Raw genomic sequence first — 55,955 nt, 5'->3', positions numbered from 1 at the left:
GGTGTCTATTCTGGCGCCCTGGGCTGGATCGGCGTGGATGGCTACACCGACCTGAGCATCGTCATCCGTACCGCCGTGCTCAAGGATGGCACTGCCAGCTTCGGCATCGGCGGCGCCATCGTCGCGGCGTCGGACCCGGCGGAAGAAATGCGCGAAACGCTGGTCAAGGCCAGCGTGCCCTTCCACAGCATCAGGAGGTGAGCCTTGGACACGTATCTGGTTGTCGGCGGTGCCGGCATTGTCGGGCGCTTTATCGCCGGCCTGCTGGCCGATGCCGGTCATGCCCCGATCATCATCGACCGCGAGCCCGCCGGGCGCGCCTTCGACCAGCGGGTGATGGATGCCCTGGCGCTGCCGGAGCAGGCGCCGGAATTGCTGGAAGCCACCACCACCCTGGTCCTGGCCTTGCCCGAGGAGGTCGCCTTGCAGGTGCTGGAGCGTTATGCCCGGGCGATGCCTTCCCTGCGCCTGCTGGTCAACACCTGTTCGGTGCAGCAGCCTTTCCAGGAGCTGGCTGCGAAGCTCCTGCCGGGGATCCCGTCGCTGGGGATCAACCCGATGTTCTCGCCGACCCTGGATTGCCGCGGTCGCCCGGTGGTGCTGTGCGAGCGGACCCCGGGCGCCGCCGGTGCGCGTTTCGCCACCTTGCTCGCCGGGCATGGCATGCGCGTGCGGCACCTGGGGCCGGAAGCCCATGACCGCACCATGGCGGTGTGCCAGACCTTGCCCCATGCCGCGATCATGGCGTTCGCCTCTGCCTTGCAGCGCAGTGAGTGCGACCCCGAACTGCTCGCCGAACTGGCGCCGCCGCCGATGCAGACCCTGCTGGCCCTGGCTGCGCGGATCCTGCACAACCCGCCGCAGACCTACTGGGATATCCAGCGGCACAACCGCCATGGCGCACGCCAGCGCGAATACCTCGCCGGCGGCCTCGATCAGTTGCACCAGTTTTGCCGCCAGGACTCGGCGGAGGCCTTCGCCGCCGAGCTCGATGCGCTGCGCCACTGGTTCGGCCCCGGTGTGGCCGGACACAGCCGCACCTGCACGCGGCTTTTCAATCTGTTGAACACGTCTCAAGGAGAGATTCACGATGCACGAAGCGGCAAGCCCTCTGTTCTCGATGATCCGGGATCGCGCCAAGGGGGCGGCGTTGTTGGTGATCATGCTGCCGGTCCTGCTGGTGACCATCGATAACACCATCCTCAACTTCGCCCTGCCGCGCATTGCCGCGGCGCTGAACCCCACCGCCGCTGCGCAACTGTGGATGATCGATGCCTACTCGCTGGTGCTGGCCGGATTGCTGGTGACCATGGGCAGCAGCGGCGATCACTTTGGCCATCGCCGGCTACTGTTCATCGGCTGTGGCGGTTTCGCGGTGATCTCGCTGTTGCTGGCGCTGTCCCAGCAGGCCTGGCAACTGATTGCCGGACGGGCGCTGCTCGGGGTGTTCGGGGCGATGATCCTGCCGGCGACCCTGGCCCTGATCAGCAGTGCTTTCCAGGACCGGGAGGAGCGGCGTATCGCCGTGGCGGTCTGGGCTACCTGCCTGACCCTGGGTTCGGCATTGGGGCCTTTGCTCGGCGGGGTGCTGTTGCAGTTCTTCGACTGGCCGTCGGTGTTCCTGGTGGCCTTGCCGTTCCTGTTGCCGGTATTGCTGCTGGCGCCTTCGATCACGGAAACCGAGCGCCACGGTGAAGGCCGCACCGACTTCGCCAGCATCCTCCTCAGCCTGGCGGCGATGACCGGGGTGATGCTCGGCCTCAAGCATGCCGCTACCACCGGCCTCGATGCCCAGGCGGTGCTATGTCTGCTGGCGGGGGGCGCCTGGGGGATGCTGTTCGTGCGCCGGCAACTGCAACTGGACCAGCCGCTGCTGGACCTGCGCCTGTTTCGGCGGCCGGCGTTCAGCGTGTCGATCCTGGTCAACCTGGTCAGCCTGGGCTTGCTGATCGGCTTCATCTTCTTTGCCACCCAGTTGCTGCAACTGGTGTTCGGCCTGTCGCCGCTGGCGGCCTGCCTGGTCCTGGTGCCGGGGCAGGCGCTGGCAATCATGGCCGGGATGGCCGTGGTGCCGGTAGCGCAGCGGGTCGCCCCGAACCGCTTGATCGCCTTCTGCCTGCTGGGGGCGGCGGCGGCCTTTGCGCTGATGGCGCTGGTGGAGGCCACGGTGCTGAGCCTGGGCATCGCCTTCCTGCTGCTGAATGTCAGCGTGGCGGCGATCACCAGCGTGTCCAATGACCTGGTGCTGGGCAGCGTGCCGGCGGACCGGGTCGGCAGTGCCTCGTCGGTGAGCGAAACGGCGTACGAGGTGGGGGTGGTGCTGGGGACGACCCTGATTGGCGGGGCGGTGGCGGCGGTGTATCGGTTGTCGCTGGAGGTGCCGGAGGGTGTTTCCACGACAACGCTGGCCGCGGCCTACGCGGTGGAGGGGCTGGCGCCGGCGGCGGGGTTGGCGTTCCGGGAAGGAGTGACGGTGACCAGCGCGGTGGTGGCGGTGGTGGTTGTGGCGTTTGCGCTGGTGGTGATGCGGGGGTTGCGGGTCAGGTAGGGATTGTTGTCGATGCTGATGGCCCTATCGCTGGCAAGCCAGCTCCCACAAGGTCCTGCACCGCTCTGGAGGGCAGCGGTGAACCTGTGGGAGCTGGCTTGCCAGCGATGAGGCCATCAGTAGCACCACAACTTTTGGATCAGCTGAGCAGCCCCTGCAACGTCGCCAGATCATCCGCTTCCTCCACGGGCTTGTCCTGTCGCCAGCGCAGCATCCGGGGAAAACGCACGGCAATCCCGCTCTTGTGCCGCTTCGACAGGGCAATCCCCTCGAACGCCAGCTCGAACACCATGCTCGGCGTCACGCTGCGCACCGGCCCGAACGTCTCCAGGGTGGTCTTGCGGATCACCCCGTCGACACTGCGCATCTCGGCATCGCTCAACCCGGAATAGGCCTTGGCGAAGGGCACCAGGCTGCGCTCCGCCGACCCGGCCGGGGCATCCCAGACCGCGAAGGTGTAGTCGCTGTACAGGCTGGCCCGCCGCCCATGCCCGCGCTGGGCATAGATCAGCACTGCATCCACGGTGAAGGGATCGATCTTCCACTTCCACCACACCCCCATGTCCTTGGTCCGCCCCACGCCATACAGCGCATCCCGGGCCTTGAGCATCAGGCCTTCGACACCCAGGCTGCGCGACGCCTCCCGTTGCCGGGCAAGGTCCGCCCAGTCGTCAGCCTCCAGCACGGGGGACAGTTGCAACACCGCAGCCGGGTAGTCGTTCACCACCTGCTCCAGTTGCTGGCGCCGCTCCCGTTGCGGCCGGCTGCGCCAGTCCTCGCCCTGCCATTCGAGCAGGTCATAGGCCAGCAAGACCACCGGAGCATCGGCCAGTAGCTTCTTGCCCAGGGTCTTGCGCCCGATGCGCTGTTGCAACACGGCGAAGGGTTGCACGGCGATGCCCTCGGTATCGGGCTTCCACACCACGATCTCGCCATCCAGTACCGTGCCGTCCGGCAGGCCGGCGGCCAGGGCATGTAGCTCGGGAAAACGCTCGGTGACCAATTCCTCACCCCGCGACCAGATCCACAACTGTCCATCACGCTTGACCAGTTGTGCGCGAATCCCGTCCCACTTCCATTCCGCCTGCCAGTCGCTGACCGGGCCCAGCAGGGCGTCGAACTGTTCCGGCGGCTGTTGCAGGGCATGGGCGAGAAAGAACGGGTAGGGCTGGCCGCCACGCTGGGCATGTTCCTCGGCGCTGGGCGGGGCGATCAGCGCCAGGTAGCCGCCGGGCGTGGGGCGGTGACGCAGATCGGTGTAGCCGACCAGACGCTGCGCCACCTGCTTGGCATCCAGGTCAGCCAGTTGCGCCAGGGCCCGGGTCACCAGGAGCTTCGACACGCCGACACGGAAGCTGCCGGTGATCAGCTTCATGCACACCAGCAGGCTGTTGCGGTCCAGTTGCGCCCACAGCGGCGGCAACTGCTCGGCCAGGACTTCAGGGGCAAGGCCGCGCAGGGGCAGCAGTTGCTCTTCGACCCAGTACGCCAGACCGGCATCGCTGCTGTGCTCGCTTTCCGGCAAGAGCAGGGAAAAGGTCTCGGCCAGATCGCCCACGGCCTGGTAACTCTCCTCGAACAGCCACTCCGGCAAGCCTGACAGGCGCACCGCCAGTTCCCGCAGCAGGCGGGTGGGCACCAGTTGCCGGGGGCGCCCGCCGGAGAGGAAATACACCGCCCAGGCAGCGTCCGCGGCGGGAGCCTGGCTGAAGTAGTCCTGCAGCGCCTGCAGCTTGGCGTTGCTGGACGTGGTGGCGTCGAGACGCAGGTAGAGCTCGGCGAAGGCTTTCATGCGTTGCCCTCGCTGCTGGGGGTGTCATCTTCCTCGCCGTATTCGGTAACGAAGCCGCGGGCGTCCAGACCCAGCTCCTTGAGATAGCGCACCAGCACCTGGACCGAGCCGTGGGTGACCATCACCCGCTCGGCGCCGGTCTGCTCGATGGCCCAGAGCAGGCCGGGCCAGTCGGCGTGGTCGGAGAGCACGAAGCCCCGGTCCACACCCCGACGCCGCCGCGTACCGCGCAAGCGCATCCAGCCGCTGGCGAAGGCATCGCTGTAGTCGCCGAAGCGGCGCATCCAGCTGCTGCCGCCAGCGGAGGGCGGGGCGATGATCAGGGCCTGGCGCAGGAGTGGGTCGTTGCGCGGGATATCGCCGGCGTAGCGGGTTTCCGGAATACGCACGCCGGCTTCGCGGTAGACCCGGTTCAGCGGTTCCACCGAGCCATGGGCGAGGATCGGGCCGAGGCTGGCGTCGATACCGTGGAGGATGCGCTGGGCTTTGCCGAAGGCGTAGGAGAACAGCACGCTGGCTTTGCCATTGGCCTGGTTGTCGCGCCACCAGGCGTTGATCTGCTGGAAGATCTCGGCCTGGGGTTGCCAGCGATAGATCGGCAGGCCAAAGGTGGATTCGGTGATGAAGGTGTGGCAGCGCACCGGCTCGAACGGAGCGCAGGTGCCGTCGGGTTCGACCTTGTAGTCACCGGAGGCGACCCAGACTTCGCCCTGGTATTCGAGGCGGACCTGGGCCGAGCCGAGGACATGGCCGGCGGGGTGGAAGCTGAGGGTGACGCCGTGGTGCTGCAGTGGCTGGCCGTAGGGCAGGGTCTGCAGGTTGATGTCCGCGCCGAGGCGGCTGCGCAGGATGCCGGCACCGGGTTCGGCGCAGAGGTAATGCTGGTTGCCGGGGCGGGAATGGTCACCGTGGCCGTGGGTGATGACGGCACGGTCCACCGGGCGCCAGGGGTCGATGTAGAAGTCGCCGGGTGGGCAGTAGAGGCCTTCGGGGCGGGCGATGACAAGGTCCATGGCGAGGGCCGGGGTGGAGGGCTTGTATCGGTAGAGCGGTGACCGGCTTGGGAAGTTCTTTGTTTTTGAGGGCCTCATCGCTGGCAAGCCAGCTCCCACAGGTTCAGCGGCGCCGCGGACACTGTGGGAGCTGGCTTGCCAGCGATAGGGCCCTCAAGAGCACATCAGATCATTTGCCAGGCACCAGGGTCAGCCGCTTGCTGCCAAACACCCGCTCATAATTCTGCCCCTGCAACGGCACGCTCTGGTACTGCCCGCGGAACCAGCCGTCCAGCCCGTTGAACTGCGGGCTCGCCGGGTTCCCCGATTGCCCGCTGCTGGTCAGCAACTGCAACGGCTCGACCTGGCCGAAGTCCACCACCATGCGCACCGACGACGGCAGCGAGGCCTTGAAGTCCTGGCCCCAGGCGTAGCCCGACGGGTTCAGGGTGCTGTGGTCGCCGCCCGTGGCCTGGGCCCGGCGCTCGATGCTGTCGCCAATGCCGAACAGGTTCGCCACCGGCCACTGGTACTGATGCAACCGCCCCCACTGCCAACTGCGGCGGTCCGCACCCATCTGCCGTTCTCCCTCGGTGACGGCGGCTGCAAGGCTGCGGGCGAGGATCGCCGGCTTGTCTTCCTTCGCCGGCGTATTGCGGTCATCCCAGAACGGGCTGTCGTCACGCCCCAGCAGGTGATCGGCCTGGGCCGAATACGAGAACCGCGCATTGGCGACGAACGCCTGCCAGGCTGCACCTGATTCCGGACCCAGCTCGTCGAGGAAGGTGGCCTTGGTGCTTTCCTGCAGGAACAGTTCGTAGATCGCCGCATCGGTGGAGGTCTGGCTGAGACGTCCGTCGAACGCCATCAGCCGGGTGTAGGCCTCGCGGGCCTTGGCCTTCTGCTCCGCTGGCAGCGCCTCGATGGCCTGCTTCAGCGGCTGGGCCATGCCCGGCGCTTCGAACATGGCCTTGAGCCTGGTGGCGAACAGGGTGGTCTGGTCGTTCTGCATGGCGATCAGGCTGCGCCCGTCATGCTTGCCGTTGCCAGCCAGTTGCGCCAGGCGTTCGGCGCGCTCGGGGTAGGACCAACTGCTGGACAGCTGCATGCCATAGCCCTTGGGCGCGCTGCGCTGGTTGGCGGTACCGAGCCAGCCCTGCATCGGGTCCTGGTCGTAGGGGTGCAGCATCGGGTCGGCGTAACCGTCCCAGTCGTAGCGGCTTTCCCAGCCCGGCGACGGCACCAGGCCCAGGCCTTCACGGCGGTTCGGGTAACGCCCGGTGACCTGCCAGCCAATGTTGCTGGCATCGGCGAAGACCATGTTCAGCGCCGCCGCGCCGATTTCCCGGCTGGCTTCGGAAGCCCGCTCGACATTGCGCGCACGGGTCAGGTCGAACAGCGCGTCGAGGCTTTTGTCGCCCTTGAGATCCGGCAGCTTCAGGGCCAGGCCGAGACCGCCCTGGGCGCCGGTGAGCAAGGCACCGTGGCCGGTTTCGTAGACCACTTCGCGCAGCGGGCTGCGGCCCTTGATGATGTAGGTTTCGTTGCGTGCCCGCGCCGGCTGCCAGCGACCGTCCACTTCATAGCTGAGCTGGCTGCCCTGGCGACGCAGCTTTTCCAGGTACAGGTCCTGGTTGTCACCCATCACCGCGCTGCTGCTCCAGGCCAGCGCACCGTTGAAGCCGGACAGTACGAACGGCAGGCCCGGCAGGGTGAAGCCGGCCGCCTGGTACTTGCTGGTGCGGATCTGCACCGGGCTCAGCACCCAGGCGCCCTGGCTGTCGGCCGCCAGCAGGCTCTTGCCGCTGCGGCTGCGCTGCGGGGCGATGGCCCAGTTGGCCGAGTTGCCGCCGCCAAGCACATTGAAGACCGCCAGTTGCGCGCTGACCGCCGTCACCGAGGCCAGGCCGGGCAACTGGCTGGCGAGGTTGAGGCCCTTGAGCTTGTCGGCCTCGGCTGCGGCCAGTGGCTCGTCCGGGTAGACCGGCAGCAGCCAGGCGAGTTTGTCGGCGCCGGCTTTCTGCGCCAGGGTCAGGGCCGCCAGTTCTTCCTGCAGGTTCACCGACTGGCTGAAGCTGTACAGGGCAAAGACCAGCGCCGAATCCTCGGCCTTCCAGTATTCCGGACGGTAGCCGGCGATCGGCGCCGGCAGTTTCTCGCGGTAGCGGAACAGGTAGGCGTTGACGCCCCGGGCATACACCTCGAAGAAGCGCTTCACCCGCGGCGAGGCATCGGCGTAGAGCTGGTTGGCGCTCTGGCGCAGGTTGGCCGCACGCATGAAGCGGTCAGCGTCCAGGGCATCGGCGCCGGCCATTTCCGCCAGGCGTCCCTGGGCCAGCAGGCGCATGGCCAGCATCTGCCCGATGCGGTCCGAGGCGTGCACGTAGCCGAGGCTGAACAGGGCGTCATGGAAGGAGCTGCTTTCGATCAGCGCTAGGCCCTGGGCGCTGCGCCGCACCGACACGTTGTTCGCCAGGCCCTTGAGCGGCTGCACGCCGACGGTGGGCGGCACGCTGTCGCGGACATTGCCCATCTGGCAACCGCCGAGGCTCAGCAGGCCGAGCGCGGCCGCAGCGACGCCGAAGCGCAGACGTGAAAGGGGAAAGGCTGGCGAGGCCATGGCGAAGCTCCTGCAGGGGATGGCAACTGGAAAGGCGCTACGTTAGTGAGCGCGCCAGCGCCGTGCAAGGAGGGGCGCGGGCTTTATTTTCAAAGCCGCGCGCCGGCCGCGGGGGCTTATTTCTGTGGCGGGTTGATCTTCTCGACCAGGGCGTAGGCGCGCTGGGTCGCCGGACGCGCCTGAATACGCTCGAACCAGGCCTTCAGGTGCGGGAAATCGTCAAGATTCTGCTCCTGCCACTTGTGCGAAACGATCCACGGATAGATCGCCATATCGGCAATGCTGTAGGCCTCCCCGGCGACGAACGGTCGGTCGCCCAGGCGCTTGTTCAGTACGCCATAGAGGCGCGCGGTCTCGTCGACGTAGCGCTTGATCGCGTAGGGGATCTTTTCCGGGGCGAAGCGGTTGAAATGGTGGTTCTGCCCGGCCATCGGGCCAAGGCCGCCCATCTGCCAGAACAGCCATTGCAGGACTTCCTGGCGGCCGCGCAGGTCTTGCGGGATGAACTGGCCGGTCTTTTCGGCGAGGTACAGCAGGATGGCCCCGGATTCGAACAGCGACAGCGGCTGGCCGTCCGCCGTGTCGTTGTCGACGATGGCCGGGATGCGGTTGTTGGGGGCGATCTTCAGGAAGTCGGCGGCGAACTGTTCGCCCTTGCCGATATTGATGGGGTGGATCCGGTAGGGAAGGCCGGTCTCCTCAAGGAACAGGCTGATCTTGTGGCCGTTGGGGGTGGTCCAGTAATACAGATCGATCATGAGGCGCTCCGTCGGTCGGCTGCGCTCCAGCGCAGCGGTGGGCGTCATGGATACCACAAAGCCCGACCGCTGTTACAGACTGAAATACTCAGGCACCGTGGCACTTCTTGAATTTCTTGTCGCTGCCGCACGGGCAAGGATCGTTACGGCCGACGTCCTTCAGGGCGTTGCGCACCGGCTCCTGGTGGCCGTGGTTGCAGTGCGGGCCGTGCACGTGGCCATGATCGTGGTGATGGTCATGGTCGTGATCATGGTTGCAGTCAGGACCGTGAACGTGGGGTTGCTGGCTCATTGCGGGTTACTCCGGAAAAAAATCGCCGGGGATTATCTCACCACTGCGGCGCAAGTGCAGGTCGCGGGCGAAGAATAATCCGGTGCGCAGGGTGCCCTCGAGGCGGTAGTGCAGGGGCGTGTGCTGGCGCAGCATCTTCGCCACCGGCTTGGCGTGCTTCCACAGGTTGGTGCGCACCTCGACCTGGACCACCCGGCTGCCGTTGGCATCGACCCGCAGCCACTGGCCGTCGTCGCCCTCGGCCAGCAGCAGGTCGTTGAGGCGCACTACATAGCTCAGGCCGCGAACCTGCAAGGTGCTGTCGTTGGGGTTGTCGATGCGCAGGTGGAGGATGAAGTGCTGTTGCAGCAGGCGCGCGCGCACGGTTTCCACCTGGACCAGGTGTACCTCGGGCTCGCGGAAATCGCTATCGAACCAGCTGGCGCAGCCACCCAGGTTCAGCAACAGGCCGAACAGGAGCAGGCGCGCCAGCGTCGCCACGGTCAGCTACCGACGTAGCTGGAGCAGCATTTCTTGAATTTCTGCCCGCTGGCGCAGGGGCAGGCGTCATTGCGCCCGGCCTTGAGGCCCACTGTCGGGTCGATGAAGTACCAGCGCCCCTGGTTCTGCACGAAGGCCGAACGCTCGCGGTGGCTGTGTTCGCCGTCGAGATCATGCCAGCGTGCGGTGAAGGTGACGAAGGCGTGTTCGGGCTGGCCGCCGAAGACTTCCGCCGCTTCCACCTCCAGGCCCAGCCAGGTGCTTTGCGCGCTCCACGCGGCGATGGCGGCGCGATCGAGTCCGGCCTGCTGCACCGGCAGGGTGGTGGTCACCAGGTAGTCGACCAGGCCCAGCACATAGGCGCTGTAGCGCGAGCGCATCAGGGCCTGGGCGTCGGGGGCCGGATGGCCGGCGTGATAATGCCCGCAGCAGGCGTCCAGCAGGTTGCCGCTGCCGCAGGGACAAACCGAAACGCTCATCGTGTCACCACCAGTACTTGCCGAAGTTTTGCGGGTTGGCCCAGAACTTGGCGTTCAGCCAGTCCGGGACCTGCTTGTAGTCGCGCACGTCGTAGGTGAACAGGTCGAGCACCTGCTCGTCACGCTGGAAGCGCTCGGTGGCCTGTAGCGCCAGGGAATAGAAATCCCGATCCCCCCAGTCGCTGGCCTTCTTGTCCGCCAGCACGGCGATGCGACTGGCGTTGAGATTGCGGATGCCACCCAGCAGTTGCAGGCCGTCACGTTTTTCCAGGTGTTCCAGGCAGTCCACCAACAGGGCCAGGTCGTAACGCTTGGCGGCCAGGTCAGCGGGCAGCGGGCCGGGTGCGGCGACGTCGATGCTGGCCTGGGGATGTGCTGCGGCAAAGGCGTCCAGCGCAGGGAAACGCGCGCCGACCAGCAGCAGGCTGTGCGGTGCGTAATGTTCCAGCAGCGCCGCCAGGGCCTGTTGCGGTGTGCGCGAAGAAAAGCTCTCGGTCATCGAAGATCCTCGTTTGATCCGCCAAGCCTAGCGGGCAAAGGCCTTCGCGTCATGGCTTATTGCTGGCGGAGATGGTTTCGGCGGTCTTTACTCCGAGAGCAGCGGTACCCCAATGCATTTTCCCTATGGAGAAGCAATAGATGAGCATAGTTCGCACAGCTTTACCTCTGGTTCTGCTAACCAGCGTATTGACTGGTTGTGCAGGTCTGCAAAAGACCGACTGGCCGAAATGCGCGGCTGTCGGTGGTGTTGGCGGTGCCGCCCTGGGCGCTATCGAGAGCAGCAGTTGGGCCGGCTGGGGCGCCCTGGTGGGTGGCTCGATGGCGGCGGCCTACTGCTGGGCGCATGGCGACGGCGATGAAGACGGCGATGGCGTGCCGGACAGCCGCGACAAGTGCCCGGGCACGCCGCGCGGCACCCCGGTCGATGCCACCGGTTGCCCGCTGGCACCGCCTGCGCCACCTGTGGTCGAGGAAGTGGTGGTGGTGAAAGAGGAAACCATCGTGATCCGCGATGTCCACTTCGCCTTCGACTCCGACAAGCTGACCGCCGCCGACAAGTCGCGCCTCAATACCATCGCCGAGCGCCTGCGCGCGGAAAAAGAAGGCGTGCGCCTGACCGTGACCGGGCATACCGACAGCGTCGGCTCCGATGCCTACAACCAGAAACTCTCGGACAAGCGTGCGCGCTCGGTAGTCGCCTATCTGGTGGAAAGCGGCGTGCCGCAGGGGTACTTCATCAGCGTCAGCGGTGCGGGTGAAAGCCAGCCGGTCGCCGACAACAAGACAGCGGACGGCCGCGCCATGAACCGTCGTACCGAAATCAAGATCCAGCGTTGATGCCTCGCGGCCCGTGGCTTGCCCCTTCGCTTGAGAAGTGCCACGGGCCGGTCTTTACTCCTGTGTGCTGGTAATAGCCGGTAACACAGGAGGCATTTCCCCATGACCGCACTTACCAAGGCCGCGCTCCCGCTGTTGCTGGCAGCCGGCCTGCTCTCAGGATGTGCAACCCACAGCGACGGCAGTTCGCCGCTCAACCAACGCACCTGGCCGATCTGCAGCCTGCTCGGCGGGCTGGTCGGTGGCGGCCTTGGCGCCATCGAAAGCTCGGCCTGGGCCGGTGGTGGCGCGGCGGCCGGTGCCATCGCTGGCGGGTTGATCTGCTTTGCCCAGGATGGCGACCAGGACGGTGATGGGGTCTTCGACCGCCGCGACCGCTGCCCGGATACGCCGGCCAACACGCCGGTGGGCAACAACGGTTGCCCGCTGCCGCAGTATCCGCCTTCGCAGAAAGCCGCCGAGCCGGAGCCGGTCGCCGAGGTCATCACCCTCAGCGACCAAGGCAATGTGCTGTTCGCCTTCGACTCCGCCGAGCTGACCCCGGCGGCCCAGCAGCAGTTGCAAGGGTTGGTGGACAAGCTGAGCAGTCCGCAGGTGTTGACGATCCGCGTCGTCGGGCACACCGACAGCAAGGGTACCGATGCCTATAACCAGGGGCTGTCCGAGCGGCGTGCTGGCAGCGTGGCCACGTATCTGATCAACAAGGGTATTTCGCCGCAGAAGCTCAGCAGCATGGGCCGTGGCGAAAGCGAGCCGGTGGCCGACAACGAAACCGACGAAGGGCGGGCGCAGAATCGCCGGGTCGAGTTGCATCTGAATTGATCCGGCAACCCTGGCGGTCTGCCTGCGGGCGGGCCGCCCCGGCTTGAGGAGACTGACGGATGAAAAAACTGCTGGGCCTGTTCAAGGTCCTGACCGTGCTGTTCTGGTGGGTAGTGCTGGCCAATCTGCTGATGCCGGCGGAGAAACCTTTCCATCAACTGATCAACCTGGCGGGCGTGGCCTTGCTGGGCTTGCACCTGCTGGAAGTGCTGTTCTATAACGGTCGCCTGCGCGAGCGCAGCCACCGCTGGTTCGACCGGTTGCAGATCCTGCTGGTGGGCATCTTCCATATCCTTTCCATTCCTGCCCCACCCAAGGATGTACCGCATGCGTAAGCTGTTGCTGTTGACCGTGATGTTCAGCCCGTTGGCCCTGGCCGATTCCCTGAGCGTGGAGCCGCATACGGTGTTGCGTCTGGCAGGCAAGGCCAGCAGCGTCCACCTGGAGCGTGTCGAGGTGGCTGATTCGGCGACATTGATTCTTCCGCCCAGCCTGGTGGAACTGAAGATCGATCAACTGCAATTGGGGCGGGATGCGCGGATTTCCGTGGTACCGGCCGAGGATGGCCTGCGTATCGACGTGGCCCGGGCCGATTTGGCCGAAGGCAGCCTGATTACCGCGACCGGCATGGCCGGCACCTGGGAGCGGGCCGCCAAACCGGGGCGCAACCTGGACCTGCGTTTGCAGCAGTTGCAGGCACCGCAGCTGTCCATCGACGCCCGGGGTGGCACCGGGGCGCCGGGCTATGCCGGCCTCGACGGCGGCAATGGCCAGGCCGGAGGCTGCACCTGGGGTTCGGCCAGCCGTGGGGCGAACGGTGACAACGGTGGCGATGGCCACAACGGTTCGGCCGGTGGCCGGGTGCGCCTGGCGCTGCCGGCGGATTATCCGGCGGAGCAGATCAAGGTCCGGCTTGAAGGTGGTGCGCCAGGCAAGGCGGGTGCACCGGGCAAGGCCGGGCAGGGCGGGGCGAGCAAGGGCTGCCTGGTGTATCGCACCGAAGCCGGGGCCGATGGCCGGCCGGGGCTGGAAGGGCAGCCGGGGATGGCGGGGGCGGCTGGCGAGTTGAGTGTTCAGCGCCTCTGAATCTTCTTTGTTCTTCAGGGCCTCATCGCTGGCAAGCCAGTTCCCACAGGTCTAGCGGTGCACGCGGACCCTGTGGGAGCTGGCTTGCCAGCGATGAGGCCCTCAAAGTCAGAACGAAAGCCGGGTCGCTGCCACCATTACCACGGCAATCCCCAGCAGCAGATTGATCCCCACCATCTTGCGGATCCGCCCCAATACTCCTGCCCCCGCCGCCCAGTCCCCAGCCTCCACCGCCTTGCGCATCTCCGGCAGCAACAGGCTCTGGATGCGCATGAACAGCGCGAACATGGCGATCCCGCCGCCGATCATCACCTGCACATGCCGCGGCGCGGTGTCGAGGGTGCCGAAGTGCATATGCAACATCCCGACACCACTTACCACCAGGACCAGGATCGCGATCCACACCCAGTGGAAGAACCGGGAAAACACTTCCAGCCACAATTGCAGGCGGGCCGGGCCTTCGAGCACCGTGGCAGCCGCCGGGCGCAGAACCATCCAGGCGAAGAACATGCCGCCGACCCAGACCAGGGCGGCCAGTACATGCAGGCTATAAGGCAGGGCGAAGGCGGTCATCGGGCACTCCATTCAGCGCAAAGGGAAATTGGCGGGTATGATAGCCGCCTCATTCGAAACACTGAAAATATATCCAGCCTTTTGCTGGCGCCCGAGACCATGATCAGCAACGAACTCAAGTCCCAGATTCAGGGCGCCTACTCGCGTTTTCTCGAAGCCAAGAGCCTCAAGCCGCGCTATGGCCAGCGCCTGATGATTGCCGAAGTGGCCAAGGTCCTTGGCGATATCGAATGCGATGAAGAAGGCCGGCGCAGCGGCGACCCGGCCGTGGTCGCGGTGGAAGCCGGTACCGGTACCGGCAAGACCGTGGCCTACAGCCTCGCCTCGATTCCCGCGGCCAAGGCCGCCGGCAAGCGCCTGGTGATCGCCACCGCCACCGTCGCCCTGCAGGAGCAGATCGTCTTCAAGGACCTGCCCGACCTGATGCGCAACAGCGGCCTGAACTTCAGCTTCGCCCTGGCCAAGGGGCGCGGCCGCTACCTGTGCCTGTCCAAGCTCGACCTGCTGCTCCAGGAAGGCCACGCGCAAAGCGCCACGGCCCAGCTGTTCGAGGAAGAAGGCTTCAGGATCGAGGTCGATGAAGCCAGCCAGAAGTTGTTCAACAGCATGATCGAGAAGCTCGCCGGCAACCGCTGGGATGGCGACCGCGACAGTTGGCCCACCGCCCTGGAAGACCAGGACTGGGCACGGGTGACCACCGACCACAGCCAGTGCACCGGGCGCCACTGCCCGAACTTCGGCCAGTGCACCTTCTACAAGGCCCGTGAAGGCATGGGCAAGGTCGACGTGATCGTCACCAACCACGACATGGTCCTGGCCGACCTGGCCCTGGGCGGCGGTGCGGTGCTGCCGGATCCGCGCGACACCATGTATGTGTTCGACGAAGGCCATCACCTGCCGGACAAGGCCATCGGCCACTTCGCTCACTACAGCCGCCTGCGTTCCACCGCCGACTGGCTGGAGCAGACCGCGAAGAACCTGACCAAGCTGCTGGCGCAGAACCCGTTGCCGGGTGACCTGGGCAAGTACATCGAGCAGGTCCCGGAGCTGGCCCGGGAGATCAAGAACCACCAGCAATTCATGTTCGCCGCCTGTGAGCAGGTTGCCGACTTCCGCCCCGGCGAAGACGCCGAGGGCCGTGAACGCCCGCGCTACCGCTTTATCGGCGGCGTGGTCCCGGAGCATATCCGCGAGATCGGCATCGAGCTGAAGAAGGGCTTCGCCCGGCTCAACGACCTGTTCACCCGCCTGGCCGACCTGCTCAAGGAAGGCATGGACGGCGAGGTCAATATCGGCATTCCGAGCCACCAGGCCGAGGAGTGGTACCCGCTGTTCGGCACCCTGGTGACCCGCGCCGGCAGCAACTGGGAGCTGTGGACCGCGTTCACTGCCGAAGATCCGGAAGACAGCCCGCCCATGGCGCGCTGGCTGACCCTGGCGGAAAGTGGTGCGCTGTTCGACATCGAGGTCAATGCCAGCCCGATCCTTGCGGCCGAGATGCTGCGACGCAACCTGTGGAACGTGGCCCATGGCGCGCTGGTGACCTCCGCGACCCTGACCGCGCTGGGCACCTTCGACCGCTTCCGCATGCGCTCCGGCCTGCCCAAGGCGGCAGTTACCGCAGTGGTGCCGAGTCCGTTCCACCATACCGACGCCGGCGTGCTGCGGGTTCCCGACCTGCGTGCCGACCCGCGGGATGCGGCCGCTCATACCGCCGCGATCATTCGCGACCTGCCGGAACTGGTGGAAGGTTCGCGGGGTTCGCTGGTGCTGTTCTCCTCGCGCAAGCAGATGCAGGACGTGTTCGACGGCCTGGATCGTGACTGGCGCCGGCAGGTGTTCATCCAGGGCAACCTGTCCAAGCAGGAGACCTTGAACAAGCACAAGGCGCGGGTCGATGACGGCGAGTCCAGCGTGCTCTTCGGCCTGGCCAGTTTCGCCGAGGGCGTGGACTTGCCCGGGGCGTACTGCGAGCACGTGGTGATCGCCAAGATCCCCTTCGCCGTGCCGGATGATCCGGTGGAGGCGGCGCTGGCCGAGTGGATCGAGGCGCGGGGTGGCAATCCGTTCATGGAAATCTCCGTGCCGGATGCGTCCTTGAAGCTGATCCAGGCCTGCGGGCGTCTGCTGCGTACCGAGCAGGATCGCGGGACCATCACCCTGCTCGATCGTCGGGTGGTCACCCAGCGCTACGGGAAGGCTATCCTCAATGCGCTGCCGCCGTTCCGTCGGGAAATTTCGTAGTTCTTGAGGGCCTCATCGCTGGCAAGCCAGCTCCCACAGGGATCGCGTGCACCGCAAAACCTGTGGGAGCTGGCTTGCCAGCGATGAGGCCATCAGCCTTCATACAAATCTTTTGCAGTTGCCGCTGTCTATCACCGGAACCAAGGCCCCTTAAAAGGCCCTCAAGGAGAACTCCAGCCCCATGTTGCGCCGTACCCTGCCCACCGCCCTCCTGCTGTTGCTCAGCCAGCCCCTGCTGGCCGCGCAACAGACGCTGTTCAACTTCGTGCGCCCGACCTCGGTGGTCACCGTGGCGACCGAGGATGCCAGCCTGCCGCACTACAACGCGGAGCAGACGGCCGAAGGCGAGGTGCTGCGGCGGGTGGTGTTCAACCCGGTACAGCGTCCCAACCTGCGCATGAGTCCGCAGACCGGCGTCTGGGACTGGTCCGCGCAGAAGACCCTGACCCTGCGCCTGCAAAGCGGCATGGACTGGGCCCTGACCCTCAACGTGACGATCCAGAGCGCCGACGGCAAGACCCTCACCAGCCGCATCGATCTGCCCGCCGGCCCGGCGCAGACCGTGGTCATCCCGTTGACCGCCAGCTCGCCACTGAGCCAGGGCATGCGCGCCGGCCCGCCGATGCCCTGGACCTTCGAAGGCCAGCGCCTGGTGGTCGCCAGCAGCAGCGGCGAGCTGGACCTGAGCCAGGTCAATTCGATCAGCCTGTCAATGAACCAGCCCAATGTCGCCCAGAGCGTGCTGATCGAGCGGATCAACGTGCAGGACGAAGAACGCCTGCAACAGGCGGCGTACAGCCAGCTGATCGACGGCTACGGCCAGTACAGCCGTGGCCGCTGGCCGGAGAAGGTCGGCAGCGACGAACAACTCAAGGCCTCGGCTGGCAAGGAACAGCAACAGCTCAAGACCTGGCTCGTCGAGCGCCAGAAGCAGCCGCTGGACCGCTTCGGCGGCTGGACCGGCGGGCAGACCTTCGATGCCAAAGGCTTCTTCCGTACAGTGAAGCGCGATGGCCGCTGGTATCTGGTGACCCCGGAAGGCCATCCGTTCTATTCCCTTGGCGTCAACGCGGTCAATGACGAACCGGGACGTACCTACGTCGCCGGCCGCGAAGCCATGTTCAGCGACCTGCCGAAAGCCGACTCGCCACTGGCGGCCTTCTACGGTGAAGGCAACAACAACGACGGCAATGCCTCGTCGAAAGGCCGCAACTTCAACCAGGGCCGCTGGTTCGACTTCTACGCTGCCAACCTCGAGCGGGCCTACGGCAAGCCCTGCCCGGCACCGACCGAGGAAGCCAGGCCCTGCCCGCCGGCCGTTCTCGACAGCGCCCGCTGGCAGACCCACACCCTCGACCGCCTGCAAGCCTGGGGTTTCAACACCCTCGGCAACTGGAGCGAACCGAGCCTGGAGCAGGCCGAACGCGTGCCTTATACCTTGCCGCTGGCGATCGTCGGCGACTACGCCAGTATCAGCACCGGCATGGATTGGTGGGGCTCGATGCCCGACCCGTTCGACCCGCGTTTCGCCATGGCCACCGAGCGTGCCGTGGCCATCGCCGCCCGGGATCACCATGACGATCCGTTCCTGATCGGCTACTTCGCCGACAACGAACTGGCCTGGGCCGCACCTGGCGACGATCCGAAAGCCCGCTACGGCCTGGCCTACGGCACCCTGCGCCTGACCACCGACGTCCCGGCGAAGCGCGCCTTCCTCAAGCAACTGCGCGACAAATACCGTAACCAGGAAGGCCTGTCCAAGGCCTGGGGCATCCAGCTGACCGCCTGGGAGCTGATGGAAGACCCGGGCTTCGAGCCGCCGTTGCCGAGCCCTGAGCACCCGGAGATCGAGGAAGACTTCAAGCACTTCCAGCGTTCGTTTGCCGATGCCTACTTCAAGACCATCTCCGATGCACTGAAATGGCATGCGCCGAACCACCTGCTGCTCGGTGGCCGCTTTGCCGTGACCACCCCGGAAGCGGTGGCGGCCTGTGCCCAGTACTGTGATGTGCTGAGCTTCAACTTCTACACGCCCAAGCCGCAGGATGGCTACGACTTCGCCCGTTTGCGCGAGCTGGACAAGCCGGTGCTGGTGTCCGAGTTCCACTTCGGCTCCCGCGACCGCGGGCCGTTCTGGCCGGGGCCGATGGAAGTGGCGCGGGAGGAGGACCGTGGTCCGGCCTACGCGGCGTTCCTCAAGGCGGCGCTGGACGAACCGTCGATCGTCGGCGTGCACTGGTTCCAGTTCTTCGACCAGCCGGCCAGCGGGCGTTTGCTGGATGGCGAGAATGGTCATTTCGGCCTGGTGGGGATTACCGATGTGCCGTACCAGGGCTTTATCGAGCAGGCGCGCAAGGCCAATCTGCAGGTCGAGAAGCTGATCGTGGGTGTGGCGCACAAGCCTGAGGCCGAGCCCGCCAAGTAGCACACAACCCCTGTGGGAGCTGGCTTGCCAGCGATGAGGCCGGCAATGACAAAGATGTTGTCAGGCCTGGCCCTATCGCTGGCAAGCCAGCTCCCACAGGGTTCAGCGTTGCCTACATGAATAGTGGTCATTGTCCGACCCACGTCTGTTCCAAAATCCTTCGCGGGCTGAAACAATGCACGCCACTTTTCAGACAGGCCGCAGGGGAGTCACCGGGTGCAGATCCAGGGTCATTTCGAACTCAAGTTCGAGGCAGTACGCGAGGCCTTTGCGGCACTTTTCGATGATTCCCAGGAACGCGGCGCCGCCCTGTGCATCCAGGTCGGCGGCGAGACGGTGGTCGACCTTTGGGCCGGCACCGCCGACAAGGACGGCCAGGAGATCTGGCACAGCGATACCATCGCCAACCTGTTCTCCTGCACCAAGACCTTCGCCGCCGTCACCGCCCTGCAACTGGTCGGCGAGGGCAAGCTGCAACTGGATGCCCCGGTAGCCCGCTACTGGCCCGAGTTCGCCCAGGCCGGCAAGGAGTCGGTGACCCTGCGCCAGCTCCTCAGCCACCGCGCCGGCCTGCCGGCGATCCGCGAACTGCTCCCCGCCGAAGCCCTGTACGACTGGCAAACCATGGTCGATACCCTGGCCGCCGAAGCACCCTGGTGGGAGCCGGGCACGGCCCACGGCTACGCGGCGATCACCTATGGCTGGCTGGTCGGCGAACTGATCCGTCGCGCCGATGGCCGTGGCCCGGGCGAGTCCATCGTTGCCCGCACCGCCAAGCCACTGGGCCTGGATTTCCATATCGGCCTGGATGATGCCGAATTCCATCGCGTCGCCCACATCGCCCGCGGCAAGGGCAACCTCGGTGACGCTGCGGCGCAGCGCCTGCTCAAGGTCACCATGACCGAGCCTCAGGCCCTGTCGACCCGCGCCTTCACCAACCCGCCAGCGATTCTCACCAGCACCAACAAGCCCGAGTGGCGGCGCATGCAGCAGCCGGCGGCCAATGGCCACGGCAATGCCCGCAGCCTGGCCGGTTTCTACGCCGGCCTGCTGGACGGCAGCCTGCTGGAATCGGAACTGCTCGACGAACTGACCCGTGAGCACAGCCTCGGCGACGATAGAACCCTGCTGACCCAGACCCGCTTCGGCCTGGGCTGCATGCTCGACCAGCCCACGGTGGCCAACGCCACCTTCGGCCTCGGCGCCCGTGCCTTCGGGCATCCGGGGGCCGGCGGCTCGGTGGGCTTTGCCGACCCGGAACATGATGTGGCCTTCGGCTTCGTCACCAACACCCTTGGCCCTTACATCCTGATGGACCCCCGTGCCCAGAAACTGGTCCGGGTGCTCGCCGACTGCCTTTGATCGGGTGCCTCTGTACGCGGAGGCTCCGTTGGCTATTCTGTGACCAGCTGTTTTCTATTTTTCCTTCATTTTCATGGTGTATCGCTGATGTCTTCACACAAAACTTTAGCTCTCGCCCTGTGCCTGGCCATCACCGGTTGCGCCCAGAACCCCCAGAAAGACACCGCGGACAGTGGCCACGGCTGGTGGCCGTTCGGTTCGGACAAGGTGGCTGACCAGGAAGTGAAGGAAGCGGTACAGGAGAAGGTCGCCAAGTCCGAGGCCAAGGCCGAAGCCAAGTCCGAGGGCGGCAGTTGGTGGTGGCCGTTCGGCGGCAGCGACGACAAGGCTGCCGACAAGGTCGCCGCTGTGCCGAAGGTCGACGTCAAGGCCACCCAGGCCTGGCTGGACAGCTATGAGCCGCGGGTGCGTGACGCCATCAAGGACAGCAAGCTGGAGCTGGAGCGCCGTGAAGACGTGCTGGTGGTGACCCTGCCGGTGGACAGCGGCTACAACCCGGACCGTCCTGCCATGCTCCTGCCGATCAGTCTTGGCCCGATCACCAAGGTCGCCAAGCTGATCGAAACCGATCCGAAAACCGCCGTGCTGATCCTCGGCCACGCCGACAGCAGCGGTGCCGCCGCCATCAACCAGAAGCTCAGCCTGGAACGCGCTGCCTCGGTCTCGGCGATCTTCCGCCTCAGCGGCCTGCAGCGTGACCGCCTGACCCTGCGCGGCATGGGCTCCGTCGCTCCGCGTGCGGCCAACGACAGCCTCCAGGGCCGGTCGCTGAACCGTCGTGTGGAAATGATCCTGACCCCGCAAGCGACCCTGGTCGCCCTGGTTGCCAAGTACCAGCAGCCGACCCCGAGCCCGGCCGAACTGGTCGCGGTGCAGGACGTCAAGCCAGCCGCCGCTGCCGCCAAGCCGGCCGCCAAACCGGCGGCCAAGGCTGCCGCCAAAGCCCCGGCCAAGGCCACCACGGCGAAGAAAGCCGCCCCGGCGAAAACCGCCGCGGCCACTAAAAAAGCGGCCCCAGCCAAACCGGCTGCGAAAAAAGCCGAGCCTGCCGCCAAGAAGGTGGCAGCCAACAACAGCCCTGCGAAGACCAACTGATCCTCAAGGAACGCTGTAGATGACCCAGACACTGGCAGATATGCGCCGTGACTACACCCGTGACGGCCTGGCCGAGGCGCAAGCCCCGGCCGAGCCGTTCGCCCTGTTTCACCAGTGGTTCGCCGATGCGGTGAAAACCGAGCAGGCCCCGGTGGAAGCCAACGCCATGACCCTGGCCACCGTCGATGCCGACGGCCGGCCGCATTGCCGCGTCCTGCTGCTCAAGGGCCTGGACGAGCAGGGTTTCACCTTCTTCACCAACTACGAGAGCGCCAAGGGTCAGCATTTGCTGGCCAATCCGTTCGCTGCGATGACCTTCTTCTGGCCGGCGCTGGAGCGTCAGGTGCGGATCGAAGGGCGGGTGGTGAAGGTCTCGGCGCAGGAGTCCGACGCGTATTTCCAGGTCCGCCCGCTGGGCAGCCGCCTGGGCGCCTGGGCCTCGCCGCAGAGCCGGGTGATCGCTGATCGTGGCGAACTGGAAGGTCTGCTCAAGGCCACCGAACAACGCTTCAGCGACACCCAGCCGCACTGCCCGGAGCATTGGGGCGGTTACCGCCTGCTGCCGGAGCGCATCGAGTTCTGGCAGGGCCGCGCCAGCCGCCTGCATGACCGCCTGAACTACCGCCTGGAACAGGGCGACTGGACGCGCGAGCGCCTGGCCCCTTAATTCGCGTAAGTGGCGGCCTCGCGTTCCAGCCAGGCCGCCAGTTCCTTCCTTTTGACCTTTTGCGTGCGTGCGGCGTCCAACCTTTGCAGCATGAACGCGCGCTTGCCTTCGTCCTTGCCGGCGAAGGACAGCGCGAGGTCACGGTCCGTCCAGCGTCTGATCCGAACGTACAGCCAGCCGTGGAAATACAGGCCGGCCAGGGTGGTGATGGCGATGATGAAGTAATCCATGTCTATTCTTTCCTGCAAGTCGTCTGACGGTTCAGCGTGAGTGCCGCCTGTACTGAAGCTGAATGGAAGCAATTTTATCTGTTGCATGTCGTGACAGTCGTCAATCCGCGCAGGTCTAATGGGCACCTGTCTTAAGGAGATGATTCCTATGCGTAAATCTATGTTGCTGGTCGCATCGTTCACCACGATGTCGCTGCTGCTGGGCGGTTGTGCCTCGAACCTGTCCGGTGATTCCTACTCCCGTGACGAGGCGCGGCGCGTGCAGACCGTGCGCATGGGTACCATCGAATCCCTGCGTCCGGTCAAGATCGAAGGCACCAAGACGCCAATCGGCGGTGGCGCCGGTGCGGTGGTCGGCGGGGTGGCCGGTAGCGCCATTGGTGGCGGTCGCGGCAGCATCGTCGCGGCGGTGATCGGTGCGGTTGCCGGTGGTCTGGCGGGTTCTGCGGCCGAGGAAGGCCTGACCCGTACCCAGGGCGTGGAAATCACTGTGCGCGAAGACGACGGCAGCATGCGTGCCTACGTGCAGCAGGTTCAGGAAAACGAGATTTTCCGGGTCGGCGAGCGCGTGCGCATCATGACCGTCGATGGCACCAGCCGCGTCAGCCATTAAGGCTTGCGGCAAAAGAAAACCCCGACCGGCTTGCGCCGCTCGGGTTTTTTTATTGCCTGCCGATTATCAGCTGGCGGGCTGTTTCGGACTGGAAAGGGCGGTGATGGTGTAGCCAATGATTGCCGCCAGGATCGAGCCGGTGAGGATGCCCATGCGGTCCATGCCCACATACTCGCTGGTGCCGGGCACGAAGGCCAGGGAGCCGACGAACAGGCTCATGGTAAAGCCGATGCCGCAGAGGATCGCCACGCCGAGGACCTGCCCCCAGTTGGCGCCAGCCGGCAGCGCCGCCAGGCCGAGCTTGATGGCGATCCAGGTCAGGCCGAACACGCCGATGGTCTTGCCCGCCAGCAGGCCCACGGCGATGCCCATGGGCACGGCGTGGGTGAAGCTTTCCATGGTCACGCCGGCCAGGGACACGCCAGCGTTGGCGAAGGCGAACAGCGGCAGGATGCCGTAGGCCACCCAGGGGTGCAGGGCGTGTTCCAGGGTGAGCAACGGCGAGGTTTCGGCATTGCGCGTGCGCAGCGGAATGCACAGGGCCAGGGTGACGCCGGCCAGCGTGGCGTGCACGCCGCTCTTCAACACGCAGACCCAGAGGATCAGGCCGATCACCATATAAGGGCCAAGTCTGACCACGCCCATCCGGTTCATCGCGATCAGCGCGGCGATACAGGCGGCGGCCAGCATCAGCGAGAGGGTCGACAGGGCGCCGGAGTAGAACAGGGCGATGATGATGATCGCGCCGAGGTCGTCGATGATCGCCAGGGTCATCAGGAACAGCTTGAGCGACACCGGCACGCGCTTGCCGAGCAGGGCCAGCACGCCGAGGGCGAAGGCAATGTCGGTGGCGGTGGGGATGGCCCAGCCGGCGATGGCCGCGGGGTTGTCGCGGTTCATGAACCAGTAGATCAGCGCCGGCACCAGCATGCCGCCGAGGGCTGCCGCGCCGGGCAGGACCACCTGGGACGGTTTCGACAGGTGTCCCTCGACCAGCTCGCGCTTGACCTCCAGGCCGATGAGCAGGAAGAACAGGGCCATCAGGCCGTCGTTGATCCACAGCAGCAGCGGCTTGGCGATGCTCAGGGCGCCGATCTGCACGGCGACGGGGACTTCCAGCAGGCCGTTGTAGAGCCAGGACAGTGGCGAGTTGTTGACGATCAGCGCCAGCACCGCAGCGGCGATCAGCAGCAGGCCGCTGGCGGCTTCGAGCTGGAAGAACCGGGTGAATGTGCTACGTAGAGGCAAGGTCGCTCCTCCATCGAATGAAAAAGGTCGAACACCCTAACCCGTTGTGTTATTCATTAAAATAAAAACTATATTCTTTTTTGTTATAAGCTGTTTCAGTGTTTTCATGGCTATCGGGCTTTTCTGGCAAGGATGTAGGAAGTTGCCTAAATGGACGGTAGTCGTTCCTACAGCCTTTCGCTCCTGACGCATGAGAACCGCCCTATGAACCATCACCGCACCTGGGTCCGTGAAGCCATCCGCATCATCGAGGCCGATTTCCAGCGCAGCGCCGATACCCACCTGATTCCGCTGCCGATGCCGGGCTTTCCGGATATCGACCTGTACTTCAAGGATGAATCCAGCCATCCCACCGGCAGCCTCAAGCACCGGCTGGCCCGCTCGCTGTTTCTCTATGCCCTGTGCAATGGCTGGTTGCGCCCTGGTGCGCCGGTGATCGAGGCGTCCAGTGGTTCGACGGCGATCTCCGAGGCGTACTTCGCCCGCTTGCTGGGCTTGCCGTTCATCGCGGTGATGCCGGCGACCACCTCGCGGGAAAAGATCGCACAGATCGAGTTCTATGGCGGCACGCCGCACCTGGTGCAGGATCCGACGCAGATCTACGCCGAGTCCGAGCGCCTGGCCCGGGAAAGCGGCGGGCACTTCATGGACCAGTTCACCTACGCCGAGCGCGCTACCGACTGGCGCGCCAACAACAATATCGCCGAGTCGATCTTCAGCCAGATGCACTTCGAACGGCATGCCGAGCCGGCGTGGTTGATTTCCAGCCCGGGTACCGGCGGGACTACTGCGACGCTGGGCCGCTATGTGCGTTATCGCCGGCATGCGACTCGCGTGCTGTGTGCCGATGCCGAGCGTTCGGTGTTCTTCGATTGCTACCGCAGTGGGGACCGCTCGTTGCGCCTGGATTGTGGCTCGCGGATCGAAGGGATCGGGCGGCCACGGGTCGAGGCGTCGTTCCTGCCGGCGGTGATCGATGCGATGGTCAAGGTGCCGGATGCGCTGTCCCTGGCGGCCATGCACTATCTGGCGCAGCGGTTGGGGCGGCGGGTTGGCGGGTCGAGCGGAACCAACCTGGTCGGAGCCTTGCAGGCGGCGCTGCATATGCAGTCGGCGGGGGAGTCGGGGTCGATCGTGGCGATTCTGTGTGACAGCGGGGAGCGTTATGCGACGACTTATTACGATGAGGAATGGCTGGGGCAGCAGGGGTATGCGCTGGAGCCGTTGATTGCGGCGGTGGCGGGGTGTGTGGAGCGGGGGGAGGGGTTGCCGGAGACGGTACTGCGCGAAGGGATCTGAGTTTCTTTGCTGAAGCTGAAGGCCCTATCGCTGGCAAGCCAGCTCCCACAGTGACCGCGTCGGCCACAGGTCTTGTGATCAACACAAAACCTGTGGGAGCTGGCTTGCCAGCGATGAGGCCCGAGAGCCTTACTCGGTCAGCCCGAGCATGCTACGGGCCACGGCCTCGGCAATGCGGATGCCATCCACACCCGCCGACAGAATCCCCCCGGCATAACCCGCCCCTTCACCCGCCGGGAACAGGCCCTTCAGGTTCAGGCTCTGCAAGGTCTCGTCCCGGGTGATCCGCAGTGGCGACGAGGTGCGGGTCTCGATCCCGGTCAGGATCGCATCCGCCAGGCTGTAGCCCTTGATCTGCCGGTCGAAGGCCGGGATCGCTTCACGCAGGGCTTCGATGGCGAAGTCCGGCAGGCTCGGAGCCAGGTCGCCGAGGTTGATGCCCGGCTTGTACGACGGTTCTACGCTGCCCAGGGCGGTGGACGGACGCCCGGCCACGAAATCACCGACCAGCTGCGCCGGCGCGTGGTAGTTGCTGCCGCCCAGTTCATAGGCGAGCTCTTCCAGCCGCTCCTGCAACTCGATCCCGGCCAGCGGGCCACCCGGATAATCCTGCTCCGGGGTGATACCGACGACGATACCCGAGTTGGCATTGCGCTCGTTGCGCGAGTACTGGCTCATGCCGTTGGTAACCACCCGGCCCGGCTCGCTGGTGGCGGCAACCACGGTGCCACCCGGGCACATGCAGAAGCTGTACACCGAGCGACCGTTCTTGGCGTGGTGCACGAGTTTGTAGTCGGCGGCCCCGAGTTTCGGGTGGCCGGCGTACTTGCCCAGGCGCGCCTTGTCGATCAGCGACTGCGGGTGCTCGATGCGGAAACCGATGGAGAACGGCTTGGCTTCCATGAACACGCCACGGCCGTGGAGCATGCGGAAGGTGTCGCGGGCACTGTGGCCGAGGGCCAGGACCACATGGCGCGAACACAGCTCTTCGCCCGTGTGCAGGACCACGCCATTGAGCTGGCCGTCTTCCATCAGCAGGTCGGTGACCTTGTGCTCGAAGCGCACTTCACCGCCCAGGGCGATGATTTCCTCGCGGATGTTCTCGACCATGCCGGTCAGGCGGAAGGTACCGATGTGCGGCTTGCTGACGTAGAGGATCTCGTCCGGCGCGCCGGCCTTGACGAACTCGTGCAGGACCTTGCGGCCGTAGTGCTTCGGGTCCTTGATCTGGCTGTACAGCTTGCCGTCGGAGAAGGTCCCGGCGCCGCCTTCGCCGAACTGTACGTTGGACTCGGGGTTGAGCACGCTTTTGCGCCACAGGCCCCAGGTGTCCTTGGTGCGCTGGCGTACTTCCTTGCCGCGCTCCAGGACGATCGGGCGCAGGCCCGCCTGGGCCAGGATCAGGCCGGCGAAGATGCCGCACGGGCCGAAGCCGACCACGATCGGCCGCTCGGCCAGGCCGCCTTCCGGCGCCACGCCCACCGGCTTGTAGTTCACGTCCGGGGCGATGCCGACGTTATGGTCGTCGGCGAACCTGGCCAGCACCGCGGCTTCGTCACGGACATCGAGATCGATGGCGTAGATGAACAGCAGTTCGGTGTTCTTCTTCCGCGCGTCGTAGCTGCGCTTGAAGATGGAGAAGTCGAGCAGCTCGGCGTCGTCGATGCCCAGGCGTTGCACGATGGCCTCGCGCAGGGCCTCGTCGGGATGATCCAGCGGCAGCTTCAGTTCGGTGATTCGTAGCATGACAGGGTCCAGTATCCCGGCCATGGGAGGGCCGGCGGCTTTACACAAACCGCCAAGTATAAAGCTTTCGCCGGCCGGGCAGGCAGATTGAATGTGTGCCGGTGGTCAGTCGTTGCGCGAACCGCCGAAATAGCCGCAGCCCTGCATCGTCTGGGCATCCAGGCGCAGTTGTGCGGTCAGGTGGCTGACGGCGCCGGTAGCGCTGTCGACGCAGCGTTGCGGGGCGAGCCACAGTTCGACTTTCTGTCCGTTGGCCTCGCTGCTGACGCTGATACCGCCGCCGGGCATCTGTTCTTCCAGGTAGGGCAGGGCCAGGGGTGGCTGGTCCGGGCGGTTCAGGACCATGCCCTGGCCGCTGACATTGAGGTTCCAGTCCGGCTCATGGCCGGAGGCGCGCAGGGTCAGGCGCTTGAAGTTGGGGTCGCTGCAGGCGCCGGCCGAGTGCTCGACGCGGTACAGCTGGTGCACGTTGAACTGGCCGTCGGCGCCGTTGCTCTTGGTGGCGGAGAGGGTGCCGCGAACGTCGGCGAAGATCACCCCCGGGGTGGCGGCGAGGGTCGCGGCTTCCTGGAGCAGGCCGGTATTGTCGGCGTCCTGGACCACGAAACGGCGGCTTTCGGTGCAGGGTTTGAACAGCAACTGGCCGTTGGCGGCGCTGAGCTCGCCTTGCAGGCGGGTCATGCCGGCGGTGGAGACGCTGGTTTCCGGCTGGTCGGCGAGCAACTGGCAGCCGGCGAACAGCGGCAGCAGGGCGGCGACGAACAGGGAGGGGGCGATACGCATCGAGGAAAACTCCGGGATCTCGGCCTGAAAAGTTTTCAACGGTATGCAGGGTGAGGGGGGATTACAAGTGAAGTTGTGTCAGGAAAATGTGTATTGCAGGTGAGGGCCCTATCGCTGGCAAGCCAGCTCCCACAGGGATCGTGTGGGAGCTGGCTTGCCAGCGATGAGGCCCGGGAGATCAACCCCCCAGGTAAGCGTCGCGCACTTTAGGATCGGTCAGCAGTGCCTCACCGGTCCCCTGCATCACCACATGCCCGTTCTCCAGCACATAGGCCCGGTCAGCGACCTTCAACGCCTGGTTGGCGTTCTGCTCCACCAGGAACACGGTCACGCCATCGCGGCGCAGCTGTTCGATGATGTCGAAGATCTGCTGGATGATGATCGGCGCCAGGCCCAGCGACGGCTCGTCGAGCAGCAGCAGCTTGGGTTTGCTCATCAGCGCCCGGCCGATGGCGAGCATCTGCTGCTCGCCGCCGGACATGGTGCCACCGCGCTGGTTGTAGCGCTCCTTCAGACGCGGGAACAGCTGCAGGACCTTGTCCAGTTGCTCCTGGTAGTCGCCCTTCTCGGTGAAGAAGCCGCCCATGGCCAGGTTTTCCTCGACGGTCAGGCGCGAGAACACGCGGCGGCCCTCCGGGACCACGGCGATGCTCTTGCGCATGATGTGCGAGGACGGCTGGCCGACCAGCTCTTCGCCCAGGTAGCGGATGCTGCCGCTGTGGGCTTGCGGCGAGCCGCAGAGGGTCATCAGCAGGGTCGACTTGCCGGCACCGTTGGCGCCGATCAGGGTGACGATCTCGCCCTGGTTGATTTCCACGTTGACCGAGTGCAGCGCCTGGATCTTGCCGTAGAAGGTGGAAACGTTTTCGAACTGCAGCATTTACGCTTCCCCCAGGTAGGCTTTGATCACATCAGGGTTGTCGCGGATCTGCTCCGGCGTGCCGTCGGCCAGGGGCGTGCCCTGGTTGATCACCACGATATGGTCGGAAATGCTCATGACCAGTTTCATGTCGTGCTCGATCAGCAGCACGGTGACGTTATGCGATTCGCGCAGGTACGCAATCAGCGCCTTGAGGTCCTCGGTTTCCTTGGGGTTGAGGCCGGCCGCCGGCTCGTCGAGCATGATGATCCGCGGTTGGGTCATCATGCAGCGGGCGATTTCCAGGCGGCGTTGCTGGCCGTAGGCCAGGGTCCCGGCGGTACGGTTGGCGAACTCGGTCAGGTTGACCTTCTCCAGCCAGTACTGCGCACGCTCCATGGCTTCCTTCTCGCTGCGGCGGAAAGCCGGGGTCTTGAACAGACCGGCGAAGAAGTTGGTGTTGAGGTGGCGGTGCTGGGCGATCAGCAGGTTTTCCAGCGCGGTCATTTCCTTGAACAGGCGCACGTTCTGGAAGGTCCGCACCACGCCCTTGCGGGCGATCTGGTGCCCGGCCAGGCCCTGGATCGGCTGGCCATCGAGGAGGATGGTGCCGCCGCTGGGCTTGTAGAAGCCGGTCAGGCAGTTGAACACCGTGGTCTTGCCGGCGCCGTTCGGGCCGATCAGGGCGACCACCTGTTTTTCCTTGACGGTCAGGCCGACGCCGTTGACCGCCAACAAGCCGCCGAAGCGCATGCTCAGGCCGCTGACTTGCAGAATTTCGCGGCTCATCGACGCAGCTCCATATGTGGACGTTGCATAGGCAGCAGGCCCTGCGGACGCCAGATCATCATCAATACCATCAGGGCGCCGAACATCAGCATGCGGTACTCGCTGAAGTCACGCATCAGCTCCGGCAGGAGGATCATCACGATGGCCGCGAGGATCACGCCCAACTGCGAGCCCATGCCGCCGAGCACGACGATGGCGAGGATGATCGCCGATTCGATGAAGGTGAAGGATTCCGGGGTCACCAGGCCTTGGCGCGCAGCGAAGAAGCTGCCAGCGAAACCGGCGAAGCAGGCACCCAGGGTGAACGCCGAGAGCTTGATCACGGTCGGGTTCAGGCCCAGCGCACGGCAGGCGATCTCGTCTTCACGCAGCGCTTCCCAGGCACGCCCGATCGGCATGCGCAGCAGGCGGTTGATGACGAACAGCGCCAGCAGGGCGAGGAGCAGGGCCACCAGGTAGAGGAAGATCACCTTGTTGATCGAGTTGTATTCCAGCCCGAAGAACTCGTGGAAGGTCTGCATGCCTTCGGCGGCCTTGCGTTCGAAGGTCAGGCCGAAGAAGGTCGGCTTCTCGATGTTGCTGATGCCGTTCGGGCCACCGGTGATGTCGGTCAGGTTGCGCAGGAACAGGCGGATGATCTCACCGAAACCGAGGGTCACGATCGCCAGGTAGTCACCGCGCAGGCGCAGCACCGGGAAGCCCAGCAGGAAGCCGAAGGTGGCCGCCATCAGGCCGGCGATCGGCAGGCAGATCCAGAAGCTCAGGCCGAAGTAGTGCGAGAGCAGCGCGTAGCTGTACGCACCGACGGCGTAGAAGCCGACGTAACCCAGGTCGAGCAGGCCCGCCAGGCCGACCACGATGTTCAGGCCGAGGCCGAGCAGGACGTAGATCAGGATCAGGGTGGCGATGTCGACCGCGCCGCGCGAGCCGAAGAACGGCCAGACCAGGGCGACCACGATCAGGCCGAGGATGATGTAGCGCTGGGTCTTGGGCAGGGTCAGCCAGTTGCTGACCTTGGGTGGCACCAGCGGGCCGTCCCGACGCGAGCGCATCATTGCGCTCCATTGCTTGTCCAGCAGCACGCGCAGGAACATCAGCACCGAACACAGGGCGATCACGCCGAGGGTGAAGGGACCCTGGCCGTGCACTTCCAGGTTGATGCCGACGATGCTGAGTTTCAGGCCAAGTACCGGGAAGGCCACGGCCCAGACCAGCAGGGCGCTGAAGAACGCCGATTTGAGATGTCTGTTCATACTTTCTCAACCTCCGGACGGCCGAGGATGCCGGTCGGACGGAACAACAGGACGAGTACCAGCAGGCCGAACGCCACGACGTCCTTGTACTGGTCGCCGAAGATGTCAGCACCGAAGGCTTCGGCCACACCCAGCACCAGGCCGCCGAGCATGGCGCCCGGAATGCTGCCGATGCCGCCGAGGACTGCCGCGGTGAAGGCCTTCAGGCCCACCAGGAAGCCGGCGTTGGGGTTGATCACGCCGTACTGCATGCTCAGCAGCACGGCCGCCACGGCCGCCAGGGCGGCGCCGATGACGAAGGTCAGGGCGATGATGTTGTTGGTGTTGATCCCCAGCAGGTTGGCCATCTTGATGTCTTCGGCGCAGGCCCGGCAGGCCCGGCCCAGACGCGAGCGGGAGATGAACAGGGTAAGGCCGGTCATGGCGATCAGGGTGACCACGAAGACCAGGATCTGCATGTAGGAGATCAGGACCTCTTCCGCGCCACCCGGGCCGAAGGAGATGCTCCCCGGGATCAGGTTGGGAATGGACTTGTCCTTGGAATCCTGGGAAAGCAGTACGGTGTTCTGCAGGAAAATCGACATGCCGATGGCGGAAATCAGCGGGATCAGGCGGTTGCTGTTACGCAACGGCCGGTAGGCGACCCGTTCGATACTGTAGCCGTAGGCACTGGTAACGACGATCGTCGCGATGAACGCGGCGGTCATCAGCAGCGGTAGCGAATGGATACCCATCATGGCCAGTCCGGCAAGGACGATGAAGGCCACGTAGGAACCAATCATGTACACCTCGCCGTGGGCGAAGTTGATCATTCCAATGATGCCGTAAACCATTGTGTAGCCAATGGCTATCAAGGCATAGGTGCTGCCAATGGTCAGGCCATTAACCAGCTGTTGGAAGAAGTGATAGATCTCAGGCATTACAGCGCTCCTAAAAACCTGAATATGCATTTCGCTGGCGGGCTTTCACCCGGCATGGCCTTGCGGTCTGGGGCCACTTTGGCGCATGCGTTGCCAGGGAACCGCTGGTGACGGTTTTAAGATTTTCAGGTGAAGCCGATCCCGGATCGCGGGAAACGGCTCCATGAACCTCGTAAAACAAAGCCCACTGCTCGCACAGTGGGCTTTTCGGTCATGTATCAGACGGTGTTACTGAGGGGAAACTTCGGTTTTCGGTTTGCCGAAATGCCATTCGTAGACCACGAACTTGAAGTCCTTCAGGTCGCCTTTTTCGTCGTAGGACAGTTCGCCGGTCGGGGTCTTGAAGGTGCCGGCGTGGATGGCCGCGGCCACCTTGTCGGTGTCTTCGCTGCCGGCTTTCTTGATGCCCTGGGCGATCAGTTCTACAGCCGAGTAGGCCGGGAACACGAACGGACCGCTTGGGTCCTTGCCGTCGGCCTTGATGGCTTCGACGATCTTCTTGTTCTCAGGATCGGCGTCGAACGACTTCGGCAGGGTAACCAGCAGGCCTTCGGAAGCGTTCTGGGCGATCTGCGAGATGGAGTCGTTGCCGACGCCTTCCGGACCCATGAACTTGGCGTTCAGGCCTTTCTCTTTGGCCTGGCGCAGGATCAGGCCCAGCTCCGGGTGGTAGCCGCCGTAGTAGACGAAGTCGACGTTGTTCTGCTTGAGTTTCTGGATGATGGACGAGAAGTCCTTGTCACCGGCGTTCAGGCCTTCGAAGACGGCAACCTTGGTGCCTTTGCCTTCCAGGGTCGACTTGACTGCGGTGGCGATGCCTTCACCGTATTGCTGCTTGTCGTGCAGGACCGCGACGACCTTCGGCTTGACGTGGTCGGCGATGTAGTTGCCGGCCGCCGGGCCCTGGGCGCTGTCCAGGCCGATGGTGCGGAAGATCAGCTTGTAGCCGCGGGAGGTGATTTCCGGGCTGGTGGCTGCCGGGGTGATCATGATCACGCCTTCGTCTTCGTAGATGTCGGACGCTGGCTGGGTGGAGCTGGAGCAGAGGTGGCCGATGACGAACTTGACGCCGTCGTTGACTACCTTGTTGGCGACTGCCACGGCCTGTTTAGGGTCGCAGGCGTCGTCGTATTCCTTGGCTTCGAGCATCTTGCCATCGACACCGCCAGCGGCGTTGATGTCCTTGATGGCTTGCTTGGCACCGATGAACTGCATGTCACCATATTGGGTCACCGGGCCGGTCTTCGGGCCGGCGATGCCGATCTTGATGGTATCGGCGGCGAAGGAATGGCTGGCGACGCCGGCCAGGACCATCGCGGCGAACAGCTTGGAAACTTTACTCATAGTGCTCCACTCATTCTGTTGTAATTTTTATCGTCCTTGCGCCAGGGCAGAGGACCCGACAGACCCGGTACGGCTACGCCGTATCGCGGCCCGCTTTCCGGTTTCATCCCCGGTGAATGCCTGGCAACTGTACCGGTACAGTGTAGAGCGCTGCTTGATCGCTTGAAAAGCAGGCCCGCCGAGGCAAAAACAGAGGGTGTCGCCTGTTCGACATAAAGTTACAAAAAAGCGTCTTATTTGACTCCGGAAGTTCCCGGAAACGTTTGGCTTTGCTGAACCTGTCGACCAATTACTTATTTGAAACTGGGTTTTTCTGCAAAAATAGCGGCCTTTCAAAGTGACCTGATTATTTTTGGTGAAACCCATGACTGATGAACCAAGCACCCTCTATGCCAAATTGCTCGGCGAGACTGCGGTAATCGAGTGGAAAGCCCTGGAGCGTTTTTGGGCAAAGGGTGACCTGATTTGGGTCGACCCTTCCCTGGACCTGATCGAAGTCGCACAGGCAATGGCAGAAAACCGCAGTGAAACCTTCGCACAGTGGCGTGATGCTGGCACTGTCGGGCCGGTCAGCGCCGAACAGGCCCTCGACCTGCAGAGCCGCGAGCCAGAGATCTGGGCGGTGGTGGTGCAGCCGTTTATCGTGATCCAGGTTCGGCCATCGGCCTGAGGTTGCTCGAATTTGGTGCGCGAAAACGCACAGCGAGTCCATCTTGGTGCGCGAGGCCGATCAGGCAGGGTGACGGTTGGTAACAGTGCCCGTTGCACCAGTCGGGAGCGGTAACAGTTCCCGGGCGGGATGCCTGAAAGATAAAAGCGCGACGCGGACCCTGTGGGAGCTGGCTTGCCAGCGATTGCGATGGTGAATTCACCATAGTCATCGCTGGCAAGCCAGCTCCCACAGGGTCCGCGTCGCGCTTTTTTTAGTAGTCGACCTTGCCGGTATGACTATTGAGGGAAATAACCCGGGTCTTGCCAATCCGGTGCCGGTAAATCTCGCGCAAGTATTTAACGGCCTTCTTCACACATTCCCGCGACAGCCGAATATCGTTGATCGACACGAACTTGCTCTTGTCGTTGATCAGCTCGCGATATTTCTTCTCGTACATCGGCTTGATCGCATACCAGTTGGTATCGAGGATCTTCGCCGGGTTCTCGAATTCGCTGAGCAGCTCGTCGATGCGTTCTTCCTCGAATTCCTCCTGCATGATGAATTCCAGGATCGCGTTGTCCAGGGTCTCGTCGAAGCGGTACGGCGCCTTGGCGAAGCAGCGTTTGATAAAGGCCACGATCAAGGTCAGGAAGTCATCCGACAGGCACGGGCTCTTGGCGATCAGGGTGGTCAGCGACAGGTTGGCCGAGGCGCCGATCACCAGGGCATAACGCTTCAGGGTGGTGTTGGGGAACAGGCTGTTGAGGTGGGTCTTGAGCCGGTTCAGGTCCATGTAGGACAGCTTGTAGTCCTTGGGCAACGAGACGATCGATACCACCGACGAGCAGTTCTTGAAGAAATGCAGGTCATGCAGCGCCGCCGCGTCGCAACCGGAACTGCGGTATTGCTCCAGGGCTGCGCGATAGCGCTTGGATTCGATCGGCAACAGGCTGATGCCTTCGATGGCCTGGGTGTCCTTGTTGAAGTGCGGCAGGTCGATGGAGCGGAAGAACAGGTCGTCGATATCCAGCCGCGGCGGCTCCTTCTCGAACACCTTGAAGCCTTTCTCCGAGCTGCTGCCCGGGGTTTCCGGCACCACCGACTCGGCGTAGGCGATCGCCACCGGGCCGGCCAGGCTCATGAACAGGTCGTTGGCGTCAAGGCGGATGGTCTCGCCGATATCGATGCCGGCACGCCGGAAGTAGTTCTGGTCGTAGTCGGTGGTCACCGCCTGGGCGGTGAGGATGTTGAAGATCTGCTGGGAGATGTACTGGTTGGCGTGCTTCTCCATGGCGTTGACGTCGATGTTCTGGATATTGCCGTCATCGCTGGCTTCGGCGTAGCGCATGATGTCGTTGGAGATCAGCATCATCGCGTTCCACGGACGGATGCGGCCCATCACGCTGGCTTCGCTGCTGTCTTCGCTGTCGAAGTTGTACGAGAAGTCCCACTCTTCCGACAGGTACTTGCACAGCAGGCGCCCGGCGTTGATGTGCAGGGCCTCGGACATTTCGCTGCGGTGATCGGAGATGTTCGGCAGCACGCAGATGCCGCTGGTGAAGATCGGTTCGAAGACGAACGAATGCCCGGCCTCGCCGTCCTGCTCGTCGGCCGGCTTGGTGTCGAAGGTCTTGTTCATGTACGAGTACTGCTGGGCCAGGCCGAACTCCGAGGCCATGCCCGAGCCGGTACCGCCGCCGGCGCTGAAGATATAGAAGTACAGCCGCGACTGGTTGGCCTTGATCCCGCAGGAGTCGATCAGGTACGAGTGGATCAGCTTCCAGTCGGCACTGGAGAAGCGGTGGGTTTCCTTGTTGAGGATGATCTTCGCCAGGTACTGGCCAAGGATCGGCGCGTTACCGGCGCCACCGGCATGCACCTCGGAGAGGTCCATGATCTTCATCTTGCTGTAGTCGCGCAAAAAGCCGCTTTTTTCGCCTTTGCGCGAGAAACGGATGCGCCCGGCGATGTCCTTGTCCAGGTCGCCGAGCATCACCAGCGGTTCCACCAGGAACACCGGCTTGGCGCTTTTGGCCTGGACCAGACGCAGGTTGTTGCGGATCCAGCGCGCCGGGTTGTAGGACGGATCGTTGCCGACCCGGTCCTCGCTCTTGAATTCGTTGAGGTAGAAGGTCCGTGCGTTGTAGACCAGTTCGGCGACATCCAGGGCGATGTTCGAGCCGCAGCGCCCCAGCCCGATCAGGCACACCGAAGGGAACTGCTGGTCGAGGCGCAACTGGGCGTCGTCCTCGACATGCTGGCTCGGCGGGAACACCAGGTCGCGCAGGCCATCGAGGTTGTCGAGGATGCGCTGGGTGTCCGGTTCGGTGAAGTACAGGTATTGCTGCGGGCTCAGGGTTGGCTGGCTGTAATAGCTGCGGGCCCCGTAGGAAGTGGGCGTCGTGGCTGAAAGCAGCTCGGAAATCACGTCGGCAGGAGTATTCTTGGAGGTCATTTTGCGCCATGTGCCTGGGGGGAAGGCTGTTCAACAGTCGATATCATTGAGCCATCCCTGGAAAGTTTCGCGACTGTATCAGTGCGTCTCCGGCGTAAGCGATCAGGGTTTACCTTATAAAAACTAGGGGTTTTCCTGTCGCGCCGCCTTCTGAATCGTCCGATCCGTCAACTTCTTTAACTGTCTGGAGCTGTAGATGAGCCATTCACTGCCTTTGTCCCTGGGGTTCGCCGGTATCGGCCTGATGGGCCTGCCCATGTGCCGGCGCCTGCTGGCGGCCGGGTATGACCTGACCGTGTGGAACCGTTCCCCGGATAAATGCGCGCCGCTGGTGGCTGCCGGCGCTCGCCAGGTGCAGACCCCGGGCGAGCTGTGCGAGGCCGCCGACGTGGTGATGCTGTGCCTGGCCGATACCGCGGTGGTGCGCGAGGTGGTGTTCGGCGCCGGCGGTATCACCGGCAAGGCCCGGGCCGGGCAGTTGCTGGTGGATTTTTCCAGCCTCGAACCCACCGCCACCCGGGAAATGGCTGCGCAACTGAAGGCCGACACCGGCATGGGCTGGCTGGATACTCCGGTGTCCGGCGGCACCCCGGGGGCGGAGGCGGGTACCCTGGCAATCATGGTCGGTGGCGAGGCCGAGGATCTTGAGCGGGTCCGCCCGGCACTCCTCTCTCTCGGCCAGCGGGTCACCCATATGGGCGGCGTTGGTGCAGGTCAGGTGACCAAGGCCTGCAATCAGATGATCGTGGCCTGCAATGCCCTGGTGATCGCCGAAGTGGTGGCCCTGGCGGAGAAGTCAGGCGTGGATGCCAGCCTGGTCGCCGAAGCCCTGGCTGGCGGTTTCGCCGATTCGAAACCCTTGCAGATCCTCGCCCCGCAGATGGCCGCAAGCCGTTTCGAACCGGTGAAGTGGCATGTGCGAACTTTGCTCAAGGACCTCGATACCGCGGTGAAATTCTCCCGCGAGCAGGGCTCGGCGATTCCCGTCAGCGGCCTGGCCGCGCAGTTGATGCGCCTGCACGGCAGTCAGGGCTATCTGGAAAAAGATCCAGCGACGCTGATTGATCTGTATCGCAGCAAGCCATGAGGCGTTCTTCGCGGTGGTTGAGGTTGTCGAGCACCGCGCGCAGATCCTCCAGCGGTACCGGCCGGCTCAGCAGGTAGCCCTGGATGGCGTCGCAGTTCAGGCGCTGGAGGAAGCGGTATTGCTCTTCGGTCTCCACACCCTCGGTGATCACCTTCAGGTGCAGGGTGTGGGCCATGACCATGATCGCCTGGACGATATTGTTGTCGGCCCGTGAGTGCGGCACGTCCTGGATGAACGAGCGATCGATCTTCAGGGTGTCCAGGGGCAGGCGCTTGAGGTAGGCCAGGGATGAATAGCCGGTGCCGAAGTCGTCGATCGACAGCGACACGCCCTGGTCGCGGATGCGCCGCAGCAGTTCGATGGTGCTATGGATATTGGCCATCAGGGCGTTTTCCGTGACCTCCAGCTCCAGACGCCAGGCCGGTAGCCCGGCGCTGTGCAAGGCATCCTCGACTTCCTTGGCCAGCTCGTCGCGGCCCAGGGTCAGGGCCGAACAGTTCACCGTCACTTTCAGTTCGCTGAAACCGTGCTGGCTCAGTTGCGCCAGGTCGTGGCAGGCGCGGCGCATGACCCACAGGTCGAGGTCAGCGATCAGCCCGTTGGTTTCCGCGATGCCGATAAAGCGGTCGGGGCTGAGCAGGCCATGCTGCGGATGCTGCCAGCGGATCAGCGCCTCCAGCTTGCTGACCCTGCCGCTGGCCAGTTCGTAGATCGGCTGGTAGTGCAGGCGCAGGCCGCGGTCTTCCTGCAGGGCGATGCGCAGTTCCTCTTCCAGTTGCAGCTCCAGGGTGGCCCGGGTCTTGAGGTTGTCGCTGAAGAAGTTGGCCTTGTTGCGTCCGCCGCCCTTGGATTGATAGAGCGCGAGATCCGCGTGCTTGAGCAGTTCGTCGCAGGTATTGCCGTCGGTGGGGTAGAGGCTGATGCCGATGCTGGTGGTCATGACCATGCGCCGCCCGGCCAGGTCGATGGGTTCGCGCACCTTGTTGAGGATGCGCTGGGCCAGGCCGCGGGCTTCGTCGGCGCTGTTGAGGTTGAAGAGGATGCAGAATTCGTCGCCGCCGAGGCGCGCGACCACGTCCTGGGTGCGGGTGGCGGCGCTGATCAGGTGGGCGATGGCCTTCAGCAACTGGTCGCCGGCATCGTGCCCGAGGCTGTCGTTGATTCGCTTGAAGTGGTCGATATCGAGGAACATCACCCCGAGCATGCCACCCAGTTGGGTACGCTCGGCCAGGCGCTCGGCGAAAATCTGGTTGAAGCCGCGGCGGTTGATCAGGTTGGTCAGGGCATCGTAGTGCGCCGCCTGTTGCAGCGAGACCCGGGCCTGGTCGAGCTGGCTGAGCAGGGTGTTGACCCGGCGCAGGTCCTGTTCCTTGCTTTGCAGCTTCTTGTCCGACAGCGCCGCGCTGATGCAACTGCCGCTGATCAGCAGGGTGATCACGGCGATGGTCAGGCTCAGTTGCAGGCTGTTGTCGGTGACCAGAATCTGCGGCGAGCCGCCGCCAGGCAGAATCAGGGTCAGCGCGTGCATGCCGGCGTAGTGGGTGGCGATGATGCCCAGCGCCATGAGCAGTGCGGCGCTGTACTTGAACAGCTGCGGGCGGGCGACGTGGCCCTGGCGCAGATGACGGGCCATCAGCATCGGCAACAAGGCGGCGAGCAGTGCTACCACCACCGATGCCAGGACCAGGGTCGGGCTGTAATGCTGTTGCGCATTGGAGCGCATGGCGGCCATGCCGGTGTAGTGCATGATCCCGACGCCTGCGGCGATGCACAGGGCGGCCAGGGTTTAGTGGCGCAGGCTTGGCTGGCTCTGGCCGAGAAAGCTCATGGCGCCGAGGGCGGCGAACAGCATGATCAGCAGCGACACGCCGGTGAGGAACATGTCGTAGTGGACTTCCAGCGCGGTCTCGAAGGCCAGCATGCCGATGTAGTGCATGGCCCACACGCTGCAGGCCAGGCAACAGGCACCGAGCAGTTTCCAGCGGCGCCGGGCGCTGGCCTGTTCGGCATCGCCGATGCGTTCGATGATATCGAGGGTGGCGAAGCTACCGGCGCACATCACCAGGTAGGCAAGGAGGATCAGCCACGGGTTGTGCCGCGCCGCCAGGGCAAAATGACCCACGGGGTGCTCGGCAAGCATCATGTGCAGCCATTCCATAGCGCGCCTCTCAGTTCAGCCGAGCTTTGCACTCGTCCCCAAACTGCCTGGAGACTCTTTTGGCTTTGAGTATGGTGTGCTCTACCCGTTGATGGCAGATTGATTTCAGCGGTGTGGCGGGGGTTTTTATCGCTACGGGGCATAACGCTGCAAATGGTTACAATTACCCGCCATCAATCTCATGGATGATCGCAGACAGACGGGGCCCGGCCTTCTAGATTTTGTCCGGCATGCGCGATGCGCCGACCACGATAAAAAGAGGGATCTTCCGATGCACAGCCCCACTCAAGCGGCCAATGCCTGGCGCGTTCTGTTCCTGTTGTTCCTCGCCAACCTGTTCAATTTCTTCGACCGCACCATTCCCGCCATCGTGATCGAGCCGATCCGCCTGGAATGGCACCTGAGCGATATGCAGATCGGCCTGATCGGTACCGCCTTCACCCTGGTCTATGCGATTGCCGGCCTGCCGCTGGGGCGCCTGGCCGATACCGGGTCGCGCAGCAAGGTGATGGGCTGGGGCCTGACCGTGTGGAGCGGGCTGACGGCGGTCAACGGCATGGTTGGCAGTTTCTGGACGTTCCTGCTGGTGCGCATGGGCGTGGGCATCGGCGAGGCCAGTTATGCGCCGGCGGCCAACTCGCTGATCGGTGACCTGTTCCCCGCCGAGCGCCGGGCCCGGGCGATGGGCATCTTCATGCTCGGCCTGCCGTTGGGGCTGCTGCTGGCGTTCTTCACCATCGGCGCGATGGTCCAGTACTTCGGCAGTTGGCGTGCGCCGTTCTTCATTGCGGCGGTGCCGGGGCTGTTGCTGGCGATCTTCATGTTCATGATCCGCGAGCCGGCACGGGGCGCGGCGGAGGCGGTGGCCTCGTCGCAGGTGCCGCTGGACCGGCCGCTGCGCCGGGTCCTGAGCATTCCCACCTTCGGCTGGCTGGTGCTGGCCGGGCTGGCGTACAACTTCGCCACCTATGCCTGCAACTCGTTCATGGTGCCGATGCTGCAGCGCTATTTCTCCCTGTCGTTGCAGAATGCGGCGGTGGCTACCGGGGTGATAGTCGGGGTGACCGGTTTGATCGGCCTGACCCTGGGCGGCTGGGTGGCGGACAAGATCCACCAGCGCATGCCGGGCGGGCGCCTGCTGTTCGGCGCGTTCAGCATGCTGGTGGCGACGGTCGGGACCGGCACCGCGCTGTATCTGGGACGGGTGGAGATCGGCGTGTTCATCGCCCTGTTCGGCATCGGCTGGCTGTTTGCCTACAACTTCTACACCTGCGTCTACACCGCGATCCAGGACGTGGTGCAGCCGCGTCTGCGGGCGACGGCGATGGCGCTGTTCTTTGCCGGGCTGTATCTGCTGGGCGGCGGCCTGGGGCCGGTGGTGGTCGGGACCCTGTCGGATCATTACGCCCAGGTGGCGATGCTGGAGGCGGGCGCGGTGGAGATGACCGAGGCGTTCAAGGCGGTGGGGCTGCACAACGCCATGGGGCTGATCCCGGTGGCCCTGGCGGCGACCCTGGTGTTCCTGCTGTTCGCCGCGCGGACCTTTGCCCGGGATGCGCAGAAGATGAAGGACGGAATGGTGGAGGAGGGGGCTGCTCAGGTCGGCAAGACAGCCGAAGCATCCTAGAGCGGACGCGGACCCTGTGGGAGCTGGCTTGCCAGCGATAGCGGTAGTGAATTCACCATCGTAATCGCTGGCAAGCCAGCTCCCACAGGGTTTTGTGTTGGCCGTCGGCGATCAGCCAGCTACAAGGACCCGGATCGCCTCAAGCCGCAGCGCCGCTTTTTCAAGCATCGCCAAGCCATCCTCACGCAGCTTGCGCAGCGCCACGATCTCGCTGTCACGCACCGTCGGGTTCACTGCCTGCAGCGCAGTCAGACGCGCCAGTTCTTCATCGGTTTCCGCCGCCAGACGCCGTTGCGCCTCGGCCACACGCTCTTCGTGACGCGGCATGACCTTGGCCTCACCGGCGTTGATCTTCGGCGCCAGCACATCGCGCTGGGCCTGGATGAACTTGTTGGCGCTGGCCTTGGGCACGCTTTCCAACTGGTCGGTGATGGTCTCGAAGGACACCCGCGGCGCCAGGTCGTTGCCATTGCCATCCAGCAGGCAACGCAGTGCCGCCGGTGGCAGGTAGCGGCCCAGTTGCAGCGAACGCGGGGCGACCACTTCGCTGACGTACAGCAGCTCCAGCAGCACGGTGCCCGGCTTGAGCGCCTTGTTCTTGATCAGCGCGACGGCGGTGTTGCCCATCGAGCCGCTCAGCACCAGGTCCATGCCGCCCTGTACCATCGGGTGTTCCCAGGTCAGGAACTGCATGTCCTCGCGGGACAGCGCCTGGTCGCGGTCGTAGGTGATGGTCACGCCTTCGTCGTCGCCCAGCGGGAAGCTGGCGTCGAGCATCTTCTCGCTCGGCTTGAGGATCAGGGCGTTGTCCGAGTGGTCCTCGCTGTCGATGCCGAAGGCGTCGAACAGGGTTTCCATGTAGATCGGCAGGGCGAACTGGTCATCCTGCTCGAGGATCGCTTCCACCAGCGCCTGGCCTTCGCCGGCACCGCCGGAGTTGAGCTCCAGCAGGCGGTCACGGCCGCTGTGCAGCTCGGACTCGAGACGCTCGCGCTCGGCACGGGCCTCGGCGATCAGCGCGTTCCACTGGCCGTCATCGGTATCCTCCAGCAGCGGCAGCAGGCGCGGGCCGAACTGGTGCTGCAGGGCGTTGCCGGTCGGGCAGGTGGCGAGGAAGGCGTTGAGGGCCTGGTCGTACCACTGGAACAGGCGTTCCTGCGGGCTGTTCTGCAGGTGCGGTACGTGCAGTTCGATGGTGTGCTTCTGACCGATCCGGTCGAGACGGCCGATGCGCTGTTCCAGCAGGTCCGGGTGGGCCGGCAGGTCGAACAGCACCAGGTGATGGGCGAACTGGAAGTTGCGGCCTTCACTGCCGATTTCCGAACAGATCAGCACCTGGGCGCCGAACTCTTCGTCGGCGAAGTAGGCGGCGGCGCGGTCGCGCTCGAGGATGCTCATGCCCTCGTGGAACACCGTGGCCGGGATGCCGGAACGCACGCGCAGGGCGTCTTCCAGGTCCATCGCGGTTTCGGCGTGGGCGCAGATCACCAGGACCTTGACCCGCTTGAGCATCTTCAGGGTATCGATCAGCCAGTCGACCCGCGGGTCGAAACGCCACCAGCGGTTTTCGTCGTCGACGTCGCCCTGGGCCTGGAAGCTGACTTCCGGGTAGAGGTCGGCGTGCTCGCCCACCGGCAGTTCCATGTACTGGTCCGGGCAGGGCAGGGGATAGGCGTGCAGTTGACGCTGCGGGAAGCCCTGCACGGCGGCGCGGGTGTTGCGGAACAGCACGCGGCCGGTGCCGTGGCGGTCCAGCAGTTCGCGGATCAGGCGCGCGCTGGCCTGGCTGTCGCCATCGTTGACGGCGGCCAGCAGGGCTTCGCCCTCGGCACCGAGGAAGCCCTGGATGGTGGCGTGGGCTTTCGGCGACAGGCGGCCGTTGTCGAGCAGTTCCTGCACGGCTTCGGCCACCGGGCGATAGTGCTCGCTCTCGGCGCGGAAGGCGGCCAGGTCGTGGAAGCGGTTCGGGTCGAGCAGGCGCAGGCGGGCGAAGTGGCTGTCCTGGCCCAGTTGTTCCGGGGTGGCGGTGAGCAGCAGGACGCCAGGAATGACTTCGGCAAGCTGTTCGACCAGTGCATATTCAGGGCTGGCCTGTTCTTCGTGCCAGACCAGGTGATGTGCTTCGTCGACTACCAGCAGGTCCCAGCCGGCGGCGAACAGTGCGTCCTGGGCCTTCTCGTCGTCCACCAGCCATTCCAGCGCGACCAAGGCAAGCTGGGCGTCTTCGAACGGGTTGCTGGCATCGCTTTCGATGAAGCGGTCGGCATCGAACAGGGCCACCTGCAGGTTGAAGCGCCGGCGCATTTCCACCAGCCACTGATGCTGGAGGTTTTCCGGAACCAGGATCAGCACGCGGCTGGCGCGGCCGGAGAGCAGTTGGCGATGGATCACCAGGCCGGCTTCGATGGTCTTGCCCAGGCCCACTTCGTCCGCCAGGAGAACCCGTGGCGCGATGCGGTCGGCCACTTCGCGGGCGATATGCAGCTGGTGCGCGATCGGTTGGGCGCGCACGCCACCCAGGCCCCACAGCGACGACTGCAACTGGCGGCTGGTGTGCTCCAGGGTGTTGTAGCGCAGGGAGAACCACGGCAGCGGGTCGATCTGCCCGGCGAACAGACGGTCGCTGGCCAGGCGGAACTGGATGAAGTTGGAGAGCTGGGTTTCCGGCAGGGTGCGCGCCTGGTTCTGCGCGTCGAGGCCGTGATAGACCAGCAGGCCGCCGTCGACCATCTCGACTTCGCGGACGGTCAGTTTCCAGCCCTCGAAATGGGTGATCTGGTCACCCGGAGAGAAACGCACCCGGGTCAGCGGGGCGTTGCGCAGGGAGTACTGGCGGGTCTCGCCAGTCGCCGGGTAGAGCACGGTCAACAAGCGGCCATCCTGTGCCAGAACGGTACCCAGACCCAGCTCGGCTTCGCTGTCGCTGATCCAGCGTTGTCCCGGTTGATACTGCTGCGCCATACTGCCTGACTCCCGCCATGAAAAAGCTGGCTATCTTAACGGATAGCGGCCTTTCAGACCAAAGATTCCGGCCATGCGGGCATCCCGCCCCGTCCGTCGATTGCTTCACGGGCCCTGCAACATCGCCCGGAGAGGCCGGTCCAACGCTCAAGCATAGAGATATCGAGCCGATAGAACGGTGACAGGAGACTGAACCCCATGCTGCCACCACTGATCCCGCTAAGCGCTGCCCCCATCACGCAGCAAATGGACCCGGTCAAGCCGACCCCGGACATCAAGCCCGTGGTCCCGACCCAGCCGGCCTCCAGCGAGGGCGCGATCGACCTCAAGCACCGCGATCCGGAACAGGCCGCGCTGCTGTTGCGCGAAGAGCAACGCCGGCGCCAGGGCCAGCATGGCGGGCAACCGGCTTATGAGGAGGAGGGCGACGATCCCTACCTGCCGACGCCGGGTGACGACCTCAATGCCGACAACACCGTGCCGGTCGCCCCGCTGATGGGCGGCGAGAACCGCCAGGGGTTGCTGGTGGATATCGAAGTCTGACGCGAGACTTTGCAGTTGCGGCGCGAGCCTTCATGATGAGCGCTTCGCTGTCCGCCTTCCGAGCCCGACCATGAGCCAAGACGACAACCTGATCGATTTCGGCGCCGAGCGCGCCCGCCGCATTCATGACCTCAATGACAAACGCCTGAACGAAGTGCGCAAGGCCTTCGAGCAGGCCATGCCGATCGGCGCTGCCAAGAAGTCGAAGAAAAAGCCCAAGGGCAAACCCTCCAAGCGCTGAAAATCTTGATGCAGGTCAAGCCTGCACCCGCCTCCGGCGCCCGCTCCGGGCGCCATTGACCTCGGTCAATTTTCCCTCCCGGCACATTCGCTACTGTTCACTCATCGGACAGGCACAGGCAAATGGAGGCCGACATGTTCTTCGATAATGTGGTTGTCGCTGGCGTCGTCACGGTCGGATTGATGTTTGTTTTCTTCGCCGGTTTCGGACTTTTCATCTGGAAGGACTCGCAAAAGCGCAAAGACCGCTGACCCTTCCCGATACAACGAGCACGCAAGGCATTTAGGGCGACTTCGGTCGCCCCTTTTTTTTGCCTGTTGTTTTCAGCAATACGTTTTTACCTGGACAACACAAGACCCTGTGGGAGCTGGCTTGCCAGCGATGAGGCCGGCCTGAGCAATGATGTTGTCAGGTCTGGCCAAATCGCTGGCAAGCCAGCTCCCACAGGGTTTTTTGTTGTCCTTGGAAAAGGTGCTGGACTAATGATAGTTAGCTAGCTAATAATCTGGGCTCTTTTCCCATCCACTGACTATCGTTAACCCCACCACCCTCAGGCCCACCCCCGTGCCCATCACCCTCCAGGCGTTGTTCGCCCCCAACAAAGCGGCTGTGCAGTTCGCCATCAAGACCTTGCTCGGTGGCGGACTGGCGTTGTGGCTGGCGCTGCGCTGGGGCCTGGAGCAACCGGCCTGGGCCCTGATGACTGCGTTCATCGTCGCCCAGCCACTCTCCGGCATGGTCCTGCAGAAGGGCCTGGCGCGCCTGCTCGGGACCCTGGTCGGCACCATCATGTCGGTGGTGTTCATGGCGGTCTTCGCCCAGACCCCCTGGCTGTTCCTGATCTGCCTGGCGCTGTGGCTCGGCCTGTGCACCGCCTGCTCGACCCTGTTGCGCAGCGCCTGGTCCTACTCCTTCGTGCTGGCCGGCTACACCGTGGCGATCATCGCCCTGCCGGCCATCGCCCATCCCTTGGAGATCTTCGACCAGGCCGTGGCGCGCTGCACCGAGATCAGCCTGGGCATCATCTGCGCCACCCTGAGCAGCGCCTCGCTCTGGCCGCTGCGGGTTGAACAGCAACTGGCCGTGCAGGCACGCCAGGCCTGGCAGAGCGGTTTGCAGGCGGCCAGCGCGACCCTCGGTGGCGACGAAGAAGGGCGCAAGAGCCTGGTGGAAATCCTCGGCCGCATCGTCGCCGTGGATTCCCAGCGCGAACACGCCTGGTTCGAAGGCAGCCTCGGTCGCCAGCGCGCCCGGGCGATTCGCGGGCTGAGCCAGAAGCTCCTGGTCCTGCTGCGTATCGCCCGTTCGGTCCGGCGGCAGTGGCGACAACTGGACGACCGCGAAGCTGAACACCTGCAACCCTGGCTGGACGAAGTCCGTGCGGCACTGGCCAATCCCGACCGCGAACAATTGCAAGCGCTGCGCGAGCGCCTCTGGCAAGCCGCCCTCCACCTGCGCGACAGCGCCGCCGAACACTACTGCCTGGCGCGCATGACCTTGCTGCTGGACAACGCTGCCGCCGCGACCGAGGCCCTGGGTGCGGTAGAGGAGGGCAAAGCGCCGCCGGACCTGCCCGACAGCCTCGCCGCGCACCGGGATATCCCTCTGGGCCTGCTGTTCGGCGCGCGCAGCGCCCTGGCCTTTCTGGCCATGGCGGCGTTCTGGATGGCCACCGCCTGGGGCGCCGCGCCGGGCGGGCTGGTGCTGACCTGCGTGGTCTGCAGCCTGTTCGCCAGCCGCGAGAACGGCGCGCAGATCGGCATGAGTTTCCTGCGCGGGATCCTCCTGGCGTTGCCGGTGGCCTTCCTGGTCGGGCAGATCCTGTTGCCGCAGTGGAGCAGTTTCGCCCTGCTGTGCCTGGGCATGGGCGTGCCGCTGTTCTTCGGCGCCCTGGGCATGGCCAATCCGCGAATCGGCGCCACGGCGACGTCCTATTGCCTGCACTTCATCGTCCTGGTTTCGCCGCTGAACAGCATGACCTTCAGTGTCGAAAGCTTCCTCAACAATGGCCAGGCCATGCTCATGGGCGTCGGCGCGGCGGTGCTGGCGTTCAAGCTGCTGGTGCTGCGCAACCCCGCCTGGCATGGCCGCCGCCTGCGCGCCGCGACCCAGAGCGACCTGGTGCGCCTGACCCGGCGCGACCTGCGCGGTGCGGAAACCTGGTTCGGCGGGCGCATGGCCGACCGCCTGCTGCAACTGGCCCGCCACTACACCGCGCTGCCGGAACACGAGCGCGGCCGTTGGGACGACGGCCTGCACGGCCTCGACATGGGCGACGAACTGCTGCACCTGCGCATGTGCCTGGCCATCGCCCGGGCACCGCTGGAACCGGCCGAACGCGAGTACCTGCAACAACTGCAGGACGTACTGGCGCGAGGCCCCGGCCCGGGTCGCGAGCAGCGCCTGGACGCGGCCAGCGCAACCTTCATCGCCGCCCTGCGCGAGCAACCGGCCAGCGATGCGCTGCGCCTGGCGGTGGGCGCCGTTCTGCAACTGCAAAAGAGCTGGGGCCGCTGGTGCCGCCGCCTGGAGGATCTGCATGGGCTTGCGTGAGTGGGCGCTGGGCGGGGTGCTGCTCAGTCCGTTTCTGATCTATGTGTTGCTGGCGCTGCTGCTCACCGGGCTGCTGCGCTTCGTCCTGCGCCTGACCCCGTTGGGCCGCTGGATCTGGCATGAGGCGCTGTTCGACTGCGCCCTGTTCGTTTGCGTGCTGACCCTGGTCACGCTGTACCTTTGAGGAGTTCGTCCATGCGTAGCACCGTGCGTATCGCCCTGACCCTGTGCCTGGTGGCCGTGGCCATCTTCGCCGGCACCCGCCTGTGGCAGTACTACATGCTCACCCCCTGGACCCGCGACGCGAAGATCCGCGCCGATGTGGTCATCGTCGCGCCGGACGTGTCCGGCTGGGTGCGCGAGTTGAAGGTGAAGGACAACCAGGAGGTGAAGGCCGGCGAGCTGCTGATGTCGATCGACAGCGATCGCTTCGAAGCGGCGCTGGACAAGGCCAATGCTGTCGCCGACACCCGTCAGCAGCAATTGCGCCTGCGTGAGCACGAAGCGTCCCGCCGCGCCGCCCTCGGGCCACAGGCGATCAGCGCCGAATTGCGCGAGAACGCCCAGATCGGCGCTGCCGTCGCCCGTGGTGAACTGCGCCAGGCCCAGGCGGATGCCAAGGTCGCGCAGATCAACCTGGAGCGCAGCAAGGTCAAGGCGCCGCGCGACGGGCATATCACCAACCTGCGCCTCGCCGAAGGCAACTACGTCAATGCCGGGCAACCGGTGATGGCCCTGGTGGACGACTCGACCTTCTATGTCCAGGCCTACTTCGAGGAAACCAAGCTGCCGCGGATCAAGGTCGGTGCGCCGGTGAAGATCTGGCTGATGAGCGCCGGCGAGCCGATGCAGGGCCATGTACAGAGCATCAGCCGCGGCATCACCGACCGTAATGCCAACCCCGACAGCCAGTTGCTCGCCGAAGTCGAGCCGACCTTCAACTGGGTGCGCCTGGCCCAGCGCATCCCGGTGCGGATCAGCCTCGACAAGGTGCCGGAAGGGGTCAACCTGAGCGCTGGCATGACGGCCAGCGTGCAGGTGGGAGAAGAGTAATCCCGGAGCGCGGCAACGATCTGTGGGACATCAGCCCAGGATCTCGGCCGTTGCTGATGGCCTCATCGCCGGCAACGCCGGCTCCCACAGGTTATGTGAGCACCACAGACTCCTGTGGGAGCTGGCGTTGCCAGCGATTGGCCTGACCTGCTGGCCTCATCAACAAGGTTTGCTCACAGGAACATCCCGCCCGAAACCTCCAGACGCTGTCCGTTGACCCAGCCAGCACCATCGCTGGCCAGTACCGCAATGGCCGCGCCGATATCATCCGGCAGCCCGACCCGGCCCAGTGCGGTATTACCGGCGATCACCGCATTCACATCCCGGTTGTCGCGCACCACGCCGCCGCCGAAATCGGTCTCGATGGCGCCGGGGGCCAAAATATTCACGCGGATTCCCCGTTGTCCAAGCTCCTTGGCCTGGTAGCGGGTCAGCACCTCCATCGCCCCTTTCATCGCCGCGTAGGCGGCATAGCCGGGCAACGAGAACCGCGTCAGACCGCTGGAAATATTGATGATCCGGCCCTGGTCGGCGATCAGTGGCAGCAGGCGCTGGGTCAGGAAGAACGGGCCCTTGAGCTGGATGTTCAGCAACTGGTCGAACTGCGCCTCGCTGGTGTCGGCGAAGGGTACGTTGATGCCGATCCCGGCGTTGTTCACCAGCACATCCAGGTGCTCGCGGCCGAAGTGATTCTTCAAAGTGTCTTTCAGTGCGCTGGCAAAGGCCTCGAAGCTGGCGCTATTGCCTACATCCAGTTGCAGCATGGCGGCGCGGGCGCCGGCGTTCTGCAGGGTGGAAACCAGGGTCTGCGCTTCGCCGGCCTTGCTGTGGTAGGTGCCGATGATGTCGAAGCCCTGGGCGGCCAGATGCTCCGCGGCGTTCTTGCCCAGGCCACGGCTGGCGCCGGTAATCAGTGCGATCTTGCGGGTCATGTGCGCTACCTCGATGGGGGAGGGTGATGGGTTGAAGAGAGTCTATTGGTCGCTGTTGTGCTGATAAATCCGCTGGATTCGGAAATACTGTTCGCACGATTCGAACAATGGATGCGCCCCGACATGCTCAAGCCGGAACTGTTGCGAACCTTTATCCGGGTCAATGAACTGGCCAGCTTCACCCTGGCCGCCGAGCAACTGGGCTTGCCGCGTTCGACCGTGTCGGAGCAGGTCCGCGCCCTGGAAAACCAGCTGGGCGCGCGCCTGTTCAACCGTTCGACGCGGCGGGTGCAGGCGACCCAGGACGGCCTGCAACTGTACGAGCGTAGTAAAGAGCTGCTGTCGCGCCTGGAGGAACTGGAGGGGATGTTTCGTGCCGATCCGGCCGATGTCACTGGCTGCCTGCGGGTCGATCTGCCGACTCGCATGGCCCGGCGCATCATCCTTCCGCGTTTGCCGGAGTTCATGGACCGCCATCCCGGGCTGACCCTGGAGGTCAGTTGCACCGATCGCCAGGTGGACCTGCTGCGCGAGGGCTTCGATTGCGTGCTGCGCATCGGCGGATTGGGCGACCTGGCCGTGGTGGCGCGGCCACTGGGTCGGCTGGCGGTGGTCAACTGCGCCAGCCCGGCCTATCTCGAACGTTATGGCACTCCGACTTCACTGGCGGATCTGCAAGACCATCGACTGGTGCACTACGTGCAGAACCTCGGCACCCGCAGCACCGGCTTCGAGTATGAGGACGGAGAGGTGACGCGCTTCGTGGAAATGCCGGGGGCGATCACCGCGAACAATACCGATGCCTATGAAAGCGCCGGGCTGGCAGGGCTGGGCATCATCCAGGCGCCCTGGATCGGCGTACGCGACTACCTGGCGGCCGGGCGCTTGCGTGCATTTCTGCCGGAACATGTTCCGGAGGCGATGCCGGTCTCGCTGCTCTACGCCCGCCAGCGCTACCTGCCGCCGCGGGTGCGCCTGTTCATGGACTGGCTGGCCGGCTTGCTGGCGCAGCAGCTTGATCCAGGGGCAGATGCAGGCTGAACAGGGTGCCGGCCGTCACCGATGACTGCACATCCATGTAACCGCCATGAGCCAGGGCGATCTGCTTGGCGATGTACAGGCCGAGGCCGAGGCCGGCTTGTGGTGCATCGGTGGAGGGATGGGAGAATGGCTCGAACATCTGCGTCATGATCGCCGGGGCGATGGGCGAGCCACCGTTGTGCACGCCGAGAATGAACTGGTCGTCGGCGATTTTCGCCGAAATCCGGATCGCCCCCTGTTCGTCACCATGCTGCAAGGCGTTGGCGATCAGGTTGGAAAGCACCTGGCATATCCGCTCGCGATCGCAGTTCATATCCGACAGATCGCCGATCTCCAACTCGATCTGCCGGGCCGGGTGGACCCGTTGCAGCTCCTCGGCCACATGCCGCAGGGCCTGATCGAGGTCGGGGCAGGGCTGGATGTTCAAGGGAATGCCATCGCCGAGGCGACCGCGGGCGAAGTCCAGCACATCACGCACCAGGTGGGTGGCGCGGTGGCCTGAGGTGAGGATGTGCTCGGCGATGGTCCGCGAACGCGGGTCGGTCAGGCGCTTGCTGAGCAGCTCGGCGCCGGCGGTAATGGCGAACAGCGGGTTGCGCAGGTCGTGACCGAGCACGGCGATGAATTTTTCGCGCAGGCCGGCAATCTCGCGTTCCTTTTCCAGCGCGAGTTCGGTGCGCTGCACGCTTTCTTCGCTTTCGATCTGGATCGACAGCAGCCGGGCGAAGGCCTCCATCATCGGCTGGATGGCGCTGCCCTTGAGCTGGCGTGGGAGAGGGTCGAGCGCGCAGATGGTGCCGAAGAAACTGCCGTCGCTGCGAAACACCGGCACGGCGATGTAGCTTTCGAACCCGTACAGGCGTGGCGTGGGGTGGTCGCGGTAAGCCTCGTCCTGGCTGGCCTGGTCGATCACGATGGTTTGCTGCGCGGCGCGGATCTCGTTGCACAGCGTGGTGGTGGCATCCAGTTCGCCCCCTACCGGCACGCCGAAACCGAAGGTATCGAGCACTGCCAATGCGGTCCAGCGCGCTTCGGTCACCCGCGCTACTGCGGCAAAACGCAGCCCCGTGGTCTCGCTGATGACCTGGAGGATGGCCGGGATCACGCTGATCCGGCCGATGGTAGCGCTATCTGAAAGTGCTGCTTTAGTCATCGGAAAAACAGGTACCGAAACGCCAACAAGGATTCCTAGTGTAGCGAGCATCCGCGACGCCAAAGAAATTTCCGCCCCAGCGGTAGGCAATTTCCAGTAATCTTTCGGAATTCGAGCATTCCCGCCAGAGGTCTGCCCATCCGCTTGCGTGCCAATCCCTTTTGACCGACATCCACCCGGGTGTTTCAGCGAGGTTTGACATGCACATCACTTCCCAGGACATCTGCGCCGCCGCCGACCAGCTCAAGGGCTTCGTCGGGTTCCACCGCAAGCTCGGCAAACACATCGTGCGCTTCAGCGAAGACTCGTTCGGCATGGACGTGGCCGACGACAGCATCACCCCCAGCAGCGAATTCGTCTGGCAGGACGGCGAGGGCGAGGTCATGACCCTGAGCCGCGAGCTGATCGATGTGCTGCTGGAGCAGAATGTCGATGACCGCCTGAACATCAGCGAGCCCTTGCGGGTCTACCAGCGCCGTCGCGACCTGCCGGAAATCATGGCGCAGCGCCGGCGCCTTGGTTGACCTTCAGCCGGTCTGGTCATCCCTGCTTCGATGAGTACGCAACAGGGCTTCGAAATCGTCGCGCTCCAGGGGCCGACTCAGGTAGAAGCCCTGGACCTCATGGCACTGTTCCATGCCCAGGGCGCGCAACTGTTGCTCGGTCTCGACACCTTCGGCGGTCACCGTCAGGCCCATGGCCTTGCCGAGGTTGATGATCGCCTGCACCACGGCGCGGTCGTTGCTGTCGCTGCTCAGGCCGGCGACGAAGCGCTTGTCGATCTTGATGCTGTCGAAGGGGTAGGTGCGCAGGTAGCCGAGAGATGAATAGCCGGTGCCGAAATCGTCCATGTTCAGGCGCACGCCAAGCTCCTTGAGGGCATTCATGGTGCCCAGCGCGCCTTCTATATCGTTGAGCATGACGTTCTCGGTGATCTCCAGCTCCAGGCGTTGCGCCGGGAAACCGGTGTCCATGAGGATCTGGCGGACATCGGCGACCACGTCGCTGCGGGAAAACTGTGCCGGTGACAGGTTGACCGACACCAGCAACGGCGCGGGCCAGTCGCGGGCGATCTCGCAGGCATTGCGCAGCACCCAGCGCCCCAGGGGGACGATCAGGTCGGTCTGTTCGGCGAGGGGGATGAAGGTGTCCGGGCCGAGCAGCCCTTCGACCGGATGCTGCCAGCGTACCAGGGTTTCCACCGAGACGATTTCCAGGCTTTGCAGGCGGTAGCGGGGCTGAAAGTGCAGGACGAATTCCTGGTTCTTCACTGCCCGCCGCAGGTCGTTTTCCAGTTGCCGGCGATACTGGATCTGCTGGTTCATTTCCGCCGAGAAGTAGCGCCAGGTGTTCTTGCCCTCGGCCTTGGCCTGGTAGAGCGCGATATCGGCACAGCGGATCAGCTCGCCAGCATCGTAGCCCTGTAGCCGGGTCTGGGAGATACCAAGGCTGGCGCCGACATGCAGGCTGTGCTCTTCGTAAGCGATCGGCTGATGCAGGCTGTCGATCAGGCGCACGCAGAACCGGTCGATCTCCTTGCGGTTGTCCATATTGGCGATGGCCAGGACGAACTCGTCGCCGCCGAGCCGGGCCACCAGGTCGCCGTCGCGGGTAGTTTCGCGCAGGCGTGCGGCCACCTCCAGCAGAACCGCGTCGCCTGCGGCATGGCCAAGGGAGTCGTTGATCGGCTTGAAACTGTCCAGGTCGAGCAGGATCAGGGTCAGGGGCGCGGCATGCTCGCCCTTGAGCAAGGCCTGTTCGAGGAATCGCGACAACTTGTTGCGGTTGGCCAGGCCAGTCAAGGCATCGTGCATCGACAAATGCTGGATATGGGCATGGGCGGCGACTTCGTCGGTGATATCGCTGGCGGTGCCACGAAAGCCGACGCGCCGGCCCTTGGCCTGAATGGGGCGCGCCGACAGTCGACAGAAACGCAACAGGTTGTGCTGGTCGTGGTAAGCGCAGCGCAGGTGCGCCGCTTGCTGGCCGCTGGTTTGGTCGAGATCGTCGAGCCAGGCGCCGAGGGGCGTGGTGTCGCAACTGAGCAGCAGGTTCAGCGGCTGGCCGAGCCAGTCGTGGATCTTGTAGCCGGTGACATCGACGAAGCGCTGGGAAAGATAGGTCAGGTGAAGTTGTCGGTCGGTTTCCCAGATCCAGTCGGACGCGGCTTCCGCTACCGCGCGAAAACGCTGCTCGCTGGCTTCCAGAGCCAGGTTGCTGGCGTGCAGGTCGCTGAGGTTGTCGTCGATTTCCCGCGAGGTGCGCAGGGCATGGCGGAAGAACCAGGCCATCAGCAACGCCAGGAGCAGGATGGCGCCGAGCAAGGGCGGCAAGACACCCCAGAGCAGTTGGTCGCCGGGGCGAGGCGGGGTCCATTGCAGGCTGTAGCCGAGGTTGTCGAGGGAGAGCTGGACGGCGCTGCCTCCGGCCTTGGCGATGTGCAGGCCTTCGAGTCCGGCGTCATCGGCCAGCTTGTCCAGTTTGGGCTGGGTCAACTGCTCGATGAACAGCATCACCGAGGTGGTCTGCGGGTCGATTCCGAGCACCTCGTCATCCGGACGGATCGCGGCGGCGGTGAGCAGCGCGGGCCAGCCATTGAACAGCACGTAGCGGCTCAGTTGCCCGCGCTGGACGGCGAGGGTGTGGGCCTGGTCGATGATGGGTTGCACGGGGGCATCGATATAGGCGGCGATAGGTGCGTCGCTGGGTTGCCCCTTGAACAGCCCGTATTTGGTGCGCCGGTCATCGACGACGAACACCCCCTCATAACCGCTGGCGGTATACAACGACTCGCCGACGTTCTTCTCTATATAGGCCCAGTGCTTGTCGGCCTCGCCATCGAGGTGCTCGTAGGCGGCGTTCCATACTGCGTAGCTGGAGAGGAATTGGCGCGAGGACTCAAGGTGCTGCTGCAGGGCCTTGTCGGCATAGAAGGCACTTTTCTCCCTGGCGCCGTCGTTCAGTTGCACGGCGATGTTGAACAGGGCGCCGAGGGCGATCAGGCAGGCAAGGCTGAACAGCAGGACGACGCCGGTGATCAGCCTGCGGGCGTGCAATCGCGGGCGGGACCTCGGCGATTGGGTGCTGGCGGTGCTATCCATAAGCGTGCCGGTCCTGTTGCTTGGCGCCCGGCGAGCCTGCCCCGCGGGCGAACTTCACTCAGGATAGGCGACTCTCGCGCTGGCGCTGCCGTCGTCGGCGAAATTGACCTGGTCGCGGCCATTGTTCTTGGCGCTGTACAAGGCCCGGTCGGCTTCGTTGAGCCAGGCAACCGGGTCGTCGAAATCGCTGCGGCACAAGGCCAGGCCGATGCTCAGGCTGATGCGCAGCTCCGGCAGGGACTCGTCGCGGTAGGCGGCGACCCGCTCGCGCAGGCGCTCCATGATGCGTCCGGCCTGGGTCAGGCTGGTGTCGGGGAGGATCACGCAGAATTCGTCGCCGCCGTAGCGTCCGGCCAGGTCGTCTTCGCGCAGGTTGATCTTCAGCTCCTTGCTCAGGTGACGCAGTACGGCGTCGCCGACCACGTGGCCGTAGCTGTCGTTGATGCGCTTGAAGTGGTCGATGTCGATGATCGCAATCACCGCGCTGCGCCGTTGTTGCTGACAGGTCTGGAACTTGAGTTGCAGCAGGTCCTTCCAGGAGCCGTGGTTGAGCAGGCCGGTCAGGCTATCGGTACGGCTCAGGGCGCTGAGGCTGCGCTTGTGTTCGGTGAGCTGGATCGCCAGGCGGTAGCAGACCCAGCCCAGGGCCAATGGATAGAGGGTGAGCATGGGCAGGCAGGCATAGACCTGCTGGGTGGTGCTGACCAGTTGCAGCCCCGGGCCGAACAGCGCCATGCCCAGCAACATGCCGCAGACCTGGGCGAGCATGCCGCGCAGGAACAGACGCTGGCCGCCGGCGGCGACGTTGTTCATGGTCATCATCGACAGGGTGGTAATGCTCGGCAGCGGGTTGAATTGCATGGCCGCAGCCCAGAAGCCACCGGTCATGGAGTCGATCAGCAGGCTGCGTTGCTCGGTCTGGTAGGGCGTGCGCGAGCGCATCCCAATGAAATAGGCAATGTGCGGCCAGGCCAGTCCGTTGATGAACATGGCGATCCACACCCAGGTCGGCGGGTCCAGCGGCAGCATGCCCGCATAGACACCGAGCAGGCCGATGCCCATGCCTATGGTGCGCGGCGCATGGATCCTCCTGACGAATGAAAGTCCCTTGCCTCGTTTGTTATCCATCATGGTGTTCGTTTTTTCCGGGGGGCGCCGTTTATCGCATAAAACCGTGTGTATTGTTGAACAATCGCATAGGGCTCAAGAATGGCCTTGCGAGCCATTTGAAGGGTGATCCGGACGCCAGAGGAATCCTTCTCTATATAGAGAGGGTTTTATGGCACGAAAACGGGGGGCTGGCACCCTCGCGCGAAGCTTTTGAAAAAAATGGAAATATTCCCTTGACGGGTTTTTTTCCTTCTGTAGAATGCGCCCCCACACAGCGAGCAAACGCTGATGTAGCTGAAGCAAGTGTTTGAAGTTCAACGAGAAATTCTGAAAAACTTCAAAATAAACGCTTGACAGGCTCTGAGGAAAGCGTAGAATGCGCGCCTCGGTTGAAGCGAAAGACTTCAACCACCGCTCTTTAACAACTGAATCAAGCAATTCGTGTGGGTGCTTGTGATAATGGACTGATAGTCAGAAAGATTATCAGCATCACAAGTGACTATGCGAGAAATCGAAATAGTTCATTTTGAGATTGCTGAGCCAAGTTTAGGGTTTTCTCAAAACCCAAGCAGTATTGAACTGAAGAGTTTGATCATGGCTCAGATTGAACGCTGGCGGCAGGCCTAACACA

General features: G+C 64.4%; 49 protein-coding genes and 1 pseudogene (1 of these 50 running past the window's edge). 25 read left to right on the top strand and 25 right to left on the bottom strand.

The genetic code is table 11. The features are described from left to right. The 3 genes in view from pabB to PSEMO_RS19040 are tightly spaced (at most 3 nt apart) and all read left to right on the top strand, a layout consistent with a single transcriptional unit that may run on beyond the window. Positions 1 to 201 carry the end of an aminodeoxychorismate synthase component I gene (pabB, locus tag PSEMO_RS19050; RefSeq protein ID WP_075804524.1) on the top strand. 1,809 nt of this gene lie to the left of the window's left edge, so 201 of the gene's 2,010 nt are visible here — the last part of the coding sequence; its start codon lies off the left edge, out of view; it ends in the stop codon at positions 199 to 201. 3 nt (positions 202 to 204) lie between these two features. Further along, on the top strand, positions 205 to 1,194 hold the full coding sequence (locus tag PSEMO_RS19045; RefSeq protein ID WP_075804523.1) for a prephenate dehydrogenase dimerization domain-containing protein: 990 nt from the start codon (positions 205 to 207) through the stop codon (positions 1,192 to 1,194). Continuing rightward, complete coding sequence (locus tag PSEMO_RS19040; RefSeq protein ID WP_075804522.1) at positions 1,091 to 2,548, top strand: MFS transporter; 1,458 nt, start codon at positions 1,091 to 1,093, stop codon at positions 2,546 to 2,548. Before PSEMO_RS19045 ends, PSEMO_RS19040 begins: the two co-directional genes overlap by 104 nt. Positions 2,549 to 2,687: 139 nt before the next feature. On the opposite strand, the gene PSEMO_RS19035 is transcribed toward PSEMO_RS19040, so the two are convergent. From PSEMO_RS19035 to PSEMO_RS19000, 8 genes are all read right to left on the bottom strand, one after another. Next, on the bottom strand, positions 2,688 to 4,340 hold the full coding sequence (locus tag PSEMO_RS19035; protein WP_075804521.1) for an ATP-dependent DNA ligase: 1,653 nt from the start codon (positions 4,338 to 4,340) through the stop codon (positions 2,688 to 2,690). Then, positions 4,337 to 5,353, bottom strand: a complete 1,017-nt coding sequence (locus PSEMO_RS19030; RefSeq protein WP_075804520.1) for a ligase-associated DNA damage response exonuclease — start codon at positions 5,351 to 5,353, stop codon at positions 4,337 to 4,339. The genes PSEMO_RS19035 and PSEMO_RS19030 overlap by 4 nt, the downstream gene beginning before the upstream one ends. A 169-nt stretch (positions 5,354 to 5,522) precedes the next feature. Beyond that, complete coding sequence (locus tag PSEMO_RS19025) at positions 5,523 to 7,952, bottom strand: penicillin acylase family protein (protein ID WP_075804519.1); 2,430 nt, start codon at positions 7,950 to 7,952, stop codon at positions 5,523 to 5,525. Between the two features lie 116 nt (positions 7,953 to 8,068). Then, the gene (locus tag PSEMO_RS19020) at positions 8,069 to 8,710 is read right to left on the bottom strand and encodes a glutathione binding-like protein (RefSeq protein WP_075804518.1); all 642 of its coding nucleotides are present in this window, start codon (positions 8,708 to 8,710) and stop codon (positions 8,069 to 8,071) included. 88 nt (positions 8,711 to 8,798) lie between these two features. Further along, positions 8,799 to 9,002, bottom strand: a complete 204-nt coding sequence (locus tag PSEMO_RS19015) for an SEC-C metal-binding domain-containing protein (protein WP_075804517.1) — start codon at positions 9,000 to 9,002, stop codon at positions 8,799 to 8,801. A gap of 6 nt (positions 9,003 to 9,008) precedes the next feature. Further along, positions 9,009 to 9,482 carry an LEA type 2 family protein gene (locus PSEMO_RS19010; protein WP_086937244.1) on the bottom strand — a complete coding sequence of 158 codons (474 nt, stop codon included), beginning with the start codon at positions 9,480 to 9,482 and terminating at the stop codon, positions 9,009 to 9,011. A gap of 2 nt (positions 9,483 to 9,484) precedes the next feature. After that, entirely contained in the window at positions 9,485 to 9,961 is a 477-nt protein-coding gene (locus PSEMO_RS19005; RefSeq protein WP_075804516.1) for a YchJ family protein, read from the bottom strand. A 4-nt stretch (positions 9,962 to 9,965) separates the two neighbouring features. After that, the gene (locus PSEMO_RS19000) at positions 9,966 to 10,460 is read right to left on the bottom strand and encodes a DUF6231 family protein (RefSeq protein WP_075804515.1); all 495 of its coding nucleotides are present in this window, start codon (positions 10,458 to 10,460) and stop codon (positions 9,966 to 9,968) included. Positions 10,461 to 10,600: 140 nt separating this feature from the next. Between PSEMO_RS19000 and PSEMO_RS18995 the strand changes: the two genes are divergently transcribed. From PSEMO_RS18995 to PSEMO_RS18980, 4 genes are all read left to right on the top strand, one after another. Beyond that, a complete protein-coding gene (locus PSEMO_RS18995) occupies positions 10,601 to 11,299 on the top strand; it encodes an OmpA family protein (protein WP_075804514.1) in 699 nt (232 codons plus the stop codon). A gap of 102 nt (positions 11,300 to 11,401) precedes the next feature. Then, a complete protein-coding gene (locus PSEMO_RS18990) occupies positions 11,402 to 12,121 on the top strand; it encodes an OmpA family protein (protein ID WP_075804513.1) in 720 nt (239 codons plus the stop codon). Positions 12,122 to 12,180: 59 nt separating this feature from the next. Next, positions 12,181 to 12,456 carry a DUF1145 domain-containing protein gene (locus PSEMO_RS18985; RefSeq protein WP_075804512.1) on the top strand — a complete coding sequence of 92 codons (276 nt, stop codon included), beginning with the start codon at positions 12,181 to 12,183 and terminating at the stop codon, positions 12,454 to 12,456. Beyond that, on the top strand, positions 12,449 to 13,207 hold the full coding sequence (locus PSEMO_RS18980; protein ID WP_075804511.1) for a collagen-like triple helix repeat-containing protein: 759 nt from the start codon (positions 12,449 to 12,451) through the stop codon (positions 13,205 to 13,207). Before PSEMO_RS18985 ends, PSEMO_RS18980 begins: the two co-directional genes overlap by 8 nt. Before the next feature lie 108 nt (positions 13,208 to 13,315). Here PSEMO_RS18980 and PSEMO_RS18975 read toward each other — a convergent pair whose 3' ends face one another. Continuing rightward, positions 13,316 to 13,780, bottom strand: a complete 465-nt coding sequence (locus PSEMO_RS18975) for a CopD family protein (RefSeq protein ID WP_075804510.1) — start codon at positions 13,778 to 13,780, stop codon at positions 13,316 to 13,318. Between the two features lie 99 nt (positions 13,781 to 13,879). On the opposite strand from PSEMO_RS18975, the gene dinG reads away from it, so the two are divergent. The 5 genes from dinG to pdxH all read left to right on the top strand — a co-directional run bounded on the left by dinG (position 13,880) and on the right by pdxH (position 21,573). Next, on the top strand, positions 13,880 to 16,024 hold the full coding sequence (gene dinG, locus PSEMO_RS18970) for an ATP-dependent DNA helicase DinG (RefSeq protein ID WP_075804509.1): 2,145 nt from the start codon (positions 13,880 to 13,882) through the stop codon (positions 16,022 to 16,024). 181 nt (positions 16,025 to 16,205) lie between these two features. Then, complete coding sequence (locus PSEMO_RS18965; protein ID WP_075804508.1) at positions 16,206 to 18,449, top strand: beta-galactosidase; 2,244 nt, start codon at positions 16,206 to 16,208, stop codon at positions 18,447 to 18,449. Between the two features lie 216 nt (positions 18,450 to 18,665). Next, entirely contained in the window at positions 18,666 to 19,811 is a 1,146-nt protein-coding gene (locus PSEMO_RS18960) for a serine hydrolase domain-containing protein (RefSeq protein ID WP_075804507.1), read from the top strand. A gap of 87 nt (positions 19,812 to 19,898) precedes the next feature. After that, entirely contained in the window at positions 19,899 to 20,906 is a 1,008-nt protein-coding gene (locus tag PSEMO_RS18955; RefSeq protein WP_075804506.1) for an OmpA family protein, read from the top strand. 19 nt (positions 20,907 to 20,925) lie between these two features. Further along, positions 20,926 to 21,573 (top strand): pyridoxamine 5'-phosphate oxidase, encoded by a 648-nt coding sequence (pdxH, locus tag PSEMO_RS18950; protein ID WP_075804505.1) that lies wholly within the window; start codon positions 20,926 to 20,928, stop codon positions 21,571 to 21,573. Here pdxH and PSEMO_RS18945 read toward each other — a convergent pair. Then, on the bottom strand, positions 21,570 to 21,803 hold the full coding sequence (locus PSEMO_RS18945) for a hypothetical protein (protein WP_075804504.1): 234 nt from the start codon (positions 21,801 to 21,803) through the stop codon (positions 21,570 to 21,572). The genes pdxH and PSEMO_RS18945 overlap by 4 nt on opposite strands. 148 nt (positions 21,804 to 21,951) lie before the next feature. Here PSEMO_RS18945 and PSEMO_RS18940 point away from each other — a divergent pair, with 148 nt between their 5' ends. Then, a complete protein-coding gene (locus PSEMO_RS18940; RefSeq protein WP_075804503.1) occupies positions 21,952 to 22,416 on the top strand; it encodes an outer membrane lipoprotein in 465 nt (154 codons plus the stop codon). 66 nt (positions 22,417 to 22,482) lie between these two features. On the opposite strand, the gene nhaA is transcribed toward PSEMO_RS18940, so the two are convergent. Continuing rightward, positions 22,483 to 23,664, bottom strand: a complete 1,182-nt coding sequence (gene nhaA / locus PSEMO_RS18935; RefSeq protein WP_075804502.1) for a Na+/H+ antiporter NhaA — start codon at positions 23,662 to 23,664, stop codon at positions 22,483 to 22,485. A 204-nt stretch (positions 23,665 to 23,868) separates the two neighbouring features. Between nhaA and PSEMO_RS18930 the strand changes: the two genes are divergently transcribed. Next, complete coding sequence (locus PSEMO_RS18930) at positions 23,869 to 24,963, top strand: PLP-dependent cysteine synthase family protein (RefSeq protein WP_075804501.1); 1,095 nt, start codon at positions 23,869 to 23,871, stop codon at positions 24,961 to 24,963. 129 nt (positions 24,964 to 25,092) lie between these two features. On the opposite strand, the gene PSEMO_RS18925 is transcribed toward PSEMO_RS18930, so the two are convergent. The 7 genes from PSEMO_RS18925 to PSEMO_RS18895 form a co-directional block, all read right to left on the bottom strand. Beyond that, positions 25,093 to 26,709, bottom strand: a complete 1,617-nt coding sequence (locus tag PSEMO_RS18925) for an NAD(P)/FAD-dependent oxidoreductase (protein WP_075804500.1) — start codon at positions 26,707 to 26,709, stop codon at positions 25,093 to 25,095. Positions 26,710 to 26,814: 105 nt separating this feature from the next. After that, the gene (locus tag PSEMO_RS18920) at positions 26,815 to 27,492 is read right to left on the bottom strand and encodes a COG3650 family protein (RefSeq protein ID WP_075804499.1); all 678 of its coding nucleotides are present in this window, start codon (positions 27,490 to 27,492) and stop codon (positions 26,815 to 26,817) included. Positions 27,493 to 27,670: 178 nt separating this feature from the next. Beyond that, positions 27,671 to 28,372, bottom strand: a complete 702-nt coding sequence (locus PSEMO_RS18915; RefSeq protein WP_075804498.1) for an ABC transporter ATP-binding protein — start codon at positions 28,370 to 28,372, stop codon at positions 27,671 to 27,673. Further along, on the bottom strand, positions 28,373 to 29,140 hold the full coding sequence (livG, locus tag PSEMO_RS18910) for a high-affinity branched-chain amino acid ABC transporter ATP-binding protein LivG (RefSeq protein ID WP_075804497.1): 768 nt from the start codon (positions 29,138 to 29,140) through the stop codon (positions 28,373 to 28,375). After that, positions 29,137 to 30,393 (bottom strand): high-affinity branched-chain amino acid ABC transporter permease LivM, encoded by a 1,257-nt coding sequence (locus PSEMO_RS18905; protein WP_075804496.1) that lies wholly within the window; start codon positions 30,391 to 30,393, stop codon positions 29,137 to 29,139. The genes livG and PSEMO_RS18905 overlap by 4 nt, the downstream gene beginning before the upstream one ends. Continuing rightward, a complete protein-coding gene (gene livH / locus PSEMO_RS18900; protein WP_075804495.1) occupies positions 30,390 to 31,313 on the bottom strand; it encodes a high-affinity branched-chain amino acid ABC transporter permease LivH in 924 nt (307 codons plus the stop codon). Before livH ends, PSEMO_RS18905 begins: the two co-directional genes overlap by 4 nt. Before the next feature lie 228 nt (positions 31,314 to 31,541). Further along, positions 31,542 to 32,657 carry a branched-chain amino acid ABC transporter substrate-binding protein gene (locus tag PSEMO_RS18895; RefSeq protein WP_075804494.1) on the bottom strand — a complete coding sequence of 372 codons (1,116 nt, stop codon included), beginning with the start codon at positions 32,655 to 32,657 and terminating at the stop codon, positions 31,542 to 31,544. A gap of 364 nt (positions 32,658 to 33,021) precedes the next feature. On the opposite strand from PSEMO_RS18895, the gene PSEMO_RS18890 reads away from it, so the two are divergent. Further along, on the top strand, positions 33,022 to 33,327 hold the full coding sequence (locus tag PSEMO_RS18890; RefSeq protein ID WP_075804493.1) for a DUF2288 domain-containing protein: 306 nt from the start codon (positions 33,022 to 33,024) through the stop codon (positions 33,325 to 33,327). Between the two features lie 253 nt (positions 33,328 to 33,580). Here PSEMO_RS18890 and PSEMO_RS18885 read toward each other — a convergent pair whose 3' ends face one another. Continuing rightward, positions 33,581 to 35,764 carry a hypothetical protein gene (locus PSEMO_RS18885; RefSeq protein ID WP_075804492.1) on the bottom strand — a complete coding sequence of 728 codons (2,184 nt, stop codon included), beginning with the start codon at positions 35,762 to 35,764 and terminating at the stop codon, positions 33,581 to 33,583. Positions 35,765 to 35,960: 196 nt separating this feature from the next. Here PSEMO_RS18885 and PSEMO_RS18880 point away from each other — a divergent pair, with 196 nt between their 5' ends. Continuing rightward, the gene (locus tag PSEMO_RS18880; protein ID WP_075804491.1) at positions 35,961 to 36,851 is read left to right on the top strand and encodes an NAD(P)-dependent oxidoreductase; all 891 of its coding nucleotides are present in this window, start codon (positions 35,961 to 35,963) and stop codon (positions 36,849 to 36,851) included. Here PSEMO_RS18880 and PSEMO_RS18875 read toward each other — a convergent pair. After that, a pseudogene (locus PSEMO_RS18875) lies at positions 36,751 to 39,009 on the bottom strand (putative bifunctional diguanylate cyclase/phosphodiesterase). The gene PSEMO_RS18880 and the pseudogene PSEMO_RS18875 sit on opposite strands and share 101 nt — an antisense overlap. 271 nt (positions 39,010 to 39,280) lie before the next feature. On the opposite strand from PSEMO_RS18875, the gene PSEMO_RS18870 reads away from it, so the two are divergent. Further along, on the top strand, positions 39,281 to 40,636 hold the full coding sequence (locus PSEMO_RS18870) for a spinster family MFS transporter (protein ID WP_075804490.1): 1,356 nt from the start codon (positions 39,281 to 39,283) through the stop codon (positions 40,634 to 40,636). Positions 40,637 to 40,747: 111 nt separating this feature from the next. On the opposite strand, the gene rapA is transcribed toward PSEMO_RS18870, so the two are convergent. After that, entirely contained in the window at positions 40,748 to 43,597 is a 2,850-nt protein-coding gene (gene rapA, locus PSEMO_RS18865) for an RNA polymerase-associated protein RapA (RefSeq protein ID WP_075804489.1), read from the bottom strand. A 198-nt stretch (positions 43,598 to 43,795) separates the two neighbouring features. Between rapA and PSEMO_RS18860 the strand changes: the two genes are divergently transcribed. From PSEMO_RS18860 to PSEMO_RS18845, 6 genes are all read left to right on the top strand, one after another. Continuing rightward, complete coding sequence (locus PSEMO_RS18860) at positions 43,796 to 44,140, top strand: aspartate-semialdehyde dehydrogenase (protein ID WP_075804488.1); 345 nt, start codon at positions 43,796 to 43,798, stop codon at positions 44,138 to 44,140. 70 nt (positions 44,141 to 44,210) lie between these two features. Continuing rightward, a complete protein-coding gene (locus PSEMO_RS33550) occupies positions 44,211 to 44,381 on the top strand; it encodes a hypothetical protein (RefSeq protein ID WP_086937243.1) in 171 nt (56 codons plus the stop codon). Between the two features lie 134 nt (positions 44,382 to 44,515). Beyond that, positions 44,516 to 44,632 (top strand): cytochrome c oxidase subunit CcoM, encoded by a 117-nt coding sequence (gene ccoM / locus PSEMO_RS34060; RefSeq protein ID WP_042122864.1) that lies wholly within the window; start codon positions 44,516 to 44,518, stop codon positions 44,630 to 44,632. A gap of 313 nt (positions 44,633 to 44,945) precedes the next feature. Beyond that, a complete protein-coding gene (locus tag PSEMO_RS18855; protein ID WP_075804487.1) occupies positions 44,946 to 46,934 on the top strand; it encodes an FUSC family protein in 1,989 nt (662 codons plus the stop codon). After that, entirely contained in the window at positions 46,921 to 47,118 is a 198-nt protein-coding gene (locus PSEMO_RS18850; protein ID WP_075804486.1) for a DUF1656 domain-containing protein, read from the top strand. The genes PSEMO_RS18855 and PSEMO_RS18850 overlap by 14 nt, the downstream gene beginning before the upstream one ends. A gap of 11 nt (positions 47,119 to 47,129) precedes the next feature. Beyond that, entirely contained in the window at positions 47,130 to 47,987 is an 858-nt protein-coding gene (locus tag PSEMO_RS18845) for an efflux RND transporter periplasmic adaptor subunit (protein ID WP_075804485.1), read from the top strand. Positions 47,988 to 48,160: 173 nt separating this feature from the next. Here the strand turns inward: PSEMO_RS18845 and PSEMO_RS18840 are convergent, their stop codons facing one another. Then, positions 48,161 to 48,919, bottom strand: coding sequence for an SDR family NAD(P)-dependent oxidoreductase (locus tag PSEMO_RS18840; RefSeq protein ID WP_075804484.1), 759 nt, complete (start codon positions 48,917 to 48,919; stop codon positions 48,161 to 48,163). A gap of 123 nt (positions 48,920 to 49,042) precedes the next feature. Between PSEMO_RS18840 and PSEMO_RS18835 the strand changes: the two genes are divergently transcribed. Continuing rightward, on the top strand, positions 49,043 to 49,960 hold the full coding sequence (locus PSEMO_RS18835; RefSeq protein WP_075804483.1) for a LysR family transcriptional regulator: 918 nt from the start codon (positions 49,043 to 49,045) through the stop codon (positions 49,958 to 49,960). On the opposite strand, the gene PSEMO_RS18830 is transcribed toward PSEMO_RS18835, so the two are convergent. Then, positions 49,899 to 51,113 carry a GAF domain-containing sensor histidine kinase gene (locus PSEMO_RS18830; RefSeq protein ID WP_075804482.1) on the bottom strand — a complete coding sequence of 405 codons (1,215 nt, stop codon included), beginning with the start codon at positions 51,111 to 51,113 and terminating at the stop codon, positions 49,899 to 49,901. The two genes, PSEMO_RS18835 and PSEMO_RS18830, sit on opposite strands and share 62 nt — an antisense overlap. A gap of 200 nt (positions 51,114 to 51,313) precedes the next feature. Between PSEMO_RS18830 and PSEMO_RS18825 the strand changes: the two genes are divergently transcribed. Continuing rightward, on the top strand, positions 51,314 to 51,637 hold the full coding sequence (locus tag PSEMO_RS18825; RefSeq protein WP_075804481.1) for a DUF2025 family protein: 324 nt from the start codon (positions 51,314 to 51,316) through the stop codon (positions 51,635 to 51,637). A 3-nt stretch (positions 51,638 to 51,640) separates the two neighbouring features. Here the strand turns inward: PSEMO_RS18825 and PSEMO_RS18820 are convergent, their stop codons facing one another. Beyond that, positions 51,641 to 54,214, bottom strand: a complete 2,574-nt coding sequence (locus tag PSEMO_RS18820) for a bifunctional diguanylate cyclase/phosphodiesterase (protein ID WP_075804480.1) — start codon at positions 54,212 to 54,214, stop codon at positions 51,641 to 51,643. Positions 54,215 to 54,268: 54 nt separating this feature from the next. After that, a complete protein-coding gene (locus tag PSEMO_RS18815) occupies positions 54,269 to 55,345 on the bottom strand; it encodes a diguanylate cyclase (protein ID WP_075804479.1) in 1,077 nt (358 codons plus the stop codon). Between the last annotated feature and the right edge of the window lie 610 nt (positions 55,346 to 55,955).

The sequence above is a fragment of the Pseudomonas putida genome, from assembly GCF_001941965.1.
GTDB classification, from domain to species: Bacteria; Pseudomonadota; Gammaproteobacteria; order Pseudomonadales; family Pseudomonadaceae; genus Aquipseudomonas; species Aquipseudomonas putida_L.
This window is presented reverse-complemented; position numbering and strand designations above follow the sequence as displayed.

What these genes read in the sequence shown, in the direction of transcription:
- PSEMO_RS18940 (WP_075804503.1), top strand. Translation starts at nt 21,952, where the DNA reads ATGCGTAAATCTATGTTGCTGGTCGCATCGTTCACCACGATGTCGCTG.
- livG (WP_075804497.1), bottom strand. Translation starts at nt 29,140, where the DNA reads ATGAGCCGCGAAATTCTGCAAGTCAGCGGCCTGAGCATGCGCTTCGGC.
- PSEMO_RS18860 (WP_075804488.1), top strand. Translation starts at nt 43,796, where the DNA reads ATGCTGCCACCACTGATCCCGCTAAGCGCTGCCCCCATCACGCAGCAA.
- PSEMO_RS18925 (WP_075804500.1), bottom strand. Translation starts at nt 26,709, where the DNA reads ATGCTACGAATCACCGAACTGAAGCTGCCGCTGGATCATCCCGACGAG.
- PSEMO_RS18830 (WP_075804482.1), bottom strand. Translation starts at nt 51,113, where the DNA reads ATGACTAAAGCAGCACTTTCAGATAGCGCTACCATCGGCCGGATCAGC.
- PSEMO_RS19040 (WP_075804522.1), top strand. Translation starts at nt 1,091, where the DNA reads ATGCACGAAGCGGCAAGCCCTCTGTTCTCGATGATCCGGGATCGCGCC.
- livH (WP_075804495.1), bottom strand. Translation starts at nt 31,313, where the DNA reads ATGCCTGAGATCTATCACTTCTTCCAACAGCTGGTTAATGGCCTGACC.
- PSEMO_RS19000 (WP_075804515.1), bottom strand. Translation starts at nt 10,460, where the DNA reads ATGACCGAGAGCTTTTCTTCGCGCACACCGCAACAGGCCCTGGCGGCG.
- PSEMO_RS18845 (WP_075804485.1), top strand. Translation starts at nt 47,130, where the DNA reads ATGCGTAGCACCGTGCGTATCGCCCTGACCCTGTGCCTGGTGGCCGTG.
- PSEMO_RS18880 (WP_075804491.1), top strand. Translation starts at nt 35,961, where the DNA reads ATGAGCCATTCACTGCCTTTGTCCCTGGGGTTCGCCGGTATCGGCCTG.
- PSEMO_RS18995 (WP_075804514.1), top strand. Translation starts at nt 10,601, where the DNA reads ATGAGCATAGTTCGCACAGCTTTACCTCTGGTTCTGCTAACCAGCGTA.
- PSEMO_RS18985 (WP_075804512.1), top strand. Translation starts at nt 12,181, where the DNA reads ATGAAAAAACTGCTGGGCCTGTTCAAGGTCCTGACCGTGCTGTTCTGG.
- PSEMO_RS18905 (WP_075804496.1), bottom strand. Translation starts at nt 30,393, where the DNA reads ATGAACAGACATCTCAAATCGGCGTTCTTCAGCGCCCTGCTGGTCTGG.
- PSEMO_RS18990 (WP_075804513.1), top strand. Translation starts at nt 11,402, where the DNA reads ATGACCGCACTTACCAAGGCCGCGCTCCCGCTGTTGCTGGCAGCCGGC.
- PSEMO_RS19035 (WP_075804521.1), bottom strand. Translation starts at nt 4,340, where the DNA reads ATGAAAGCCTTCGCCGAGCTCTACCTGCGTCTCGACGCCACCACGTCC.
- ccoM (WP_042122864.1), top strand. Translation starts at nt 44,516, where the DNA reads ATGTTCTTCGATAATGTGGTTGTCGCTGGCGTCGTCACGGTCGGATTG.
- PSEMO_RS18825 (WP_075804481.1), top strand. Translation starts at nt 51,314, where the DNA reads ATGCACATCACTTCCCAGGACATCTGCGCCGCCGCCGACCAGCTCAAG.
- PSEMO_RS18955 (WP_075804506.1), top strand. Translation starts at nt 19,899, where the DNA reads ATGTCTTCACACAAAACTTTAGCTCTCGCCCTGTGCCTGGCCATCACC.
- dinG (WP_075804509.1), top strand. Translation starts at nt 13,880, where the DNA reads ATGATCAGCAACGAACTCAAGTCCCAGATTCAGGGCGCCTACTCGCGT.
- PSEMO_RS18835 (WP_075804483.1), top strand. Translation starts at nt 49,043, where the DNA reads ATGCTCAAGCCGGAACTGTTGCGAACCTTTATCCGGGTCAATGAACTG.
- PSEMO_RS18895 (WP_075804494.1), bottom strand. Translation starts at nt 32,657, where the DNA reads ATGAGTAAAGTTTCCAAGCTGTTCGCCGCGATGGTCCTGGCCGGCGTC.
- PSEMO_RS18820 (WP_075804480.1), bottom strand. Translation starts at nt 54,214, where the DNA reads ATGGATAGCACCGCCAGCACCCAATCGCCGAGGTCCCGCCCGCGATTG.
- PSEMO_RS18890 (WP_075804493.1), top strand. Translation starts at nt 33,022, where the DNA reads ATGACTGATGAACCAAGCACCCTCTATGCCAAATTGCTCGGCGAGACT.
- PSEMO_RS18930 (WP_075804501.1), top strand. Translation starts at nt 23,869, where the DNA reads ATGAACCATCACCGCACCTGGGTCCGTGAAGCCATCCGCATCATCGAG.
- PSEMO_RS18965 (WP_075804508.1), top strand. Translation starts at nt 16,206, where the DNA reads ATGTTGCGCCGTACCCTGCCCACCGCCCTCCTGCTGTTGCTCAGCCAG.
- PSEMO_RS19030 (WP_075804520.1), bottom strand. Translation starts at nt 5,353, where the DNA reads ATGGACCTTGTCATCGCCCGCCCCGAAGGCCTCTACTGCCCACCCGGC.
- PSEMO_RS18945 (WP_075804504.1), bottom strand. Translation starts at nt 21,803, where the DNA reads ATGGATTACTTCATCATCGCCATCACCACCCTGGCCGGCCTGTATTTC.
- PSEMO_RS18870 (WP_075804490.1), top strand. Translation starts at nt 39,281, where the DNA reads ATGCACAGCCCCACTCAAGCGGCCAATGCCTGGCGCGTTCTGTTCCTG.
- PSEMO_RS33550 (WP_086937243.1), top strand. Translation starts at nt 44,211, where the DNA reads ATGAGCCAAGACGACAACCTGATCGATTTCGGCGCCGAGCGCGCCCGC.
- PSEMO_RS18840 (WP_075804484.1), bottom strand. Translation starts at nt 48,919, where the DNA reads ATGACCCGCAAGATCGCACTGATTACCGGCGCCAGCCGTGGCCTGGGC.
- PSEMO_RS18815 (WP_075804479.1), bottom strand. Translation starts at nt 55,345, where the DNA reads ATGATGGATAACAAACGAGGCAAGGGACTTTCATTCGTCAGGAGGATC.
- pdxH (WP_075804505.1), top strand. Translation starts at nt 20,926, where the DNA reads ATGACCCAGACACTGGCAGATATGCGCCGTGACTACACCCGTGACGGC.
- PSEMO_RS19015 (WP_075804517.1), bottom strand. Translation starts at nt 9,002, where the DNA reads ATGAGCCAGCAACCCCACGTTCACGGTCCTGACTGCAACCATGATCAC.
- PSEMO_RS19025 (WP_075804519.1), bottom strand. Translation starts at nt 7,952, where the DNA reads ATGGCCTCGCCAGCCTTTCCCCTTTCACGTCTGCGCTTCGGCGTCGCT.
- PSEMO_RS19005 (WP_075804516.1), bottom strand. Translation starts at nt 9,961, where the DNA reads ATGAGCGTTTCGGTTTGTCCCTGCGGCAGCGGCAACCTGCTGGACGCC.
- PSEMO_RS18885 (WP_075804492.1), bottom strand. Translation starts at nt 35,764, where the DNA reads ATGACCTCCAAGAATACTCCTGCCGACGTGATTTCCGAGCTGCTTTCA.
- PSEMO_RS18850 (WP_075804486.1), top strand. Translation starts at nt 46,921, where the DNA reads ATGGGCTTGCGTGAGTGGGCGCTGGGCGGGGTGCTGCTCAGTCCGTTT.
- PSEMO_RS19020 (WP_075804518.1), bottom strand. Translation starts at nt 8,710, where the DNA reads ATGATCGATCTGTATTACTGGACCACCCCCAACGGCCACAAGATCAGC.
- rapA (WP_075804489.1), bottom strand. Translation starts at nt 43,597, where the DNA reads ATGGCGCAGCAGTATCAACCGGGACAACGCTGGATCAGCGACAGCGAA.
- PSEMO_RS18915 (WP_075804498.1), bottom strand. Translation starts at nt 28,372, where the DNA reads ATGCTGCAGTTCGAAAACGTTTCCACCTTCTACGGCAAGATCCAGGCG.
- PSEMO_RS18975 (WP_075804510.1), bottom strand. Translation starts at nt 13,780, where the DNA reads ATGACCGCCTTCGCCCTGCCTTATAGCCTGCATGTACTGGCCGCCCTG.
- PSEMO_RS18980 (WP_075804511.1), top strand. Translation starts at nt 12,449, where the DNA reads ATGCGTAAGCTGTTGCTGTTGACCGTGATGTTCAGCCCGTTGGCCCTG.
- PSEMO_RS18920 (WP_075804499.1), bottom strand. Translation starts at nt 27,492, where the DNA reads ATGCGTATCGCCCCCTCCCTGTTCGTCGCCGCCCTGCTGCCGCTGTTC.